General features: G+C 71.8%; 56 protein-coding genes (1 of these 56 only partly in view). 23 read left to right on the forward strand and 33 right to left on the reverse strand.

Features of this window, described 5'->3' with window-relative positions; translation table 11 throughout:
• Positions 1-732 precede the first annotated feature (732 nt).
• Positions 733-1,824 (reverse strand): amidohydrolase family protein, encoded by a 1,092-nt coding sequence (locus tag AB0A97_RS00380; protein ID WP_361142352.1) that lies wholly within the window; start codon positions 1,822-1,824, stop codon positions 733-735.
• A 491-nt stretch (positions 1,825-2,315) separates the two neighbouring features.
• Between AB0A97_RS00380 and ectA the strand changes: the two genes are divergently transcribed.
• The 4 genes from ectA to thpD all read left to right on the forward strand — a co-directional run bounded on the left by ectA (position 2,316) and on the right by thpD (position 5,628).
• Positions 2,316-2,831, forward strand: coding sequence for a diaminobutyrate acetyltransferase (gene ectA / locus AB0A97_RS00385; protein WP_361142355.1), 516 nt, complete (start codon positions 2,316-2,318; stop codon positions 2,829-2,831).
• Positions 2,832-2,895: 64 nt separating this feature from the next.
• Complete coding sequence (gene ectB, locus AB0A97_RS00390; RefSeq protein WP_361142358.1) at positions 2,896-4,164, forward strand: diaminobutyrate--2-oxoglutarate transaminase; 1,269 nt, start codon at positions 2,896-2,898, stop codon at positions 4,162-4,164.
• A gap of 57 nt (positions 4,165-4,221) precedes the next feature.
• Positions 4,222-4,635 carry an ectoine synthase gene (locus AB0A97_RS00395; protein ID WP_361142361.1) on the forward strand — a complete coding sequence of 138 codons (414 nt, stop codon included), beginning with the start codon at positions 4,222-4,224 and terminating at the stop codon, positions 4,633-4,635.
• Between the two features lie 93 nt (positions 4,636-4,728).
• Positions 4,729-5,628 carry an ectoine hydroxylase gene (gene thpD, locus AB0A97_RS00400; RefSeq protein WP_361142364.1) on the forward strand — a complete coding sequence of 300 codons (900 nt, stop codon included), beginning with the start codon at positions 4,729-4,731 and terminating at the stop codon, positions 5,626-5,628.
• Between the two features lie 99 nt (positions 5,629-5,727).
• On the opposite strand, the gene AB0A97_RS00405 is transcribed toward thpD, so the two are convergent.
• The gene (locus AB0A97_RS00405; RefSeq protein ID WP_361142367.1) at positions 5,728-7,002 is read right to left on the reverse strand and encodes a hypothetical protein; all 1,275 of its coding nucleotides are present in this window, start codon (positions 7,000-7,002) and stop codon (positions 5,728-5,730) included.
• Between the two features lie 157 nt (positions 7,003-7,159).
• Positions 7,160-7,756 carry a sigma-70 family RNA polymerase sigma factor gene (locus tag AB0A97_RS00410; RefSeq protein WP_361142370.1) on the reverse strand — a complete coding sequence of 199 codons (597 nt, stop codon included), beginning with the start codon at positions 7,754-7,756 and terminating at the stop codon, positions 7,160-7,162.
• A 155-nt stretch (positions 7,757-7,911) separates the two neighbouring features.
• Between AB0A97_RS00410 and AB0A97_RS00415 the strand changes: the two genes are divergently transcribed.
• The gene (locus AB0A97_RS00415) at positions 7,912-9,222 is read left to right on the forward strand and encodes an alpha/beta fold hydrolase (RefSeq protein WP_361142372.1); all 1,311 of its coding nucleotides are present in this window, start codon (positions 7,912-7,914) and stop codon (positions 9,220-9,222) included.
• 92 nt (positions 9,223-9,314) lie between these two features.
• Here the strand turns inward: AB0A97_RS00415 and AB0A97_RS00420 are convergent, their stop codons facing one another.
• The 3 genes from AB0A97_RS00420 to AB0A97_RS00430 all read right to left on the reverse strand — a co-directional run bounded on the left by AB0A97_RS00420 (position 9,315) and on the right by AB0A97_RS00430 (position 12,914).
• The gene (locus tag AB0A97_RS00420; RefSeq protein WP_361142375.1) at positions 9,315-10,373 is read right to left on the reverse strand and encodes an aminotransferase class V-fold PLP-dependent enzyme; all 1,059 of its coding nucleotides are present in this window, start codon (positions 10,371-10,373) and stop codon (positions 9,315-9,317) included.
• Between the two features lie 117 nt (positions 10,374-10,490).
• Positions 10,491-11,222 carry a DsbA family oxidoreductase gene (locus AB0A97_RS00425; RefSeq protein ID WP_361142378.1) on the reverse strand — a complete coding sequence of 244 codons (732 nt, stop codon included), beginning with the start codon at positions 11,220-11,222 and terminating at the stop codon, positions 10,491-10,493.
• Between the two features lie 477 nt (positions 11,223-11,699).
• Complete coding sequence (locus AB0A97_RS00430; protein WP_361142381.1) at positions 11,700-12,914, reverse strand: helix-turn-helix transcriptional regulator; 1,215 nt, start codon at positions 12,912-12,914, stop codon at positions 11,700-11,702.
• Between the two features lie 419 nt (positions 12,915-13,333).
• Here AB0A97_RS00430 and AB0A97_RS00435 point away from each other — a divergent pair, with 419 nt between their 5' ends.
• Together AB0A97_RS00435 and AB0A97_RS00440 are read left to right on the forward strand one after the other, a co-directional pair.
• A complete protein-coding gene (locus AB0A97_RS00435; RefSeq protein ID WP_361142383.1) occupies positions 13,334-13,582 on the forward strand; it encodes a hypothetical protein in 249 nt (82 codons plus the stop codon).
• Between the two features lie 310 nt (positions 13,583-13,892).
• On the forward strand, positions 13,893-14,546 hold the full coding sequence (locus tag AB0A97_RS00440) for a class I SAM-dependent methyltransferase (protein ID WP_361142386.1): 654 nt from the start codon (positions 13,893-13,895) through the stop codon (positions 14,544-14,546).
• Here the strand turns inward: AB0A97_RS00440 and AB0A97_RS00445 are convergent.
• The gene (locus tag AB0A97_RS00445; protein WP_361142388.1) at positions 14,524-15,075 is read right to left on the reverse strand and encodes a GNAT family N-acetyltransferase; all 552 of its coding nucleotides are present in this window, start codon (positions 15,073-15,075) and stop codon (positions 14,524-14,526) included. The two genes, AB0A97_RS00440 and AB0A97_RS00445, sit on opposite strands and share 23 nt — an antisense overlap.
• An 11-nt stretch (positions 15,076-15,086) precedes the next feature.
• The gene (locus AB0A97_RS00450) at positions 15,087-16,688 is read right to left on the reverse strand and encodes an aldehyde dehydrogenase (NADP(+)) (protein ID WP_361142391.1); all 1,602 of its coding nucleotides are present in this window, start codon (positions 16,686-16,688) and stop codon (positions 15,087-15,089) included.
• 127 nt (positions 16,689-16,815) lie between these two features.
• On the opposite strand from AB0A97_RS00450, the gene AB0A97_RS00455 reads away from it, so the two are divergent.
• The 5 genes from AB0A97_RS00455 (at position 16,816) to AB0A97_RS00475 (ending at position 21,409) form a co-directional block, all read left to right on the forward strand.
• Entirely contained in the window at positions 16,816-17,586 is a 771-nt protein-coding gene (locus AB0A97_RS00455; protein ID WP_361142394.1) for an IclR family transcriptional regulator, read from the forward strand.
• 68 nt (positions 17,587-17,654) lie between these two features.
• Entirely contained in the window at positions 17,655-18,899 is a 1,245-nt protein-coding gene (locus AB0A97_RS00460) for a histidine kinase (RefSeq protein WP_361145093.1), read from the forward strand.
• Between the two features lie 83 nt (positions 18,900-18,982).
• A complete protein-coding gene (locus tag AB0A97_RS00465) occupies positions 18,983-19,636 on the forward strand; it encodes a response regulator transcription factor (RefSeq protein ID WP_361145095.1) in 654 nt (217 codons plus the stop codon).
• 361 nt (positions 19,637-19,997) lie between these two features.
• Positions 19,998-20,504, forward strand: coding sequence for a hypothetical protein (locus AB0A97_RS00470; protein ID WP_361142397.1), 507 nt, complete (start codon positions 19,998-20,000; stop codon positions 20,502-20,504).
• Between the two features lie 212 nt (positions 20,505-20,716).
• Positions 20,717-21,409, forward strand: a complete 693-nt coding sequence (locus AB0A97_RS00475; protein ID WP_361142399.1) for a class F sortase — start codon at positions 20,717-20,719, stop codon at positions 21,407-21,409.
• Positions 21,410-21,481: 72 nt separating this feature from the next.
• On the opposite strand, the gene AB0A97_RS00480 is transcribed toward AB0A97_RS00475, so the two are convergent.
• The 3 genes from AB0A97_RS00480 to AB0A97_RS00490 form a co-directional block, all read right to left on the reverse strand.
• The gene (locus AB0A97_RS00480; RefSeq protein WP_361142402.1) at positions 21,482-22,390 is read right to left on the reverse strand and encodes a hypothetical protein; all 909 of its coding nucleotides are present in this window, start codon (positions 22,388-22,390) and stop codon (positions 21,482-21,484) included.
• Between the two features lie 310 nt (positions 22,391-22,700).
• The gene (locus tag AB0A97_RS00485) at positions 22,701-23,960 is read right to left on the reverse strand and encodes a hypothetical protein (RefSeq protein WP_361145098.1); all 1,260 of its coding nucleotides are present in this window, start codon (positions 23,958-23,960) and stop codon (positions 22,701-22,703) included.
• Entirely contained in the window at positions 23,960-24,904 is a 945-nt protein-coding gene (locus AB0A97_RS00490) for a 5-dehydro-4-deoxyglucarate dehydratase (protein ID WP_361142404.1), read from the reverse strand. Before AB0A97_RS00490 ends, AB0A97_RS00485 begins: the two co-directional genes overlap by 1 nt.
• Before the next feature lie 316 nt (positions 24,905-25,220).
• Between AB0A97_RS00490 and AB0A97_RS00495 the strand changes: the two genes are divergently transcribed.
• The 3 genes from AB0A97_RS00495 to AB0A97_RS00505 all read left to right on the forward strand — a co-directional run bounded on the left by AB0A97_RS00495 (position 25,221) and on the right by AB0A97_RS00505 (position 27,771).
• Positions 25,221-26,030 (forward strand): NAD(P)-dependent oxidoreductase, encoded by an 810-nt coding sequence (locus AB0A97_RS00495; protein WP_361142407.1) that lies wholly within the window; start codon positions 25,221-25,223, stop codon positions 26,028-26,030.
• A 149-nt stretch (positions 26,031-26,179) separates the two neighbouring features.
• Positions 26,180-26,452 (forward strand): GlsB/YeaQ/YmgE family stress response membrane protein, encoded by a 273-nt coding sequence (locus AB0A97_RS00500; RefSeq protein ID WP_030021300.1) that lies wholly within the window; start codon positions 26,180-26,182, stop codon positions 26,450-26,452.
• 83 nt (positions 26,453-26,535) lie between these two features.
• Positions 26,536-27,771 carry a TerD family protein gene (locus AB0A97_RS00505; RefSeq protein ID WP_361145101.1) on the forward strand — a complete coding sequence of 412 codons (1,236 nt, stop codon included), beginning with the start codon at positions 26,536-26,538 and terminating at the stop codon, positions 27,769-27,771.
• Between the two features lie 165 nt (positions 27,772-27,936).
• Here the strand turns inward: AB0A97_RS00505 and AB0A97_RS00510 are convergent, their stop codons facing one another.
• Positions 27,937-28,344 carry a hypothetical protein gene (locus AB0A97_RS00510; protein ID WP_361142411.1) on the reverse strand — a complete coding sequence of 136 codons (408 nt, stop codon included), beginning with the start codon at positions 28,342-28,344 and terminating at the stop codon, positions 27,937-27,939.
• A 140-nt stretch (positions 28,345-28,484) separates the two neighbouring features.
• Between AB0A97_RS00510 and AB0A97_RS00515 the strand changes: the two genes are divergently transcribed.
• Together AB0A97_RS00515 and AB0A97_RS00520 are read left to right on the forward strand one after the other, a co-directional pair.
• A complete protein-coding gene (locus AB0A97_RS00515) occupies positions 28,485-29,831 on the forward strand; it encodes a hypothetical protein (protein ID WP_361142414.1) in 1,347 nt (448 codons plus the stop codon).
• Positions 29,828-30,385 (forward strand): flavoprotein, encoded by a 558-nt coding sequence (locus tag AB0A97_RS00520; RefSeq protein WP_361142417.1) that lies wholly within the window; start codon positions 29,828-29,830, stop codon positions 30,383-30,385. Before AB0A97_RS00515 ends, AB0A97_RS00520 begins: the two co-directional genes overlap by 4 nt.
• A 31-nt stretch (positions 30,386-30,416) precedes the next feature.
• Here the strand turns inward: AB0A97_RS00520 and AB0A97_RS00525 are convergent, their stop codons facing one another.
• The 3 genes from AB0A97_RS00525 to AB0A97_RS00535 form a co-directional block, all read right to left on the reverse strand.
• Positions 30,417-31,055 (reverse strand): HAD family hydrolase, encoded by a 639-nt coding sequence (locus tag AB0A97_RS00525; protein ID WP_361142419.1) that lies wholly within the window; start codon positions 31,053-31,055, stop codon positions 30,417-30,419.
• Between the two features lie 30 nt (positions 31,056-31,085).
• Positions 31,086-32,195, reverse strand: coding sequence for an LLM class flavin-dependent oxidoreductase (locus AB0A97_RS00530; protein WP_361142422.1), 1,110 nt, complete (start codon positions 32,193-32,195; stop codon positions 31,086-31,088).
• Between the two features lie 85 nt (positions 32,196-32,280).
• Complete coding sequence (locus AB0A97_RS00535; RefSeq protein ID WP_361142425.1) at positions 32,281-33,744, reverse strand: alkaline phosphatase PhoX; 1,464 nt, start codon at positions 33,742-33,744, stop codon at positions 32,281-32,283.
• Positions 33,745-34,249: 505 nt separating this feature from the next.
• On the opposite strand from AB0A97_RS00535, the gene AB0A97_RS00540 reads away from it, so the two are divergent.
• Together AB0A97_RS00540 and AB0A97_RS00545 are read left to right on the forward strand one after the other, a co-directional pair.
• Positions 34,250-35,407: a hypothetical protein gene (locus AB0A97_RS00540; protein WP_361142427.1), complete on the forward strand. Its 1,158-nt coding sequence runs from the start codon at positions 34,250-34,252 to the stop codon at positions 35,405-35,407.
• 23 nt (positions 35,408-35,430) lie between these two features.
• Positions 35,431-35,871 (forward strand): hypothetical protein, encoded by a 441-nt coding sequence (locus AB0A97_RS00545; protein WP_361142429.1) that lies wholly within the window; start codon positions 35,431-35,433, stop codon positions 35,869-35,871.
• 163 nt (positions 35,872-36,034) lie between these two features.
• Here AB0A97_RS00545 and AB0A97_RS00550 read toward each other — a convergent pair whose 3' ends face one another.
• A complete protein-coding gene (locus AB0A97_RS00550) occupies positions 36,035-37,558 on the reverse strand; it encodes a hypothetical protein (protein WP_361142432.1) in 1,524 nt (507 codons plus the stop codon).
• Between the two features lie 370 nt (positions 37,559-37,928).
• Here AB0A97_RS00550 and AB0A97_RS00555 point away from each other — a divergent pair, with 370 nt between their 5' ends.
• Together AB0A97_RS00555 and dapA are read left to right on the forward strand one after the other, a co-directional pair.
• Positions 37,929-39,698: an endonuclease/exonuclease/phosphatase family protein gene (locus AB0A97_RS00555; protein ID WP_361145104.1), complete on the forward strand. Its 1,770-nt coding sequence runs from the start codon at positions 37,929-37,931 to the stop codon at positions 39,696-39,698.
• Positions 39,699-39,784: 86 nt separating this feature from the next.
• Entirely contained in the window at positions 39,785-40,696 is a 912-nt protein-coding gene (gene dapA / locus AB0A97_RS00560) for a 4-hydroxy-tetrahydrodipicolinate synthase (RefSeq protein WP_361142435.1), read from the forward strand.
• On the opposite strand, the gene AB0A97_RS00565 is transcribed toward dapA, so the two are convergent.
• The 7 genes from AB0A97_RS00565 to AB0A97_RS00595 all read right to left on the reverse strand — a co-directional run bounded on the left by AB0A97_RS00565 (position 40,653) and on the right by AB0A97_RS00595 (position 45,834).
• Positions 40,653-41,459, reverse strand: coding sequence for an EI24 domain-containing protein (locus AB0A97_RS00565; RefSeq protein WP_361142438.1), 807 nt, complete (start codon positions 41,457-41,459; stop codon positions 40,653-40,655). The genes dapA and AB0A97_RS00565 overlap by 44 nt on opposite strands.
• A 57-nt stretch (positions 41,460-41,516) precedes the next feature.
• Positions 41,517-42,020 (reverse strand): hypothetical protein, encoded by a 504-nt coding sequence (locus tag AB0A97_RS00570; protein ID WP_361142441.1) that lies wholly within the window; start codon positions 42,018-42,020, stop codon positions 41,517-41,519.
• 209 nt (positions 42,021-42,229) lie between these two features.
• Positions 42,230-42,391: a hypothetical protein gene (locus AB0A97_RS00575; protein ID WP_361142444.1), complete on the reverse strand. Its 162-nt coding sequence runs from the start codon at positions 42,389-42,391 to the stop codon at positions 42,230-42,232.
• A gap of 175 nt (positions 42,392-42,566) precedes the next feature.
• A complete protein-coding gene (dapD, locus tag AB0A97_RS00580; protein WP_361142447.1) occupies positions 42,567-43,559 on the reverse strand; it encodes a 2,3,4,5-tetrahydropyridine-2,6-dicarboxylate N-succinyltransferase in 993 nt (330 codons plus the stop codon).
• A gap of 191 nt (positions 43,560-43,750) precedes the next feature.
• Entirely contained in the window at positions 43,751-44,764 is a 1,014-nt protein-coding gene (locus tag AB0A97_RS00585) for a hypothetical protein (RefSeq protein WP_361142450.1), read from the reverse strand.
• 192 nt (positions 44,765-44,956) lie between these two features.
• Entirely contained in the window at positions 44,957-45,514 is a 558-nt protein-coding gene (locus AB0A97_RS00590) for a TetR family transcriptional regulator (RefSeq protein WP_361142453.1), read from the reverse strand.
• Positions 45,514-45,834, reverse strand: coding sequence for a multidrug efflux SMR transporter (locus AB0A97_RS00595; RefSeq protein WP_361142455.1), 321 nt, complete (start codon positions 45,832-45,834; stop codon positions 45,514-45,516). The genes AB0A97_RS00590 and AB0A97_RS00595 overlap by 1 nt, the downstream gene beginning before the upstream one ends.
• 129 nt (positions 45,835-45,963) lie before the next feature.
• Between AB0A97_RS00595 and AB0A97_RS00600 the strand changes: the two genes are divergently transcribed.
• Entirely contained in the window at positions 45,964-46,839 is an 876-nt protein-coding gene (locus AB0A97_RS00600) for an alpha/beta hydrolase (protein ID WP_361142457.1), read from the forward strand.
• Positions 46,840-46,849: 10 nt separating this feature from the next.
• Here AB0A97_RS00600 and AB0A97_RS00605 read toward each other — a convergent pair whose 3' ends face one another.
• From AB0A97_RS00605 to AB0A97_RS00650, 10 genes are all read right to left on the reverse strand, one after another.
• Entirely contained in the window at positions 46,850-47,215 is a 366-nt protein-coding gene (locus AB0A97_RS00605) for a VOC family protein (protein WP_361142459.1), read from the reverse strand.
• A gap of 129 nt (positions 47,216-47,344) precedes the next feature.
• Positions 47,345-47,479, reverse strand: coding sequence for a lasso RiPP family leader peptide-containing protein (locus AB0A97_RS00610; protein WP_361142462.1), 135 nt, complete (start codon positions 47,477-47,479; stop codon positions 47,345-47,347).
• 435 nt (positions 47,480-47,914) lie between these two features.
• Positions 47,915-48,250 carry a metal-sulfur cluster assembly factor gene (locus AB0A97_RS00615; RefSeq protein WP_030021265.1) on the reverse strand — a complete coding sequence of 112 codons (336 nt, stop codon included), beginning with the start codon at positions 48,248-48,250 and terminating at the stop codon, positions 47,915-47,917.
• The gene (sufU, locus tag AB0A97_RS00620) at positions 48,247-48,705 is read right to left on the reverse strand and encodes a Fe-S cluster assembly sulfur transfer protein SufU (protein ID WP_030021264.1); all 459 of its coding nucleotides are present in this window, start codon (positions 48,703-48,705) and stop codon (positions 48,247-48,249) included. Before sufU ends, AB0A97_RS00615 begins: the two co-directional genes overlap by 4 nt.
• A gap of 20 nt (positions 48,706-48,725) precedes the next feature.
• Positions 48,726-49,982, reverse strand: coding sequence for a cysteine desulfurase (locus AB0A97_RS00625; RefSeq protein ID WP_361142466.1), 1,257 nt, complete (start codon positions 49,980-49,982; stop codon positions 48,726-48,728).
• On the reverse strand, positions 49,979-50,743 hold the full coding sequence (gene sufC / locus AB0A97_RS00630) for a Fe-S cluster assembly ATPase SufC (protein ID WP_361142469.1): 765 nt from the start codon (positions 50,741-50,743) through the stop codon (positions 49,979-49,981). The genes AB0A97_RS00625 and sufC overlap by 4 nt, the downstream gene beginning before the upstream one ends.
• A gap of 6 nt (positions 50,744-50,749) precedes the next feature.
• Positions 50,750-51,085 (reverse strand): non-heme iron oxygenase ferredoxin subunit, encoded by a 336-nt coding sequence (locus AB0A97_RS00635; RefSeq protein WP_125056971.1) that lies wholly within the window; start codon positions 51,083-51,085, stop codon positions 50,750-50,752.
• Positions 51,082-52,266, reverse strand: coding sequence for a Fe-S cluster assembly protein SufD (gene sufD / locus AB0A97_RS00640; protein ID WP_361142473.1), 1,185 nt, complete (start codon positions 52,264-52,266; stop codon positions 51,082-51,084). The genes AB0A97_RS00635 and sufD overlap by 4 nt, the downstream gene beginning before the upstream one ends.
• Before the next feature lie 57 nt (positions 52,267-52,323).
• Positions 52,324-53,745: a Fe-S cluster assembly protein SufB gene (gene sufB, locus AB0A97_RS00645; RefSeq protein WP_361142475.1), complete on the reverse strand. Its 1,422-nt coding sequence runs from the start codon at positions 53,743-53,745 to the stop codon at positions 52,324-52,326.
• Entirely contained in the window at positions 53,742-54,590 is an 849-nt protein-coding gene (locus AB0A97_RS00650) for an ArsR family transcriptional regulator (protein WP_361142478.1), read from the reverse strand. Before AB0A97_RS00650 ends, sufB begins: the two co-directional genes overlap by 4 nt.
• A gap of 370 nt (positions 54,591-54,960) precedes the next feature.
• Between AB0A97_RS00650 and AB0A97_RS00655 the strand changes: the two genes are divergently transcribed.
• A protein-coding gene (locus tag AB0A97_RS00655) for an ABC transporter ATP-binding protein (RefSeq protein ID WP_361142480.1) crosses the window boundary here: on the forward strand, positions 54,961-55,148 show its beginning. 775 nt of this gene lie beyond the right edge of the window; 188 of the gene's 963 nt are visible here — the first part of the coding sequence; it begins with the start codon at positions 54,961-54,963; the stop codon falls past the right edge of the window.

Below are 55,148 nucleotides of genomic sequence, written 5' to 3' on the forward strand. Positions count from 1 at the left end.
GTCCCCCCACCCACACCGCGAAAGCCGAACACGTACAGGAGGGCGCGGGACCGGAGGACGAAGTCTGGAGGGCCCAGGCCCGCACCACCATCGAGCTGCCCGCGGTGCGGCGGAGTTTCGCCGCCCGACGGCGGGCCGGACTCCGTAGCCGACTGGCAGGCCGTGCCGGGTGGCGCCCGCTGTACCCGGCCACGGGCCCGGCCCTCCAGCCCCCGCCCCACGACCCGCCCCCTCCCGCCACACAGCGACCAACGGCCAGCGGGGGCAGACGTCCCCCCACCCACACCGCGAAAGCCGAACACGTACAGGAGGGCGCGGGACCGGAGGACGAAGTCTGGAGGGCCCAGGCCCGCACCACCATCGAGCCACCCGCAGTCCGACGGAGTTTCGGCGCCCGACGACGGGCCGGACTCCGGGGCCGACTGGCTGCCTGTGCCGGGTGGCGCTCTCTTCGGTCCGGTCACGGGAGCGGTCCTCCAGACTCCGTCCTACGGCCCGCCCCCTCCCCGCCGTACAGCGACCAACGGGCCGGTGGGGGCAGACGTCCCCCCACCCTCGCCGCGATAGCCGAACACGTACGGGAGGGCGCGGGACCGGAGGACGAAGTCTGGAGGGCCCGGGCCCGCACCACCGTCGAGCTGCCCGCGGTGCGGCGGAGTTTCGGCGCCCGACGACGGGCCAGGCACCGCGGCCGACCGGCTGCCTGAATCGGAAAACCGACCCGCAAGCGGGTCACCCCACCACCCGCCCCCGCAACACCACCCGCCGCGGCGCCGCCAGCACCCGTACGTCCGCGCGCGGATCCCCGTCGTAGACGACGAGGTCCGCCGGAGCGCCCTCCTCCAGGCCCGGCCGCCCCAGCCACCGCCGCGCGCCCCACGTCGTCGCCGCGAGCGCGTCCACCGCGGGGATGCCGGCCTTGGCCAGTTCGGCGACTTCCTGCGCGATGAGGCCGTGTGCGAGCGAGCCGCCCGCGTCGGTGCCGGCGAAGATGGGCACCCCGGCGTCGTACGCCGCGCGTACGGTGTCGTAGCGCCGCTCGTGCAGGCTCCTCATGTGGCTCGCCCAGGCGGGGAACTTCTTCTCACCACCGGCCGCCAGCGCCGGGAACGTCGCGATGTTCACGAGGGTGGGGACGATCGCGACGCCGCGCTCGGCGAACAGCGGAATGGTCTCCTCCGTGAGGCCGGTGGCGTGTTCGATGCAGTCGATGCCCGCCTCGACCAGCGGGGCGAGGGTCTCCTCCGCGAAACAGTGGGCCGTCACCCGGGCGCCGAGCCGGTGCGCCTCGGCGATGGCGGCCTCGACGGCGCCGCGCGGCCAGCAGGCCGACAGGTCGCCGGTCTCGCGGTCGATCCAGTCGCCGACCAGTTTGACCCAGCCGTCGCCGCGCCGGGCCTCCCGCGCGACGTACGCGACCAGGTCCTCGGGCTCGATCTCGTGGGCGTAGTTGCGGATGTAGCGGCGGGTGCGGGCGATGTGGCGGCCCGCCCTGATGATCCGCGGCAGGTCCTCGCGGTCGTCGATCCAGCGGGTGTCGGACGGCGAGCCGGCGTCCCTGAGCAGCAGGGTGCCCGCCTCCCGCTCGGTCAGCGCCTGCTTCTCGCTGGTCGCCTCGCCCACCGGCCCGTGGGCGTCCAGTCCGACGTGGCAGTGGGCGTCGACCAGGCCGGGCAGCGCCCAGCCCTGAACGGTCGTCACCTCCCGCGCGCCCGTCGGGCGTTCGTAGGTCACCCGGCCGTCGACGACCCAGAGTTCGTCGCGCACGTCGTCCGGCCCGGTCAGGACCCTGCCCTTGATGTGCAGCACCACGCTCTCGCTCATGGCCGCACTGTATGACGCGCGGCACGGCGGGCGGCACGGGGTCCGGGCCACCGGGCGCGGAACACCGCAGCCCCGTACGGCGACTCCTTCCACAGAAACACTGTGGACGCCCGGGCTTTTCTTGCGGTACACCTTTTACCGGCGAATTTCCAATTCTCCAGCGCGCAGCTTCCCGTATTCTTCTGCCCGCTTTTTCGCAGCTCAAACGCCAAGATTTCGCTAGTGCCGGAGCAGGTAATTCCGTCGGGTCACCAGGACGTTACGGAGCTGTGACCGACCCCACACCCTGTCCGCTTCACCCCCTATTTTCCGGGCAAACCCGTACATCGTGCAGTCGTTTCGCGCGCTCGTGCGCCCCCGCGCGATAACACATGACCGCCTCCCCACGTAACCCCTCCTCGCGATGCATTTTCCTTTTTCCCTGGGTAAATTGAATTCGCATGACCGCCGCACAAGCAGACCATGCAGGTGCCCGAAGCGATATCAGAGAAATGCCGGAGGGTTTCAAGCTCGACACACCGCGCGTGGAGGACGGAGCCGCGATCTGGCGCATCGCCCGCGACTCCAAGGCACTGGACCTGAACTCCTCCTACAGCTACCTGCTGTGGTGTCGCGACTTCGCCGCCACCTCCGCCGTCGCCCGCGACGGCGAGGGCGAGCCGGCCGCCTTCATCACCGGCTACCTCCGCCCCGAGTCCCCGGACACGCTCTTCGTCTGGCAAGTCGCCGTCGACGAGGCGCACCGCGGTCGCGGACTGGCCGCCGCCCTCCTGGACGGCCTGGTCGCCCGCGCCACCGCGGAACAGGGCGTGTGTCGCATCGAGACCACGATCACCGAGGACAACGCGGCGTCCAACCGTCTCTTCGCCTCGTTCGCCGAGCGCCACGGGGCGCCGCTGGCCCGCGAAGTCCTCCTCGACGCCGGGCTCTTCCCGGAGCAGGGGCACGACGCCGAGGTGCTCCACCGCATCGGCCCGCTCGGTCCCCCTGCCGAGCACCGCCCCTGACCGCCTCTTTCGCAGCCCCCCAGACTTCTCCCCGCTCACGCCACTCATCTCCCAGGAGCATGCTGTGACCATCACCCAGCCCGACCTGAGCGTCTTCGAGACCGTGGAGTCCGAGGTGCGCAGCTACTGCCGCGGATGGCCCACGGTCTTCGACCGCGCGCAGGGCAGCCACATGTACGACGAGGACGGCCACACCTACCTCGACTTCTTCGCCGGCGCCGGGTCGCTCAACTACGGGCACAACAACCCCGTACTCAAACGCGCCCTGATCGACTACATCGAGCGCGACGGCGTCACCCACGGCCTGGACATGTCCACCACGGCCAAGCGTGCGTTCCTGGAGACCTTCCAGAACACCATCCTGCGCCCGCGCGACCTGCCCTACAAGGTCATGTTCCCCGGCCCGACGGGCGCCAACTCCGTGGAGGCCGCGCTCAAGCTGGCCCGCAAGGTCAAGGGGCGCGAGTCGATCGTCTCCTTCACCAACGCCTTCCACGGCATGTCGCTGGGCGCCCTCGCGGTGACCGGCAACGCCTTCAAGCGGGCCGGTGCCGGCATCCCGCTCGTGCACGGCACCCCCATGCCGTTCGACAACTACCTCGACGGCACCTACCCGGACTTCCTCTGGTTCGAGCGGCTGCTGGAGGACAGCGGTTCCGGCCTGAACACCCCGGCCGCCGTGATCGTCGAGACGGTGCAGGGCGAGGGCGGCATCAACGTCGCCCGCGCCGACTGGCTGCGGGCCCTGTCCGAGCTGTGCAAGCGCCGCGACATGCTGCTGATCGTCGACGACATCCAGATGGGCTGCGGCCGCACCGGCGCGTTCTTCTCCTTCGAGGAGGCGGGCATCGTGCCGGACATCGTCACCGTCTCGAAGTCCATCAGCGGCTACGGCCTGCCGCTGGCCCTCACCCTGTTCAAGCCGGAGCTGGACGTGTGGGAGCCGGGCGAGCACAACGGCACCTTCCGCGGCAACAACCCGGCCTTCGTCACCGCCGCGGCGGCCCTGGACACGTACTGGGCCGACGGCCAGATGGAGAAGCAGACGCTGGCCCGCGGCGAGATCATCGAGTCGCACCTGCGCGCCATCGTCGAGGAGCACCCCGCCTCCATCGCCGAGTACCGCGGCCGCGGCATGGTCTGGGGCCTGGAGTGCTCCGACAAGCCGCTCGCCAACAAGATCGCCAAGCGCGCCTTCGAGCTGGGTCTGCTCATCGAGACCTCCGGCCCGGAGAGTGAGGTCGTCAAGCTGCTGCCGGCGCTGACGACCACCCCCGAGGAGCTGGACGAGGGTCTGCGCATCCTCGCCCGCGCGGTCCGCGACTGCGCCTGAGCGCACCCCGGAACCGCACCACTCCTTGTCCGCACCACAGAAAGGTACGAGAACACCGTGATCGTCCGATCCTTCAAGGACATCGAAGGCACCGACCGCCACGTCAAGGCCAAGTCGGGCACGTGGGAGAGCAAGCGCATCGTGCTCGCCAAGGAGCGCGTCGGCTTCTCGCTGCACGAGACCACGCTGTACGCCGGCACCGAGACGTCGATGTGGTACGCCAACCACATCGAGGCCGTGCTGTGCGTGGAGGGCGAGGCCGAGCTCACCAACGACGAGACCGGTGAGAAGCACACCATCACCCCGGGCACCATGTACCTGCTCGACGGGCACGAGAAGCACACCATGCGCATCAAGGAGGACTTCCGCTGCGTGTGTGTCTTCAACCCGCCGGTGACGGGCCGCGAGGACCACGACGAGAACGGCGTGTACCCGCTGCTCACCGAGCCCGAGCCCGAGCCGTCGGCGTAACCCGGCCGGCATTCGGCGCACCCCCTGCCCCGTCCGGCAGTTGAGCAAGGCGCGAGAAGGAAAGCACGTACGAGAGGAGAGGAAGGCAACACCATGACCACCGCACCCGAGCGCACCGCCGACCTGTACCCGACCCGGGGGACCACCGAGGTGATGACCCCGCGGCAGGACCCGGTGGTGTGGTCGCAGCCCGGCACGGAGGGGCCTTTCCAGCCGTCCGAGCTGAGCGACTTCGAACGCGACGGTTTCTTCGCCATGGAGGAACTCCTGACGGCGGATGAAGTCGCGGTGTACCGCGCCGAACTGGACCGGCTGGTCAACGACCCGGAGATGCGGGCGGACGACCGCTCGATCGTCGAGCCGAAGTCCCAGGAGATCCGGTCCGTCTTCGAGGTGCACAAGATCAGTGAGGTGTTCGCCAAGCTGGTCTCCGACCCGCGCGTGGTGGGACGCGCCCGGCAGATCCTCGGCTCGGACGTGTACGTCCACCAGTCGCGGATCAACGTCAAGCCGGGCTTCGGCGCCTCCGGCTTCTACTGGCACTCCGACTTCGAGACCTGGCACGCCGAGGACGGCCTGCCGAACATGCGGACCGTGTCGGTCTCGATCGCCCTGACGGAGAACCACGACACCAACGGCGGCCTGATGATCATGCCGGGTTCGCACCGGCACTTCCTCGGGTGCGCCGGTGCGACGCCGCGGGACAACTACAAGAAGTCGCTGCAGATGCAGGACGCCGGCACGCCCTCGGACGAGGCGCTGACCAAGCTGGCCGACGCGCACGGCATCAAGCTGTTCACCGGCAAGGCCGGTTCGGCCACCTGGTTCGACTGCAACTGCATGCACGGTTCCGGCGACAACATCACGCCGTACCCGCGCAGCAACGTCTTCATCGTGTTCAACAGCGTGGAGAACACCGCGGTGGAGCCCTTCGCGGCGCCGGTCCCGCGCCCGGAGTACATCGGCGCACGTGACTTCACCCCGGTGAAGTAACGTCCGCGCCGTACGGCGCCGGCGGGGCACCACGGCACGGCGTCGGAGTGCGGGTAGGGCCCCGGTCGGGCGACCGGGGCCCTACCCGCGCCCACGCCCTCAGAGCCAGGCCAGCGACGTGGCCGTCTCCAGCAGCCGCTGCGAGGCGGCCGCGTCGCCCGCCTGGCCGCGCGCGATCTCGTCCGGCTCCTGCCGGCCGCCGACGAGCAGCAGGAAGTCGGTGGCCTCCAGGACCAGTTCGGCGGCGATCGGCTCGGCGTCCGAGCCGAGCACCCAGTCACCGCCCGCCTCGCCCTCCACCGACAGCAGCACCGGCCGCGCGTCCGGGCCCAGCGCCAGGTCCAGGATGCGTACCGTCAGCCCCAGGAAGCGCTGGAGGTGCACCGGCAGCGGCGGCGGGACGGTACGGCCCAGCGCCCGCCCGATGTCCCGGGTGTGCACCCAGGTCTCGAACGCGCGGATCACGTAGTGGTCGGCGACCGGCAGCCGCAGTCCCATCAGCGTCGTGGCCGCGGCGGCCAGTTGCTCGTCGCCCGCCTCGGGCAGCGCGAGCAGCCCGTGTGCCTGGGTCCGCCACGCCTCCCGGGTCTCGGCGGGCGGCCGGGTGTGCTCGTACGTCACCACCTCGTGCGTACGGGCCGCCCAGCGCAGCTCCCAGGGGGCACGCGCGCCGGGCGTCCGCCCCGCAGCCGGGGCGTCCGGGTCCGTGCCGGTGTCCGGTCCGTACCCCTCCGGCCTGTACCCCTCCGGCCCGTACCCCTCCGGCGGCCGCGTCCCGGGCACCGCTCCCAAGCCCGTGCCCGCCTCCGTCACCGGCGCCAGGCCCAGCCGTTCGGCCAGCACTTCGTCGGCCGCGACCAGGTGGGCGACGGTGCCCTGGACGTCCCAGTCGTGCACGACCGGGGTGCCCCAACGGGCCGGGGCGTGGTCCAGCTCCCGCAGCAGCGCGTCCAGGCAGGCCACCGCACCCGCGTACGGAGCAGCGTGCGCGGCCGGCGTGACCTGGCCGGGGCGCGCGGCACGGGCCGCGGCCATCAGCCGCCCGCGCGCCAGGCCCGCGTTCGCCTTGCGCCCGGCTCCGCGGCCCCTCCCGCCGGGCGCCGGTTCGTCCAGCAGGCGTGCGGTCTCCCGCAGCCGCCGTGCTTCGGCCGCGCAGGGGGCACAGTCGCGCAGGTGGTCGCGGACCCGCGCGTCGTCGCCCGGCATGTCGGCGCCGAGCGCCCACGCCGCGAGCAGCGCGCTGACCTCCTCGTGCGCCGCGGACGAGCCGTCCGCGCCGCCGGGCTCACCGAGGCCGTCCGGACCGGCGGGGTTCCCGGGCCCCTCCGGCCCTCCGCTCCCACCCGAACCACCCGTCCCAGCCGAACCACCCACGCCGCCCGGACCGTCCGTACCGCCCGGACCGCCCGTGCCACCCCGGCCGTTCCTGCCTCCCGCGCCCATCACATGCCCCTTCTCGCTGTTCCGCCGCCCGGCCGGGCCGCGCGCCCGCCTGTCGCTTCCCTTGCTGCCCGCGGCCGGCGCCCGGCATTCAGCACTCGTCCCGCGCCTCGTCGGCCGGGCTGCCGGGGCCGGACGACGGCCCGGCGAGCCGGTCGGCCAGACCGCTCAGGGCGTTCCGCAGCCGGGCGGTGGCCGCCGTCTCCGCGATGCCCAGTTCCACCGCGACCTGCCGGTACGTACGCCCGGCGAAGCATGCCAGGTGCAGCGCCTCCCGTTCCGGCAGGGGCAGTTCGGTGAGGGCGGTGTGCAGCGACACCCGCGCCTCCTCGACGGTCTCGGGCGCCTCTTCCTCCCCTTCCTCCCCTTCCGGACCGCACGCCGCGCGCTCCGCCTCCGCCTCCGCCTCCCGCACCCGGGCCACCGCGCCGTGGTGGCCGCGGATGCTCAGCCAGGCGCGCAGCGAACCGTGGCCGGGTTCAAATGCGTACGGGCACGTCCACAGCTCGATGAAGACGCGCTGTGTCACCTCGCCGGCGACCGCCGTACTGCCGGTCACCCGCCGGGCCACCGCCCTGACCAGCGCGCTGTAGGCGTCGTACGCCTCGCCCAGCGCGGTTTCGTCCCCGTACACCAGCCGCCGGTGCAGCTCCCGGTCGCGCGGCGGGTACCTGGTTGTCCCGTCCACCGGCACCACCTCGTGAGTGTGTGGTGACATTCCTAGCCTTTCGCCCTCCTCCGCGGTAGCCGTCCGTCCGGCCGAATTGCGCGGCGCCCGGTGGGTGCCGCACGATCCGGGGGGCTCCGAAGGGGTGCGGGGCCGAAGCAGACCAAGGAGCGCACATGAGGACCGACCGGCTGCCCGGTGTCGTACTGACCGACCACTTCCTGGACGTGCCGCTGGACCACGCCGAGCCGGACGGCGAGCGGCTGACGGTGTACGGGCGCGAAGCCGTGGCGCCCGGCCGGGAGCACGAGGAACTGCCCTGGCTCGTCTACCTCCAGGGCGGCCCCGGCTACGCGGCACCGCGCCCGCCGGGCCGGAACTCCTGGCTGGCGAGCGCGCTGGACCACTACCGGGTGCTGCTGTTGGACCAGCGGGGCACCGGCCGTTCCACGCCGGCCAACCGGCAGACCCTGCCGCTGCGCGGAGGCCCGCGGGAACAGGCCGATTATCTGGCGCGTTTCCGCGCCGACGCGATCGTGCGGGACGCCGAGCTGTTCCGCCGCGAACTGGCCGGTCCCGGTGCGCGGTGGAGCGTCCTGGGGCAGAGCTTCGGCGGCTTCTGCGCCACGACCTATCTCCCGTACGCGCCCGAGGGCCTGCGCGAGGTCATGATCACGGGTGGTCTGCCGGGGCTGCGGGCCACCGCGGAGGACGTCTACCGGGCGGCGTACCCGAGGGTGGCCCGCAAGAACGCCGCGCACTACGCGCGTTACCCGCAGGACATCGAGCGCGTCCGCCGTATCGCCGCGCGCCTGCGGGAACGCCCGGCCCGGCTGCCCGGCGGCGGGCATCTGACGGCGGAGGCGTTCCAGGGGCTGGGCCGGATGCTGGGGACCGGTACCGGCTCGTACGTCCTGCACTACCTGATCGAGGACGCGTGGGTGACCGGCCCCTCCGGGCCCGAACTGGCGGATTCCTTCCTGGAGGCCGCGCAGCGCCACCTCTCCTTCACCGCCGCCCCGCTGTTCGCCGTCCTGCACGAAGCGATCTACGCCCAGCGGTCGGTGAAGTCCGGCAGCACCGGCTGGGCCGCCGAGCGCGTCCGCGCCGAGTTCCCCGAGTTCGACGTCGACGCGGCGCTGGACGGCGGGCGGCCCGTTCACTTCACCGGGGAAACGCTCCACCCCTGGCTCTTCGACACCGACCCGTCACTGCGCCCCCTCAAGGAGACGGCACAAGCACTGGCCGAGCGCGCCGACTGGCCCGATCTGTACGACGCCGACCGCCTAGCGGCCAACGAGGTCCCGGCCGTGGCCGCCGTCTACGCCGACGACATGTACGTCGACACCGCCCACTCCCTGGAGACCGCGCGGGAGATCCGCGGACTGCGGACCTGGGTGACCAACGAGTGGGAGCACGACGGGCTGAGCGCCGGCGGCGGCGCGGTGCTGGACCGTCTGATCCGGATGGTGCGCGGAGAGGTCTGACGTTCCGGGGGCCGGCATTCCGCGGAAGGGGCTGACGGCGGGCGGCAGCGAGGAAAGCTTCCTGCTGCCGCCGTCCTCCTACCGCCGTTCGCCTACCGCTGCCCCTCCCCCACCACCTCCAGCACCCGGTCCACATCGTCCGACGAGTTGTAGAGGTGGAAAGCGGCCCGGAGGCTGCCCGCGCGCACGGCGACCCGTACGCCCGCCGCCGCCAGCCGGTCCGCCGCGTCCGCGAGTCCCGGCACGGACACGATCGCCGAGCCGGGCGCGGGCAGCGGGGTGTGGCCGAGCGCCGCGATCCCCTCGCGGTACCGGTCGGCGAGCGCGTTGTTGTGCGCGTACACGGTCTCGACGCCGATCTCGTTCAGCAGGGCGAGGGACTGCGCGGCGCCCACGTACGAGTAGTGGGCGTGCGGTTCGTCGTAGCGGCGCGCGCCGGCCGCCGGTTCCCGGATCGGCCCGTAGTTGGACTCGTACGGGTCCGCGGCGGCCACCCACCCGGCGTGCAGCGCTTCCAGCCCGTCGTCTCCGCACACCAGGAAGGAGGCGCCGCGCGGACACAGCAGCCACTTGAACGCCCCGCACACCACGTAGTCGAAGTCACTGCCCCGCAGCGGCAGCCAGCCCGCGGCCTGCGTGACGTCCAGAAGGGTGCGCGCTCCATGGGCTGCGGCGGCGGCCCGTACCGCCGCCATGTCGGCGATCCGCCCGTCCAGCGCCTGGACGGCGCTGAAGGCGACGAGCGCCGTACCGGGCCGCACGGCGTCGGCCAGCTCGGTGAGCGGCGCGGTACGGAGCTTGATCCCGGCCCGCGCCGCGAACGGGTTGACCAGCGAACTGAACTCCCCTTCCGGCACCAGCACTTCGGCCCCGTTCGGGAGCGACCCGGCGATCAGCGCGACGTGCACCGCGACCGCCCCGCCGATCGCGACCCGTTCCGGCGGTGTGTGCAGCAGCCGGGCGAAGGCGGCCCGGGAGGCGTCCGCCGGTCCGAAGTAGTCCTGGCCCATGGTCCCGTAGGAGACGGACTCCTCGAGGGCCGCACGCAGGGCGGCGGCCGAACGGGCCGGGAGCAGGCCGCTGGACGCGGTGTTCAGAAACGTTGTCAGGGGCGCGAATTCGTCCCCACCGAGTGGCTCGATGCGCTGCATGCCACCACTGTGGCCGTCCGGCCGTCCGGCGTCCATCGCGTATTCCGTTTGCACGGCGCCAAGCGCGCCTTATTCGCGCAGCTCAGCGCCTTACCGCTCCGCTGGAGTCCGCCGGGCTCAGCTCCCCGTACCGGGTCGGCACACATCCCCTTCGCACCCCGGCGCGGCCGCCTCGTCCTTCGGAGTGGCCCCCTCGTCGCCCGGCGCGGACGCACCGCCCTCTTCCCACGCCCGCTCCAGCGCCTGCCGGAACACCTCCGCGGGCTGCCCGCCGGAGATCCCGTACCGCCGGTCGATGACGAAGAACGGCACGCTCCGCGCCCCCAGCTCCGCCGCCTCCCGCTCGTCGGCCCGCACCGCCTCCGCGTAGGCGTCCCGGTCCGCCAGCACCCGGCGCACCTCTTCCTCGTCCAACCCGGCGGCCACCGCCACCTCGGTCAGTACCTCCCCGTTCCCCAGCGCCCGCGCCTCCGCGAAATTGGCCCGGTACAGCGCGCCGAGCAGCGCGTCCTGCACGCCCCGCTCCTTGGCCAGGTGCAGCAGCCGGTGCAGGTCAAAGGTGTTCCCGTGCATCCGGTCGGACCGGTACCCGAGCCCTTCCCCCGCCGCCGCCTCGGCCACCCGCGCCTCCATGGCCTCGGCCTGCTCCCGCGACACCCCGTACTTCTGCGCGAGCATCTCCAGCACCGGCGTGTCCGCCGCCGGCGCCGCCTCCGGGTCGAGCTCGAAGGACCGGTGGACGATCTCCACCTCACCCCGGTGCGCGAACCCGGCCAGGCCCTTCTCGAAGCGGGCCTTGCCGATGTAGCACCAGGGACAGGCGATGTCCGCCCAGATCTCGACGCGCATGTCAGGTGTTTCCTCAGATGATCGGTACGAAAGGGGACAGTCGCGGACAACCTTGCGGGGGCGGCGGCTATTCCCCGGCGCGGTGACGTGTGCGGGTGTGCGGCGTCACAGGCGGTACGGACGCCGGGGCATGACGGAGCCCCGCCGCCCCCGTGGCGGGGACGACAGGGCTCGCGGGCCGGTCGGCCGAGGTCAGGCGGTGGTCTGCCGGGCGAACTGGACGAGCCCGGGTTTGGACCGGCTTCGGGAGGGCCTGGCTCAAAGGAGATCACTCGGTACAACGGCTTTCCGATTCTGGATGCCGGGCAGACGAATATGGGAGCGGACATCCTCGCGCCGACTGTGATACGGCTCGGAAATGTTCGCGGTAAGGTTCGGCGGGCAAGGCTGCCGCGCGCCTCACTGGCGTACTGAACGGCTGAGGCACCGAGCCCCGTGGTTGCTCCTGCAAGGGCTGGTCACAGGGCCCTTCCTGTTTCAGTTTTCCAGGGCTTTCAAACCCTGGTAAGCCTCTCGTAGATCCGCAGCTTCCGGCAGTTTACGGGCCTCCACGGCTTTGACGACTTCCAGAGCGCGCCAATGGTTTGACGGCACGATACGCCCCGCAAGAATCGCACGCTGAGCCGCATCACACGCTTCATCCAGCCGATCACTGCTGAGCAGCGTCAACGCAAGGTCGATGTTCGCCGAAGCGACGCGTCGGGGCCATTTATGGATGTCGGCGACAGGGGACAGTCGGGCAATGACTTCCCGTGCGTACGTTTCTGCTGCCGGGTCACCTACCCATGCGAGCGTTGTGGCTGTGTAGGCCAACGACTTCGCCGGGTCATACTGGTAATGATGTTCCGTCCCCTTGTGCGGGACCATGGACACCGCTTTTCGCTGCACACGGTCTATGGCGGCATAAGTTTCAGTCCGTTCGCCTAGGCGCGCTCTCGCTCGTCCCTCTTGCGCCGCTGCTTGGATCTCTGCGGAACTACCTGTCGGTGCAAGCTGTTGCGCGATCAAAGACAGCTCCAGCGCACGCCCGTACTGCCCATCCGTAAGGACTCGCCAAGCGTCTGTCTCGTAGCACCAAGCTCCGATCTCTCGATGCTCCGCGTGCTGGGCGAGCGTGGCCGCTGTCCGCAACCGAGCTGTAGCGGCGAGGCCTTGATGGAGATCAATATGCAACGTAGCGCCTAGAAGCTGGAACCAGCCGCCGACCGCATACAGGCGTCGCTGTTCGGCCAGAGTCATACGGGCATCCATGAGGTGGCCCACGTAAGCCGAGTGCTTACGTACTCGCTGCAGCAGTTCCTGAGGAGGTGACACCGGGTACGCCATGGCCGACTCGTCGAACGCGGCTTCCAGCCGGCTGAGAGTCTCCCTCCCCACGTCGCTCGCCGCCACTCGACGTGCCAATTCGAGAGCTTCGAACTCATCGTCGTCAGACGGAGGAGCCACGGAGAGCCACCCCGGTGGAAGTCGGCGCGAGTAACTTCCGTCAGGAGCCAGGAGCGTCTCAAGTTCGTTGGACGTCAGGTCCAGGGCTTTCGCGATTCTCGGGCGTTGCCAGGGCTGAGGGCCGTTCTGCCCGCTTTCCCAACGCTGGACAGTAGTGCGATCTACGCCGACTGCTTCCGCGAACGCTTCTTGGTTGTAGCCGCACGCTTTCCGACGCTCCGCCAACCTCCGCCGCTTGCAAGCCATCGTGGCTGCCCCTCTCTCGTCCGAAGGTTGCTCCGCAGGTCAGCCTAGCCAGCGCGGCCTGGATGCGGCAGGAATGCGGCCTTTTTGCCGTGGACGCCCCCAACTGCCGCTGGTTAGCTGGCCGATGCAACCACCCCATCGGGGCGGAGCCGCCCTGGTGCGCCCGTACATGACGGCCGACCGCGAAGAGATAGCCGCTGATTCCAGCTCTTCGCACACCTTGACGGTTTGCGCGGCTTGATCACCTACCGACGTACCCCAAGAAACGGTGACCACAAGTGACCGAACGCACCCCTGGCCCCGGCCGGGACCACCTCACCCGCCTCATGCGCTCATGCGGGCACGACGGTGTGCTCCGCATGTGCACCAGCAGCGGCGGTGACGCTGCTCTCCATCTCCCCCGGCCGGAAGGTACGACCATGGCAACCCCCGTCTCCGTGCCGACCCGCGTGGAAATTCAGATCACCGGCATCCGGAAGCACTACGCCGAGTGCGTCACCGAACAGGACGACGGCGAGATGTGCGACGCCTGCTCCTCCGACTGGGACAGCCCCATGCCGGTGAACGCATGGATCCGCGTCCACGCAGACGTGAAGGGACACACGAAGTTCAAGAAGCACACAGAAGAGGACGTCACCACCTGCACGCAGCCTGCGAGGGCGACGTGAGGGACAAGCGGCGCGGTGCGATTGGGGCGTCTGTGGCCGTGCTGGGCGCCTTCTTGATCGTTATGGGAATCGTGGCACTCGCCCTTTTCCGTGCACTGCCCTGACAACCCCCGCCCCTGCCGTAACGGCCCACCCATGAAACCCGTCATGGCCGGCAGGGGCGGGCCCGGAAGCCCCCTCGGAGCCCTGGAGCGGCCGGACGGGTGGACGGGTGACCATTATTTCCGGTCCCCGGGCGGCGGTCCGGGCCGATGGCCGTACGACGCCGGAACAACCGCCCACCCCGCCCCCTCCGCGATAACGTCCGCCCATGGAGATCCGCCAGGAAACGCGGGAGTTCTGGGAGCGTGCCGGGGCCGCCAAGACGTTCACCCATCCGCTCGATCCGGAGCTGCTGCACGCGTACGTGCCGCGTGACGTGCCGGTGCTGGACTACGGCTGTGGGTACGGGCGGCTGACCGCCGAGCTGGTGGCGGCCGGGTATGAGGACGTGCGCGGGGTGGACGTTTCGCGGGCGCTGGTGGAGCGGGGCGGGCGGGAGCATCCGGAGGTGCGGATCGAGCACTGCGCGGGGCTGCCGCTGCCGTTCGAGGAGGGGAGTTTCGGGGCCGCGCTGCTGTTCGCCGTGCTGACGTGTGTGCCCGGCTCCGGGGAGCAGCGGGAGATCGTCGCCGAGCTGGGCCGGGTGGTGCGGCCGGGCGGGATGCTGTACGTCAGCGACATGCCGTTGCAGCGCGACCGGTGGGACGTGGCGCGGTACGAGGAGTACGCGGAGCGGTTCGGGACGTACGGGGTGTTCGGGACGCCCGACGGCGGGGTGTTCCGGCACCACGAGCCGGACCGGCTGCGCGGGCTGGTCCGGGCGCACGGCTTCACGGTGGAGGCCGAGCGCACGGACCCGGTGCCGACGCTGGACGGGCGCACCGCCGAGCGGCTTCAGATCATCGGGCGGCGGCGGGGCTGAGCGGCAGCACGAGGTCGAGGTGGGTGGCGTCCGGTGCGGGGTGGCGGGACGCGTCCGGCTGCCAGCCGTGCCGGTCGTAGAAGGCGCGGGCCCGCCGGTTGTGCCAGTACACGTCCAGGCGGGCGGTGGTGATGCCCGCCGCCCGCCAGGCCGCGACGCAGGCGCGGTGCAGCGCGGAGCCGACGCCGTCCCGCCAGCGGTCCGGGTCCACGTGGAGCTGGAAGAGTTTGACGGTGTCCTCGGGCGCGCCGTCCTCGCGACGGTAGGAGGCGACGCCGACCACCGCGCTGTCGCGTTCCGCGCACAGCACGGTGGCGTCCGTACGGGCGAGGGAGCGCGCCCAGCCTTCGCGCCAACGCTCGCGCTCGGCGGGGTCGTCCAGCTGCGCGTCGGGCACACGGCCTCGGTAGTACGTCGCGCGGGCGCGCTGGTGCAGGTCCACTATGACGTCGAGGTCGGCGGCCGTGGCGTCGCGGACGAGGGTGGCGGGGGCGGCGGCCGCGTCGGGCGCTTCCGGGGCGTGGGGCATGTGCGCGTATGTCACCTTTCGGGGCGGCCGTCGACTCGGCGGGGCAGGTTCAGCGGGTTGTCCTCGCGCAGCTCCGGCGGGAGCAGGGCGGGCGGGGTGTCCTGGTAGGCGACCGGCCGCAGCCATCGTTCGACCGCCGTGCCGCCGACGGAGGTGGCGGTGGAGGTGGTGGCCGGGTAGGGGCCGCCGTGGTGCTGGGCGGGGGCCACGGCGACGCCGGTCGGCCAGCCGTTGACGAGCAGCCGGCCGGCGAGCGGGGTGAGCGCGGCCAGCAGGCGCGCGCCGCGCCCCGTACCGCCGGCGGAGACGCCGCGTCCGGTACCGTCCCCGGCTCCGGCTCCGCCCTCCGCCGCCCCTTCCTCGCCGGCGCACTCCGCCGCCCCCAGCTGGAGCGTCGCGGTGAGGTTGCCGGGCAGCCGGGCCAGTACGGCGCCGATCTCGGCCTCGTCGGCGTAGCGCGCGAGGACGGTGACCGGCCCGAAGCACTCCTCCAGGAGCAGGTCGTGGGTGCCGCCGTCATCGGCGAGCCGGGCCGCGGGGACGGTGAGGAAGCCCGCGCTGACGGTGTGCTCGCCGCCCGCACCGGGCGTCACGGGCGCCTGCACGTCCGGCAGCGCGGCCCGTTCCCGTACGCCGTCGATGAAGGCGTCGCGCATCCGGTGGTCCAGGAGCACGCCGGCCTCGGTGGTGCTGACGGCCTCCGCGAGGGAGCGCTCCAGGCGGTCGCCGGCCGGGCCGTGCGGCGCGAGGACCAGTCCGGGCTTGACGCAGAACTGGCCGGTGCCGAGGGTCATCGAACCGGCCAGGCCGGTGCCGATCTGTTCGGCACGCTCGTCGGCGGCGGCCTCGGTGACCACGACCGGGTTGAGGCTGCCGAGTTCGCCGTGGAAGGGGATCGGGTGCGGGCGGGCGGCGGCCGCGTCGTACAGGGCGCGTCCGCCGCGTACCGAGCCGGTGAAGCCCGCGGCGGCGACGAGCGGGTGCCGGACCAGCTCGATGCCCGCTTCGAAGCCGTGCACCAGGCCGATCACGCCCGCGGGCAGGCCGGTTTCGGCCGCGGCGCGGCGCAGCAGGGCGGCGCTCAGTTCGGAGGTGGCCGGGTGGTCGGGGTGGGCCTTGACGACGACCGGGCAGCCGGCGGCGAGGGCGCTGGCGGTGTCGCCGCCGGGCACGGAGAAGGCGAGTGGGAAGTTGCCGGCCGCGTAGACCGCGACGACGCCGAGCGGGATCTTGTAGCGGCGCAGGTCGGGGCGGGGCGGGGTGAGCGCGGGGTCGGCGTGGTCGATCAGCACGTCGAGGAATGCACCCTCCTCGACGACGTCGGCGAACGCGCGCAACTGGTACGTCGTACGGCCGAGTTCGCCGGTCAGCCGCCCCGGGCCGAGTGCGGTCTCCGCGTCGGCGGCCTCGACGATCCGTTCCTCGGCCCCGTCCAGCAGGTCGGCGGCGCGGCGCAGCAGGGCGGCCCGGACACGGCGGTCGGCGAGCGCGCCCCGGGCGTCGTGCGCGGCCCGTACGGCGGCGTCGACCTCGGCCGCTGTGGCCTCCACCGCAACCTGCTCGCGCCGCTTCCCGGTACGGGGGTCGACACTCCAGACTGGTGCTGCTGCCACCGCGCATTCCTCCCGGCGAACTCTTGTCGCGTCCAGGACGCCGTTCGCTATGCTGAACGCCGTCCCAGGTGGTGAATGTGACGTCCGCTGGGACTCTATGGCTGTCCGAACTGAGGGGTCAAGGCCGATGGCCGCTGCCGAGACCACCGGAGCGCAGGTCAAGTCCGCGGTGCGCACGGTGGAGTTGCTGGAGTACTTCGCGGGCCGCCCCGGTATGCACAGCCTCGCCGCCGTCCAGGAGGCCGTCGGCTACCCGAAGTCCAGCCTCTACATGCTGCTGCGCACCCTCGTCGACCTCGGCTGGGTGGAGACCGACGCCACCGGCACCCGGTACGGCATCGGCGTGCGCGCCCTGCTGGTCGGCACCTCCTACATCGACGGCGACGAGGTGGTGGCCGCCGCCCGCCCCACCCTGGACCGGCTCGCCGACGACACCACCGAGACCATCCACCTGGCCCGGCTGGACGGCACCAACGTCGTCTACCTCGCCACCCGCCAGTCCCAGCACTACCTGCGCCCCTTCACCCGCGTCGGCCGCCGGCTGCCCGCCCACTCCACGTCCCTGGGCAAGGCGCTGCTCGCCACGTACACCGACGACCAGGTACGGGCGCTCCTCCCGGAGAAGCTCGACGCCCTCACCGAGCACACCGTCACCGACCGCGAGCAGCTCATCGAGGAGCTGCGCCTGGTGCGTGAGCAGGGGTACGCCGTGGACCGCGAGGAGAACACGCTCGGACTGCGCTGCTTCGGCGTGGCGGTCCCGTACCGCACCCCGGCGCGGGACGCGGTGAGCTGCTCGGTGCCGGTGGCCCGGCTGACCCCGGGGCACGAGCAGTTGATCAAGGACGCGCTGTTCGACGCGCGGGACCGGCTGACGCTGGCTACGCGACGCCTTTGAAGATCACCTTGAAGGCCGTCCCGAAGCCCGGCGCGACGCCCGGCGCGTCACGAACGAGCGGGGCGCGGCTGTTCCTCGGCCGCTGGGTGCATCTCGTCCTCGGCGGCGCCCTGCTGACCCCTTTCTTCCTGCTGGCGGCGCTCGTCGTCCCGCTCACCTTCGACGAGGTGAACCCCTTCAGCGACTTCCCCTGGCAGTTCGCCGCGTTCGCCTTCGCGCTGCCGCTCGCCGCCCTGGGCGCGCTGCTCTTCCCGCTGCTGCGCACGCTGGAGGCGACGGCGGCGCGGTCGCTGTGCGGCCTGCCCGCCGACGTGACGGCGGAACTGGCCGAGGAGCCCGCCGACTCGTGGGCCGCCCGGCGGCGTACGGCCCTGTGGTTCGTGGCGCACCTGGCCGCCGGCGGAATCGTCAGCGGTATGACACTGGCGGCGCCGCCCGCCGCCGTGATGCTGCTCCTGCTGCCGGTCACGGACCCGCTGCGGCACCAGGAACTGGGCTGGCCCGACCTGGCCGGCGGCCTGCTCGGCCCGCTGACCGGGCTCGGCCTGCTCGTCCTGGTGGCGGGCACCACGTGGGCGGGCGGCCGGCTGCTGGCCCGCCTGGCGCCCGTACTGCTCGGCCGTACCCCCGCCGACCGCCTGGCCGCCGCCGAACGGCGCGCCGCCGACCTCGCCTCCCGCAACCGGCTCGCCCGCGAACTGCACGACTCCGTGGGGCACGCGCTCAGCGCGGTCACCCTCCAGGCGGGCGCGGCCCGCCGGGTGCTCGACGCCGACCCCGAGTTCGCGCGGCAGGCGCTGCTCGCCATCGAGGAGACCACCCGCGGCGCGGTCGCCGAACTCGACACCGTACTGGGGCTCTTGCGGGAGGACGGGGACGGCCGGGCCGACGCACCCGCACCGGAACTGGGCGCCCTGGGCGCGCTGCTGGACCGCACCCGCGCCGCCGGGCTGCGGATCGACGCGAACGTCGACGACGGGTGCGGGCGGCTGCCGACGCTGGTCTCGCGGGAGGCGTACCGGATCGTCCAGGAAGGTCTCAGCAACGCGCTGCGGCACGCCGGTACCGTACCGGTCCGGCTGCGGATCGCCCTGGACGCCGACGAGCTGAGGATCACGGTGGAGAACCCCATGCAGAGAGACGACGCGGCCACGCCGAGCGAGACGGCCGCGGCCACACCCCGCCCGGGCGGCGGTCGCGGCCTGCCCGGCATCACCGAACGCGCCCGTCTGCTGGGCGGCCAGGCCCGGGCCGGGGGCCGCGACGGCGTGTGGCGGCTGACCGTACGGCTCCCCCTGGGGGCATCGCGGTGAGCGGCACGGACGAGGGCCGCGCGGACGAGGAGCGCGCGAACGGGGAGCGCGCGGACGCCCGTACCGGCACCGCCGCTCCCCCGCTGCGCATCGTCCTCGCGGACGACGAGCGGATGGTCCGTACGGCGCTGCGCGCGATCCTCGGCGCCGAGCCGGACATGGAGGTCGTCGGCGAGGCGGCCACCGGCGCCGAGGCGGTGCCGCTGATCCGCGAACTGCGCCCGGACATCGTGCTGATGGATGTACGGATGCCGGAGATCGACGGCATCCGCGCGACCGAACAGGTGCTGACGGCCATGGCGGAACCGCCGCGGATCATCGTGGTGACGACCTTCGAGAACGACGCGTACGTGTACGACGCGCTGCGCGCCGGCGCCAGCGGCTTCCTGCTGAAGCGGGCCGGCGTGGAAGACCTGGTGCAGGCGGTGCGGATGGTGGCACGCAGCGATTCGCTGCTGTTCCCGGCGGCGGTACGGGAGCTGGCCGCCCGGTACGCGGGGGCGCGCGCCGCGCGCGAGTCGGCGCGGGCCCTGCGGGCGCGTCTGTCCGACCGTGAGGCGGACGTGCTGCGGCTGATGACCAAGGGCCTGACGAACGCGGAGATCGCGGACCGGCTGACGGTCGGCCCGGCGACGGTCAAGACGCATGTCGCGGGGGTGCTGGCCAAGCTGGGCGTGCGGGACCGGACCCAGGCGGTGATCGCGGCGTACGAGAGCGGGTTCGTCCGGCCGGGGTGATCCCGCCGCCGCATCCCCGGTCCCCTGGCCCCCGCCCCCCGACCGCCCCCGGGCCACCCCTCGGGCACCCTCCGTAACACCCGATTACGCAGCGCCACTACCACATTCCGCGCGAAATATCCGTCACCCGTTCATCCCAATCCGCAACGTCACCGAACGTCACGACCACCTAGCCCCTGACCTGCCGAAACATAACCGATCATGCGCGACACGCCGACGGTGCACGGGAGTTCTGACATCGCGTCAACAGGCTCCCGGCGCGCCCGGCCGCTTACCTCGATTGCAGGAGGCGCGGAATTCCCCCAACTTCCTTTGCGGCGCTGTGGTGTGCCGCGGTCCGTGCCTCGTGGAGGTTCGTCCCATGCGTTCCACTCGCGTTCTCACCGGTGCGGCGCTGTCCGTCGCCGCCCTCGGCCTGTCCACCTCCGCGGCCTTCGCGGCCACCGGCAGCATCGAGGTGACGCCCAACCCGGTCAAGGCCGGCAACTCGGTCAACCTCAACAGCAGCGCCTGCGGCAAGGACGGCTCGGCCACCGTCGACGCCAGCACCCTGGGCGCCGGCCGGATCACGCTGTCGTCGAAGAACCAGACGCACACCGAAAACGTGCAGGGCTCCCTGCGGGTGCCGGCCAGCACCAAGCCGGGCAACTACGGCATCGGCGGCAAGTGCGCCAACGGGACGGAGATCTCCGGCACGGTGCGGGTCTCCTCCGGCACCACCCCGCACGGCAGGACGAAGACCGGCCTGGGTACCACCAGTGAGAGCTCCAGCACCACGGAGATCGTCGCCGGTGCGGGCGTCCTGCTGGCGGCCGCCGCCGGTGGCGTGTGGATGGTGCGCCGCCGCCGCGCGGACGACTCGGCCTGACCCTTCCGCGGGCCCGGCCCTTCCGCACCCGGAAGCGCCGCCCGGCACCGGCACCGCCCGGCCGCCGGACCGCGTCCCCGCCTCCCGGACCCGTCTGCCGCATTCCGGGAGGCCGGGGGCCGCGCCCGGCACCCCAGCCGTGACCGTGACCCGTCGGACGCGATCGATCCGGCGGCCCGACGGTCCGCAGCACACCCGGAGGCACGACAGCCATGGGACACACCCCCCGCCGCCGCGGCGACCAAGGGCTCATAGCCCTGCTCACCGCGGGCGCGATGGGCACCGGCATCTGGCTGATAGGCCACGGCGCGCAGGCCCAGGCGCCACCGCCGCAGCCCTCCGCCGACCAGGGGTTCGCCGCGGGCCCACAGCACCCCGGGCCGTCCGCGGCCCCCGCCCCGCCGCCTCCGCCGATGCCGGCCTCCCGGCCGCTGCGGGTGCGTATCCCGTCGGTCGGCGTGGACGCGCCGCTGATGCGCCTCGGTCTCGACGAGAGCGGCGGCCTGGCGACCCCGCCGCAGGAGGACAAGAACCTCGCCGGCTGGTACGCGGACGGCAACACGCCCGGCACCACCGGCACTTCACTGATCGCGGGCCACGTCGACAACCGCTCCGGGCCCGGGGTCTTCTACAACCTCGGCTCCCTGAAGAAGAACCACAAGGTGGAGGTCGTCCGCGCGGACGGCCGGACCGCGGTCTTCTCCGTCGACGCCGTCGAGGTCTACGACGGCGAGGACTTCCCCGACAAGAAGGTCTACGCGCCTGCTTCCCGGCCCGAACTACGGCTGATCACCTGCGGCGGCGGCTTCAGCAAGGCCCGGCAGGAATACCTGGGCAACGTGGTGGTCTTCGGCCACCTGACCGGTACGAAACGCGAACCCGCCCCGCGCGCGAGCGACGGCTGACCCCCGGCGCCGTGCCCCCGGACCAGGCCCAGGTCCAGGCCCCGAGCCTGCCCCTCTTCCTTCTTCCCGGCCTCAGCCGGGGATGCGGTTGCCGCGCCCGTTGAGCGCCATCCGGTTCCAGGTGTGCCGCCGTCCGCGGACCGCGACGGAGTAGGCGTAGAGCAGTTCCGGATCGCACATGCCCGGCAGGAACGCGTCCCCGAAGTGGTGCGCGTCCACCCCGATCTCCTTGGCGGTCAGCGCCAGTTGGGGCACGATGTCGGCGTGCGCGCCCTCCTGGCTCGTACCGATCGCCCCCATCACCACCGCGCCCGCGTCCTGCACGGCGGCGACCGCCTCGGCGGCCCGCTCCTTGGTGAGGCCGGGCAGGGTGCCGGGCAGCGGCAGGACGACGCCGTCGGCGCCCGCGTCCACCAGCGCGGTCAGCCGTCCGGCGGTCACCCGCTCGGGGTGCCCCGCGTGGTGCATCTTGCCGGACCACAGCGCCACGTCGTCGCCGAGCCCCCGGCGCAGTTCGTCGGTGACCCTGGCCAGGCCGTCGAAACTGCCGCCGGTGCCGGGGTTGGCGGTCAGACAGAGCAGGGCGGCGCCCATGTCGACCAGCCGGCGGGCCTGCTCGGGCCCGGCCCTGCGGATCTCCGGCACGTCGCCCGGTTCGAGGTTGACGCCGATCGGACGGCCCACGTACGAGGCGAGGTCGGCGAAACTGGTGAAGGTGCCCAGTCCGGGCAGCCGCAGATACTCCCCGTCCCAGGCCCGCTCGATGAGGTTGAGGACGACGATGTCCGCGCCGAAGGCGGAGACCAGCTCGATGTTGTGCACGCCCGCGCGGCCGTCGGGGTGCGGGGAGAGCGCCGCGCGCTCGGCGAAGACCTCGGCGATCATCGTGCGGCCCTCGGCGGCGGCGACCGCCTCGGTCAGCTCCCGGCCCCGCAGCGAAGCCAGTTCCTCCCGGTCGAGGTCGAGGATGCGCTGTGTCATGACGTTCCTTCCAGGTCTGCTCGTGGTCGTGTCCGCCGTCGTGCGCGCGGTGCACTCGCGGGTGTGAGCGGCGGCGAACACGCTGACGTCTCCGGCGCGCGGCCCTGGCCGTACGGCGAGGAGCACGGCCGCGAAACGGAACGCGTTGTAGTAGATCACCGTGCGGTACGGACGGAGCGGAACGGGCGGGGCGGTCTTGACAGGGCGGCACGGGGTTCTTCGCCCCCTGCCGACGGCGGACGGCGGACGGCGGGCACCGCCTCCGCACGGCCGCCGCCCGCTGGCGTTTCCGTACGGCCGCCAGCGTTTCCTACCGCTTCCGTACAGCCGCCAGTCCACGCCGCACGGCCGCCAGATCCCCGTCGCCCGCCAGACCCGCGTGATAGAGCCGCAGCTCGTCGGCGCCGAGGGCCGCGGCGTGCGCGGCGTCGGCGGCGAGGGCGCCGGGGCGGCCGCCCATGGCGGTGACGACGGTGAGGTTGGCGGCGACGACGGGGGTGGCGGGCGTGTCCGGGGACGTGGCCGCATGGGTCCGTGCCTCCGCGAACGGCACCAGCGCGTCCGTACGGGCCGCGTCGTCACCCGTGCACGGCACCACCACCCCGTCGGCGTGCGCGAGGACGTCCGCCGGGTCGACGCCCGCGTTCGCGCCGCAGCGGTGCCCGGCCGGGTCGGCGTGCAGCAGCACGCGGAATCCGTCGTCCGCGGCGGCCCGTACGGCCGCGACGGCCTCCCGCTGGAGCGTGCGCGCGGCATCCTCGCGCCACCTCCGTACGAGCCCCGCCAGCTCACCGCCGAGCAGTTCCCCGACCTCGCGCCACTCCCCCGCCCGCCCCTCACCCACCTCGCCGCAGGCCCCCTCTCCGTCTCCGCCGCCCTCCGCGCCCGCCCATACCGGCTGCAACGCCCGTACGACCGCGTTCCGCACCTCCCGCGCCGGCACGCCCAGCGCCGTGTACCCCGCCTCGCAGACCTCGCAGAAGCACAGGGACATCAGGTACTGGGCAGCGCCGGAGAGCGGCACGCCGCCGGTCTTGTCGTGGGCGTGCGGGTGGGTCAGCCCGTACCAGCCGCAGGACTCCAGCTCGGTGCCGCGCGCGCCGGGCCGTACCGCCGCCTCCGCTGCCAGGTCCCGCAGGTAGGCACGTACCTCGGGCCGGGCGATGCAGGGCGCCCACGGATAGCGGTCGCCGTAGGCATTGCGTACGGCGATGGCGGGGTGCTCGGTGCCCAGGCGCGTGTTGTGGGCCAGTACGACCCAGCTGTGCACCTCCAGGCCCACGTCCGCCAGCGCCCTTGCCGCCTCCCCGAAGGGGTCCCGGCCTGCCACCCAGTCCTGTCCGTACGGGCGCAGGGCGCGGCCCGCCCAGCGTTCGGTGTCCGGCGGGTACAGGACGGCCGCGTGCCGGGCGGTCACGACGCGGTGGCGGGGGTGGCGCGGGGTCAGCGCCCGGGTGGAGTGATAGGCGGCGGCCAGCGTGGCCTGCTGGACGCCGAGGTCCGCGACGCGGCGGGCGGCGCCCGGATCGCCGGCCACGTCCCACGGATACAGGAACGCGGCGGCGCGCATCACCGGCCGCCCGTAGCGCCGACCAGCGCCAAGCCCTGTTCGATCAGCGCGGCCAGTGCCTCGACATGTTCCGGCGCCGGTTCGCCGAGCGGCGGCCGGACCGGCCCGACGTCCGTCCCGCGCAGCCGTACCCCTGCCTTGACCAGCGAGACCGCGTATCCCCGCCCCTGGTTGCGCAGCTCGACCAGCGGCCGGTAGAAGCCGTCGATCAGCCGGCCGGCCGTCGTGTCGTCGCCGTCTTCGAGGGCGCGGTGGAAGGCGGTGGCGATCTCCGGGGCGAAGGCGAAGACGGCCGACGAGTACCGGCGGACGCCGAGCCCGCGGTAGGCGAGGCCGGTCAGCTCGGCGGTCGGCAGCCCGTTGAAGTACAGAAACTGCTCCTCCGCCGCCTCGGTACGCACGGCACTGATGGTCCGCTGCAGCAGGTCCAGGTCGCCGAGGCCGTCCTTGAGACCGATGATGCCGGGGGTGCGCGCGAAGGCGGCGACGGTGTCCGGGGTGAAGACGGCGTTGTCGCGCTGGTAGACGATGACGGGCAGCGCGGTGGCGGCGGCGAGGTCGGTGTAGTGCCGCAGCAGGCCCGCCTGGTCGGCGACGACGAGGTACGGCGGCATGGCCAGCAGCCCGTCGGCGCCGGCCGCTTCGGCGAGCCGGGCGTAGCGCGCGGCGAGCGCGGTGCCGTACCCGGCGCCGGCCAGCACCGGGACCCGCCCGGCCGCCTCCTGGACGGCGGCGGCCACACAGTCCCGGAACTCCTCCGGGGTCAGCGCGTGGAACTCGCCCGTACCGCAGCAGGCGAAGACGGCGGCCGCGCCCGCGTCGACACCGGCGCGTACATGGGCACGGAAGGCGGGCAGGTTCAGAGCGCCGTCGGGGCCGTACGCGGTCACGGGGAAGAACAGCAGTCCGTCGAGGCGGTCGGCGAGCGGCGGGGCTGAGGTCACGGGCTCTCCCTGACATGCTCGTACAGGAGGCGCGTACGGGCGCGGTGACGCCACCACCTCTGCACATGCACGTCCCTGACTGGTGTCCACATTCATGAACGCGTTCACGCTAGGGCAGCGCTCCAGGACCGGTCAAGGCCCCGAATCGGCCGCGTCGCCCCCCGAAATCCCTCCCCCGCCACCGCACTTGCCCGTCCCGCCGAGCACCTTGCCCCGGTCCGGCGCGCCTTCCTATGGTGACTGCGATCGTCCACTTACCTGAACGCTGTCCGCGGATGAAGCCGTACGTACGCCCGAGCCCGCCCGGAGGAGCCCCATGCCCGCACCCCGCACCGTCCTGCTCACCGGCGCCGCCGGCGGCCTCGGCACCCTGATGCGCGAGCTGCTGCCCCCGTACGGCTACCGGCTCCGGCCCCTCGACCGGCGGACCATCGACGACGCGCCGGACGCCGTCACCGCCGACCTGGCCGACAAGGAAGCCCTCCGCGCGGCCGTACGCGGCGTGGACGCGATCGTCCACCTCGCCGGGATCTCCCTCGAAGCCCCCTTCGAGAAGATCCTGCGCGCCAACATCGAAGGCACCTACCATCTCTACGAGGCGGCGCGCGAGGAAGGCGTCCGCCGCGTCGTCTTCGCCTCCTCCAACCACGCCGTCGGCTTCACCCCGCGCCCCGCCGACGGCTCCGGCGCGATCCCGGTGGACACCCCGCGCCGCCCCGACACGTACTACGGCCTCTCCAAGGGCTTCGGGGAGGACCTCGCCTCCCTCTACTGGGACCTGCACGGCATCGAGACGGTCTCCGTCCGCATCGGCTCCTGCTTCCCGCGGCCCACCACCGTCCGCATGCTGTCGATCTGGCTGAGCCCGCCCGACTGCGCCCGCCTGCTGCACGCCGCGCTCACCGCCGAGGGCGTCGGCCACACCGTGGTCTACGGCTCCTCCGCCAACACCCGCCTCTGGTGGGACCTGACCACGGCCCGCTCGCTCGGCTACGCGCCGCAGGACGACTCCGAACCGTACGCGGCCGAACTCCTCGCCGCGCACGGCGCCCTCGACCCCGCCGACCCCGAACACACCCACCTGGGCGGCTCCTTCTGCGTGAACCCGCCCCTCTGGCCGTACTGAGAGCCTCTGGCCGTACCGAGGGCCCGTCGCCTCACGGAGACACCCGCGCCACGGCCCGACAGCCGCCGACGCAACCCGCCCCGCCCTCCCGGCGTCCTTGTCTACGTATCAATCAGTTGCGCAACCGCGCAGGAAACGAGGAACGCACCATGGGTATCGTCAGCTGGCTCGTACTGGGACTGATCGCAGGCGTCATCGCCAAGGTCCTGCTGCCCGGACGGGACCCGGGCGGACTCGTCGGCACCACCCTCATCGGCATCGTCGGCTCCTTCATAGGCGGCTGGCTCTCCACGAAGTTCCTGGACAAGCCGATCCCGAAGGACTTCTTCGAGCCGTCGATGTGGATCGCCGCCATCGCCGGTTCCCTGGTGCTCCTCATCGCCTACCGCCTGCTGTTCGGCAACAGCCGCGAACGCCGCTGACCCCGGACGGGGCACCGGCCCTGTCCGGCCCTCGGTAATGGAACCGCAAAGGAAGGCCACTCGTTATCCCCGGCATGACCGCTATGACTCCTGGCTCGAACCTCCCGCTCACCGCCTCGCGGGTGGCGGTGGACGTCACCGCGCCCGTGCGGCTCGATGTGTCGGGCCTGCTGCTCACCGCCGACGGCAAGGTGCGTTCCGACGACGACTTCGTGTTCTACAACCAGCCGGCCGGCCCGGGCGTGACCCACACGTCCGGCGCGGGCGGCGCGGGCGACACGATCACGGTGGACACCGCGGCGGTGCCCGCCGGCATCGAGAAGATCGTCGTGACCGCCAGCCTGGACGCGCCCGGCGCCACCTTCGCCGGCACCGAACCGACCGGCACGGTCCGCAACGCCGCCGACGGCAGCGTCATCGCCTCCTTCACCCCGCCCCAGCTCGGCGCGGAGACCGCCCTCGTCGTCGTCGAGATCTACCGGCGCAACGGCGCCTGGAAGGTCCGCGCCGTCGGCCAGGGCTACGCGAACGGCCTGGCCGGCATCGCCACGGACTTCGGCGTCTCCGTCGAGGAACCGGCCATGCCGGCGGCCCCGCAGGCTCCTCCGGCCGCGCCTCCCGCCGCCCCCACGCCCCCTCCTGCCGCCCAGTGGGGCCCGCCCACCGGCGCCCCGGCCCCCATGGCTCCGCCCCCCGCGGCAGCCGCCCCCGCTCCCCCCGCCGCTCCCGCGCCCGGCGCCGGCAAGATCAACCTCGACAAGGGCCGCGTCAATCTCCAGAAGAACCAGACCGTCTCCCTGGTCAAGGGCGGCCAGCCGCTGCTGTCCTCCGTCCGCATGGGCCTCGGCTGGGAGCCCGCCTACCGCGGCAAGGACATCGACCTGGACGCGTCCGTGATCGCCTACGGCCCGGACCGCAAGAAGGTCGACAACTGCTTCTTCGGCAAGCTCCAGATCCTCAACGGCGCCATCCAGCACTCCGGCGACAACCTCACCGGCGAGGGCGCGGGCGACGACGAGGCCATCACCGTCCACCTCGGCGGCATCCCCCCGCAGGTCACCGGCCTGGTCTTCACGGTCAACTCCTTCTCCGGCCAGAAGTTCTCCGACGTCGCCAAGGCCTACTGCCGCCTGCTCGACGCCCAGACCGGCGAAGAACTGGTCCGCTTCGACCTGACCCACTCCGAACCGCGCACCGGCGTCATGATGGCCAAACTCATCCGCCAGTTCTCCGGCGAATGGGAAATGACCGCCCTGGGCGAATTCGTCGACTCCCGCACGGTCCGCGGCATGGTCAAGCCGGGGGGCGCGGCGCTCTGACCGCGTCAGGGGCGGCACCCTTCACCCGGTTGCCGCCCCTGCGCCGTCGCGCCCGCTTCTCCTCGCACCCCGCACACCTCCCGATATCGGCGCCGCCCCCGTTGGCGGTGTGCACCGTCCCAATCACGATCACGTCCCGTACGGCGCCGCAGTCCGCACACCCGATCACCGCCCGGCCCCCACCGCGATGACCGCCGCCCGCAGCGCCACCGGACTCGTGACCGACGCACCAACCTCCGGCCGCATCCGCCACCCCAGCAGCTCGCTGCACATCTCCAGCCCCGGCACAAACAGAGCCGCCCCCATGCTCGCGTCCTCCCACGGGGGCAGCCGAACGCCACCGGCCGTCCCGGCGGGCACCATCCAGCACGTCCCGGCCGGACGCCGGTGATCCTCGATGACGGCCCCGGACCGGCCACCCAGCCGGCTCAGGACCCGCTCCCCGGCCGGCCGTCCCAGCCACACCACATCCACCCCGAGCGCGGCCACGTCACGCACCACACGCAGCCCCGCTCCACGGGGAATCCAGTCGGGCAGGGAGACGGGTGCGCTGCTCTTCGCGGAAATCGTCATGCGGCCAAGAACACCGGGTCCAGCGCTCTCGGACGAGGCAGCGCAGGAGGCAACCCTTGAGGACATCGGCCAGGACATTCGCATCCTGGCCAGTTCTCCGCACCCTTACGCTGGGCCGAGACGCAGCACGGAGGTTCGCCATGCCAGGCCCCCCGGGGAATCCGCTTCTTGTCAGCGCCCGTATCCGTGCGGGCCTGCACACTCAGGACGATTTCGTCATCGCCTTCCAGGACAAGGCGTTCGAGCTGGGCATCGACGCGACGGTGACGGTGCGCCAAGTACGGCGCTGGGAATCCCCGGCCCCGGGATGGCCCCACCCCACGGCCCGGACCGTGCTCACAGCTCTCTTCGGACGCCCGCCCGAAGCCCTCGGTTTCCGGCGCCGCGTCCGGCCGCTGCCTCCGGAAGCGCATGGCGCGTCCGCTCCGTCCCGGGACGAAGGCGCCATGCGGCGTCGGACCTTCGTGTCCCACTCTCTTGCCGTGGTCGGCTCGGCAACGATCCCCACCGGTCCCGGCGATGTGCTGCCCGTCCCCGGCTCCGATCCGCTGGACGGCATCCGCGACGTTCTCACCGGCACGGTGTGCGAGCAGGAACCGGGCACCGCCGAGTCGCTGCGCCGGGACCTCACGGAAGCCAAGCGACTCGTTCAGGCATGTGGCTACGCGCGGCTCGCACAGCAGTTGCCCGCTCTCCTGATCCGGTTCGAGCACCCCGGGACCGCGCTGCTCGAACAGCGGGCCCTGGACCTGCTTGCTGTCCACGCCTACCACGTGGCAGCAACCCTGCTCCTCAAGTACGACGACGCGGCATCGGCCTGGATCGCCGCCGAAAAGGCGGCAGCAGCGGCCCGGCGGACCGAGAACCCGTCAGCGATCGGCGCGGCCTACCGGATTCTGACCCATGCCATCGCCACCGTCGGCCATCGTCGGCAGGCGGTGCGCATGGCGATAACAGGTGTCGACCGTCTCGGTGGGCAGGTGAACAGGTCAGCGCCCGACAGCGTCGCGGTCTTCGGCGCGCTGCTGTTGCGCGGGGCGTGGGCCGCCGCGCTGGGCGAGGACCGGGACGCGGCAGCGGAGTTGCTCGACGAAGCCGAACGTACCGCCGCGTTGCTGCAAGAAGCGACAAATCGCCAGTGGACCGCGTTCGGAGCCGGCAACGTGGCACTGCACCGTCTGTCGATCGCGCTCGCACTCGGCGACGCAGGCCACGCCCTGCAAGCGGCGCGGACCGTCGTCCCCGCGCAGCTCGTGGTGGCCGAGAGGCGAGCGACGTACTGGTCGGACGTAGCACGCGCGCTGCACGCCTGCGGCCGTACGGAAGCAGCGGTCCGTGCGCTGCTGGCTGCGGAGAAGGCCGCGCCGGAGGAGGTACGGTCCCGTACCGTGACGCGGGAACTGATCGGGGAACTGCTGCAACGTGACTGCGCCGGGCGCGTGCCCCTGCTTCGTGCGCTGGCCCACTGGGCGCAGGTGCCGGCATGACCACACCGCGAGTGCTCTACCTCATCGCCTGTGCAGCCGGACCCGCCACACGCCTCGTCCGCCTGGTCGAGGCCGCCGTGGCCGACGGGTGGGAGGTGTGCGTGATCGCCACGCCCGCGGCCGAAGCAGGTGGGTTCCTCGACGTTCCCGCCGTCGAGTCCGCCTCCGGCCGCCCCGTACGGAGTGTCTGGCGCCGGGCGGGCGAGGCGAAGCGCAATCCGCCGCCCGATGCGGTGATCGTCGCACCCATGACGATGAACTCCGTGAACAAATGGGCCGCGGGCATCGCCGACACGTACGCCCTCGGCCTGCTCACCGAAGCGGTCGGACTCGGGCTGCCGGTGGTCGCGCTGCCGTTCTGGTCCACGGCGCTGGACGCGCACCCGGCCACCCGGCGCTCGGTGCGGACACTGCGGGACCTGGGGGTTCATGTGCTGTACGGCCCCGGCGCGTGGGAGCCCCACTCTCCCGGGACCGGTGGTGAGCAGGTGGACAGCTATCCGTGGCGCCTGACGTTGGACATGGTCGAGGAGTTGGCCGGAAGCCGGCCGTAAGGCGTTTCACGCCTGGGCCGCTGCGGCCGGCTCACGGTGCGAGGAGCGCCGGCAGCTCGGCCAGACTGTCGATGCGCCAGTCGGCCCGTTCCGTTTCCTGGCTGTCGGCCCACAGATATCCGTGCACGCCACGCCGTACGTGTACGGTCCGCAGCCCTGCGGCAAGCGCGGGCGCGATGTCGTTGGCCGGGTTGTCGCCGACGTACACGATGCGCTCCGGGGTGGCCCCGGCGAACGCGACGACCCTCCGGAAGAAGTCCGGATGCGGCTTGGCCACTCCCCAGTCTCCCGATGTCGTGACGGCGTCGGCGGGCAGCCCCAGGTCACGCATCAGTTCACCGGCGCGGACCGTCCGGTTTCCCGCGATCAGGACCCGGATTCCGGCCGCGCGCAGCGCACGGAGCGCCGGACGTGCGTCCGGGTACAGTTCCGATTCGTCCAGGCGCTGGCCCCGTCCGGCCGCTCCACGTGCACGGTACTCGGCTCCGACGTCGACGCCGGGCCTCAGCAGGCGGATGGCGTCCGCGCTGTCCCTTCCCTGGGCGACCACAGCCCCGACGAGCCCGGACAGCATGTGACGGGGCACGTTCAGCCGATCCGCCCGGTCACCCCAGTACCGCTCGTCACTGACGAGAGTCCCCCCGATGTCGAACACGACCGCTTCGATCATGTGTCCTCCCCTGGATGACGCGGCGCCTTCTCACACCTCTGCCCGATCCGGCCGCCCCGCTCCCTCCAGCCCCACCACCCGCCCCAGCCGCTCATACGACTCCACCAACCCCGCCCGGTCGTACGTACTGGTCGTCACCAGGAATTCGTCGGCGGCGGTCTCGGTGAGGAGGGTGTCGAGTTGGGCGGCGACTTCGGGCTCCGTGCCGTGGATGTGGCCGGTCAGGGCGGATTCGTACAGGTCGCGTTGTCTTGGCGGCATGGACGGTTCGCGGGCGGCGATCGACTCGGCCGGTTCCAGGGGTGGGAAGACGCCATGGGTGCGGGAGTAGGCCATCGACCAGGCTTCGGGGAGGAGGAGGTCGCGGGCCTGTTCGCGGGTTTCGGCCACGGCGACCGTGCCGGAGACGATGACGTACGGGCGGGGCCAGAGCGGGGAGGGCTCGAAGGCGGCGCGGTAGCGGTCGACGGCTTCGCGCATCGCGTCGCGGCCGCGCAGGTCGCCGATGACCAGGGCCAGTCCGGCGCGGGCGGCGATGTCCGCGCCCGCGCCGGTGGCCAGGACGAAGGCGGGGACGTGCAGACCCTCCGCCGGGCGGGCGTGCACCTGGGGGTGAGGGCGCGGGCCGTCGGTGAAGTAGGCGGTCAGTTCGGCGAGTTGGGAGGCGAAGGAGTCGGCGGCGTCCTTGTCGGAGCCGAGGGCGCGGCGGATGCCGTCGGTGAAGCCGACGGACCGGCCGAGGCCCATGTCGATGCGGCCGGGGAAGAGGGACGCGAGGACGCCGAACTGTTCGGCGACGACCAGCGGGCGGTGGTTGGGGAGCATGACGCCGCCCGTCCCGACCCGGATACGGGAGGTCGCGGAGGCCACCGCGGCGGCGAGCACGGTCGGCGCGGACCCGGCGACGCCCGGCACGCTGTGGTGTTCGGAGACCCAGAAGCGGTGGTAGCCGAGCGCTTCGGCGTGCTGCGCGAGGGCCACCGTGTCGCGGAGCGCCTCGGCCTCCGGGTGGCCGAGGCGGGTGCGGGAGCGGTCGAGGAGGGAGAAGGGGGTGGTCCGGAGGCGGCCGGCGGGCGCGTCCGCGGTCCCGGCCGCCTCCTTCTCGGGTGCCTGGGTCGTCGTGCTCGTCCGCGTGCTCACCCTCGGTACAACGTGCGCGTTCCGGCCGGGATTCCTGGAGGGGCACGCCAGGTACGCCGCCTCAGGAACCCCGGCCGTGCAGCGGTCACCGCTGCCGCCGCCACGGCCCCGTGATCGCCAGCATGATCCCCGGTTCCTGGATGTTGGCGAAGAGGGTGCGGCCGTCCGGGGAGAAGACCGGGCCGGTGAATTCGCTGTACTCGGGGTCGTCGGCGGTGCCGATGTTGAGGTCGTTGCGGGCGATCGGGTACGTACGGCCGTCGTCCGTGGCGCCGAAGAGGTGCTGGACGCCCTCGCCGTCCTCGGCGATGATCAGGCCGCCGTACGGGGAGACGGTGATGTTGTCGGGACCGTCGAAGGCGCCGTCCCGGCCGGGGTCGGGGTTGACGCCGAGCCGTACCTTCAGGGTCAGGGTGCGGCGGCGCGGGTCGTAGAACCAGACCTGGCCGTCGTGGCGGACCGGGCTCTCCGCGCGGGCGTACGAGGAGACGACGTACGCGCCGCCGTCGGCCCACCACATGCCTTCCAGCTTGCGGGCGCGGGTGATCATCCCGTCGGTGAACTGCTTGCGTACGGGGGTGTGGCGGGCGTCGCGGTCGGGGACCTCGATCCAGTCGACGCCGTAGACCGTGCCGGTCCTCGTGGCGCGGGAGAGGTCGTCGACGAACCGGCCGCCGGAGTCGTAGCAGCGCGGCGCGGCCAGGACCCCCGCGTCGTCGGCGAGTGTGCGGAGCCGCCCGCGGCCGTGCTGGAAGCCGTGCGGCGGGGTCCAGCGGTAGAAGAGGCCGTTGGGGCGGTCGGCGTCCTCGGTGAGGTAGAGGTGTCCTCGGTCCGGGTCGACGACCACGGCTTCGTGGGCGTAGCGGCCCAGGGCCTTGAGGGGGCGGGGTTCGCGGGCGGCGCGGAGGTCGTGCGGGTCGACTTCGAAGACGTAGCCGTGGTCCTTGGTCATGCCGTTCCGGCCAGCCTTGTCCTCGGTCTCCTCGCAGGTCAGCCAAGTTCCCCAGGGGGTGCGTCCGCCGGCGCAGTTGGTGGAGGTGCCGGCGATGCCGACCCGTTCGGAGACGTGCGTACCGTCCCGGGAGATCTCCACGACGGTGCAGCCGCCGGCCGCCGCCGGGTCGTAGACCAGGCCCTCGGCGAGCGGCACGGGGTGCGGCCACTGCGCACGCGGCCCCTTCAGCTCGTGGTTGTTGACGAGCAGGGTGGTGCCGCGCGGGCCCCGGAAGGCGGCGGTGCCGTCGTGGTGGGAGGGGGTGGGCTCGCCGGTCTCCAGGGTGGTGACACCGGTCCGGGTGATGATCCGGTACGAGAATCCGGCGGGCAGCGCCAGAATGCCCGCCGGGTCGGGGACCAGCGGCCCGTACCCCGGTGTGCGCCCGTGCGCGCCGGCGGCCGGGGCGGGCCCGTCCGCCTCCGTGAGCCCCTGTTCCGGGACCTGCTGCCCGATGGCGCCGGGCGCCGTGGCCAGGACGCCCACGCTGCCGGTCAGTGCGACGCCCGCGCCTGCGGCGGAGCGCTTGGCGAAGTCCCTGCGGGTGAGCGGCATGGTCATCTCCTGGACGGCCGGTTCGGTGTGCTCGGTCCCTGCGCCGCACACCCTCGCGCGCCCCGGCGAACACCGGTTGAACCCGACACGACGCCGCGATGTCCGGAAGCGTTCCTCCACAGCCCGGAAAACCATGGCAAACAAGGTCATCAACGGCATCTGCGCAGCAAGCGCAAGATTTATCGCGTACCTCCTTGACCGCCGACCGGCCCGGCAATAGACAGTCCCTACCTGCATCACCCGTAGGGAGAGCGGAGAATCCGCGGCTGCACGGAGCTGCCCGGGGAGCAGTCCGTGCCGGGTTCCCGCCCTCCCCTGAGAGCCCGCCGCCGTGCACGGCCCGGGCTCGTGAAGCGAACGCGGTCCCGCCCCGCAGCCGTAGCCACCCGTCCGCAGGAGCACTCCCGCCCGTAGGAGGGCTCCCGCCCGTACGGCCCGTCCGTACGGCACCGGGCGCACGGCTGAGAGCCGCGCGGGACGCCCACCGGGGAAGAGGTGGTCTGGTGTGAACCAGCCCGAGATGATGCGTGGACCCACCGGAGGTCAGGTCAGCGACACCTCCCGCCAACAGGCACTTTCCGACTTCATGCACCCGCAGAACCCGACCGCGAACGTCGTCGGCTTCGGGCACGGGGTGAAGTGGACCAACGGCGAGCCCACGGGCGAGGAAGCCGTCCTGGTCTTCGTCACGCAGAAGGTCCCGGAGTCGATGCTCCCCGAACGGGACGTGATCCCCCGGGAGATGGACGACGGCACCCCGACCGACGTCCTGGCCGTCGGCCACATCTCCGCGCAGGCCCAGCAGCGCGTACCGAGCGGTCAGGGCCGGTCGATGGCGCAGGAGCAGGGCCTCGGCAGCAACGGCGGCCGGATGGGCGCGCTCACCCAGCCGCTGCTCGAAGAGCTGAGCCAGCTCGGCAGCGCCCTGGAGCCGCAGCTCCTCAAGCGCCGGATGCGCCCCTGCCCGGCCGGCTTCTCCGTCGGCAACGTGCAGGTCACCGCGGGCACGCTGGGCAGCGTGGTGTACGACTTCCTGCCCGGCGCCCAGACCAACCCGCCGGCGCCCGGTCTCGGCGTACCCGGCAAGTTCTACATCCTCAGCAACAACCACGTGCTGGCGGACTCCAACCGGGCGCCGCTGGGCAGCTCGGTGCTCCAGCCGGGCAAGTTCGACGGAGGTACGGACCCGGCGGACCGGATCGGCACGCTGGACCGTTTCATCTCGATCCAGTTCGCCCCGCAGATCCCGCTGACGCAGCACAACAACGTGGTGGACGCGGCCCTCGCGAAGATCGAGTTCGAGGACGCCACCCGGCAGCAGTACTTCAGCGGCGCGCCGCGCGCGTGGCGCCGCAAGTCGTCGGTCGCGGTGGGCGACCTGGTCAAGAAGACCGGCCGGACCACCAACATCAGCTTCGGACGGATCGTCTCCACCGACGCCACGGTCGACGTCAACTACGGCACGGCCGGCACGGCGCGCTTCAAGGACCAGATCATGACCACGAACATCTCGGCGGGCGGCGACTCCGGTTCGCTGGTCACCTCGCTCGACAACGTCGCGGTCGGACTGCTCTTCGCGGGCTCGTCGACGGTCACCGTCGTCAACCACATCGAGACCGTCCGCACGCTGCTGCGCGTCGAGATCGCCGAGCAGCTGGCCTGACCCATCGAGCCCGAGGGAGAGCCATGTCCAGCGCAGCGCAGAAGAGGAAGGGTCCGGGCCGCGAGCACCAGTTCGTCAACGCCCAGGGGTCCGAGGTCAAGACCCGCGACGAGGCGTTCGCCGTACAGCGCGAGGTCTCGGCCGAAGCCCTCCAGGTCACCCAGAAGATGGCGCTCCACAACCAGGCGCTCACCTTCGACATGGAGATCAACTACAACCCGAACACCAACGCCGTCACGGGCGGCCGGATCACCTCCGGCATCTGCGGCGCCCCGTGGGACATCACCGGCGGCTCGATCGGCAGCTCGCTGCGGATCGACGCCAAGCGTCCGGGGACCGGCGGCAACTGCGCCACGACCGTCACCATCATCGGCCAGTTCCAGGTCCCGCTGTCCTACCGCGGCACCTACGGCTTCAACGGCCAGTCCACCACGTTCAACTGCGTGACCCAACTGGTGTGCTGACGGCGCACCGCCGCGGAAGACGCCGGCGGGCGGCCGGAGCACCGAAATGCTCCGGCCGCCCGCCGGTCGTCACGTGGAGCCGGGAGGCCCCTCCTGCCAGGAAGCCGCGGACGCTCAGCCCCCCTGCCAGGAAGCTCGCCCCCTGCCACGAAGGAGCGAACGCTCAGCCCCCCTGCCGGGACCGCGCCTTGAACGCGGCCTTGCGGGCCTCCTTGGCGGTCTTCTTGTCCGGGTGGAGGCGGCCCATGGCTTCCAGGACGTCGGACGTCGCCGGGTGGTCCACCCGCCAGGCGGCGTCGAAGAAGCCGTTGTGCTGACCTACCACGCCCTCGACGAGGCCGCGCAGCTCGGCCGCGCTCTCCTCGTCGGCCTCGGCCGCGCCGAGCTGTGCCGCGATGGTGTCCACGGTCAGCCAGAAGATCATGTCCTGGGACGGCTCGGGGATGTCGGCCGCACCGCGCTCGGCGAGCCAGACCCGGGCCAGACCGCCGAGCTGCCCGTCGTCGAGCACCTCGCGCAGCGCGGGCTCGGCCTCCGCTCCGGCCAGCGACAGCGTCTGCTGGCAGGCCAGCCGGCGCCGCGGCCCGTCCTCGTCGTCGCCGCGGGCGGCCGAGAGCAGGTCACGGGCGGCGTCGACGGGCGTACGGGCGGCGAGCCACTGCTCGGACTCGGCCTGCGCCAGGGGCTCCGGGTAGTCGGGCAGCGCGTCCAGAAGGACGTCGGCGCCCTTGTCGGTGAGGTCGCCGACGGCCGGCGCGTCGACGCCCGCGTCCAGCATCCGGGCGCGTACGGCGTAGACGCCGAGCGGGGTGAGCCGGACCATGCCGTACCGGGAGACGTCCTCGTCCTCCAGGGGCTCGGCCGGCCGCACCGTGGCGCCGTCCTCGTCCAGCTCCTCGATGAGCGCCTCGTCCACCGGCTGGTAGTCGACCAGGCCGATCGGCTGCAGCACCCGGAACTGGTCGTCGAGCCGCATCATCGCCTCGGAGACCTCTTCGAGGATGTCGTCGGTGGGCTCGTCCATGTCGTCCGGGACGATCATGGAGGCGGCCAGCGCGGGCAGCGGTACGGCCTGCGCGGGGTCCTCGTTGAGGGCGGTGAGCAGGTAGAGGTTGCCGAGGATGCCGTCCAGCAGCTCGGCCTCCTCCTCCGGGTTCCAGTCGATCGCGTCCAGGTCCAGTTCGCCGCCCTCGGCGATCTGGTCGGCGATGTCGGAGAGGTCGGGCGCCACGGCGTCGGCCAGTACGGTCTCCATGCCGCCGAGCCAGATGTCGAGGATGTCCTGCGGGCTGCCGGAGGTCAGCAGGGACAGTTCCTCGCCGGGAGCGGCGGTGCCGGTGGCGGCCTCGGGCAGCTCGTCGCCGTCCTCCGCGCTCTCCCCGGTCTCCGCGTTCTCCTCGGCGTCCTCGGTCTCCTCGATCTCCACCAGTCCGGTGTCGACCGCGAGCTGCCAGGCTTCGGCGGCGTACCCGGCGCCGTCCTCGTCCCCGGCCAGACCGAGGTGGTCGACGGCATCGGCCAGCCGCTCCTCAAGGAGCTCGCCGCCGACTCCGACGGGGACGCCGGCCTCGGCCCAGCGGGCCAGCCGCGCGGCACGGGCGAAGAGCGGTGCGCTCAGCGCGTCCCGCGCCAGCTCCGCGTCGGAGTGCAGCCGCACCGGCGGCAGGGTGGGGCGGTCTGCGGACATCTCGGGCTCAGCTCCTCGTGCGGACTACGGCTCGTGCGAAGCCCCAGCGTAGACGGAATTCCGTGCAACTCGGGCGGTTCACCTTGGTTTCCGTTCCCGGACACCCGGCGAGCCTTGACAACTGCCGTGGCCACACAAGAGATTGACGCGCGTAGAGGCTGCCGGACCGTTTCCGCTCCGCTGCGTTCACGCCTTTCATCCGCTGTTCCCCACCCCCTCGCCCGCCTTCCGGAGGCTCTCCGTGTCCGCGCAGATACCGCCGCACACCCCACCGCACGTACCGCCGCACGAACCGATCCGTACGAGCCGTACGCCCCGCCGCCGCGCCCTGCGCAGGCCCGCCACGCTGACCGCGCTGGTCGCCGCCGCGCTGACCGGCGGGCTGCTCGCCGTACCGCAGACCGCGTCCGCCGCGGTCACCCGCATCCACGACGTCCAGGGCACGACCCGGATCTCGCCGTTCGCGGGCCGGCAGGTCGCCGACGTGCCCGGTACGGTCACGGCGGTACGGGCCTTCGGCTCGGCCCGCGGCTTCTGGGTGCAGGACCCGCGGCCGGACCGCGACCCGGCCACCAGCGAGGCGATCTTCGTCTTCACCGGCAAGCAGACGCCGAAGGCCGCCGTCGGCGATTCCGTACGGGTCTCCGGCACGGTCAGCGAGTACTACCCGGGCGGTGAGCAGGCCGGCCTCCAGTCCGTCACCGAGATCACCGACGCCACCTGGACCGTGGCGTCCGCCGGCACCCCGCTCCCGGCGGCCGTCGAACTGACCGCCTCCACCGTGCCGGACCGATACGCCCCGTCCGCGGGCGGCAAGAGCATCGAGAACCTGCCGCTGCGCCCGAACGCGTACGCCCTGGACCGCTACGAGTCCCTGGAGGGCATGCGGGTCTCGCTCGCCGACGCCTCCGTCATCGGCCCCACCAGCACCCACAACGAGCTGTGGGCGACCGCCGAGCCCCGCCACGGCCGCACCGTGCGCGGCGGCGCGCTGTACGGCTCGTACCAGGACCCCAACCCCGGCCGCATCAAGATCACATCGCTCATCCCCTTCGCCCAGCGGCCCTTCCCGGTCGCCGACACCGGCGACCGGCTGACCGGCACCACCGCGGGCCCGCTGGACTACGACAACTTCGGCGGGTACGGGATCGCCGCCACCGAACTGGGCACGCTCGACGACCGCGGCCCGGCCCGCGAGACCACCCGCGAGCAGCGCGCCGACGAGCTGGCCGTGGCCACGTACAACGTCGAGAACCTCTCCCCGAAGACACCGCCCGCCAAGTTCGCTCGGCTCGCCGAGGCGCTGGTGAAGAACCTGGCGGCACCGGACATCGTGGCGCTGGAGGAGGTGCAGGACGACAACGGCCCGACGAACGACGGAACCGTCTCGGCGGACGCGACCCTCAAGCAGCTCACCGACGCCGTCAAGGCCGCCGGCGGCCCCTCTTACGCGTGGCGGCAGATCGACCCGGTGAACAACCAGGACGGCGGCCAGCCCGGCGGCAACATCCGTACCGCGTTCCTCTTCAACCCCGCCCGCGTCTCGTTCACGGATGTCGCCGGGGGCGACGCCACCACCCCCGTCCAGGTGACCGGGACGCACGGCAGGCCCCGCCTCACCGCCTCGCCCGGCCGCATCGACCCCGGCAACACGGCCTGGGCCAACAGCCGCAAGCCGCTCGTGGGCCAGTTCTGCTTCCGGGGCCGCCCGGTCTTCGTCGTCGCCAACCACTTCAACTCCAAGGGCGGCGACCAGGGCCTCGACAGCCGCTTCCAGCCGCCGGCCCGTACGTCGGAGACCCAGCGCGTCCAGCAGGCCGAGGCGGTGCACGGCTTCGTCGAGGACGTCCTGGCCGTGGACCCGAGGGCCGATGTCGTGGTGGCCGGCGACCTCAACGACTTCCCGTTCTCCCCCGCCCTCAAGGCCCTGACCGCCGGCGGCGTCCTCACCGACCTCGTCGACCGCCTGCCGCGCGGCGAGCGCTACGGCTACGTCTATCAGGGCAACTCACAGGTACTGGACCACATGCTCACCAGCCGCCACCTGCGCCGCGTGGACTACGACATCGTGCACATCAACGCGGAGTACGCGGACCAGTCGAGCGACCACGACCCGCAGGTGCTGCGCCTGAAGCCGTAGCACCCCGCTCGCCGTAGCACTGCTTACCTTTTACGGGAGCACATCTAAGTAGACCTGAAGACTACGGTGGGGTCAGACTCCGCTCCATGATCTCGACGAGCAGCGTCCCGTCCCCACCGCCCTTCGGCCGCACCACCGCCGCCATGATCACCCCGTTCCGCGCCGACGGCGGCCTGGACCTCGACGGTGCCCAGCGCCTCGCCGTCCACCTCGTCGGCGAGGGCTGCGACGGCCTCGTCCTCAGCGGCACCACCGGCGAGTCCCCCACCACCACCGACGCCGAGAAGGAGGCCCTGATCAGGGCCGTCGCCGAGGCGGTCGGCGACCGGGCGCGGATCACCGCCGGGGTCGGCACCAGCGACACCCGGCACACCGTCGAACTGGCCCGCGCCGCGGTACGGGCCGACGCCCACGGCCTGCTCGTCGCCGCCCCTGCCTACTCACGCCCCGGCCGGGAAGCCGTCGCCCACCACTTGCGTACGGTCGCGGACGCCACCGACCTCCCCGTGATGCTCTACGACATCCCCGGCCGCACCGGCACCGGTACCGCACTCACCGCCGACATCCTCCAACGGCTCGCGGAGCATCCACGCATCGAGGGTGTCAAGGACTGCGCGTACGACCTCATGAAGACCGCGAAGATACTGGCCTCGACCGGCCTGGCCTACTACGCGGGCTGCGACGAGCAGACCCTCCCCCTGCGCGCGATGGGCGCCGTCGGCTGCGTCAGCACGGTGGCCAACGCCGCGCCGCGGGAGGTACGGGCCGTCCTCGACGCGTACGACGCGGGCGACCCGGCCGAGGCCACGCGCCGCTACCTCCGCCTCGTACCGCTCGTCGAAGCGATGACGGGGACGGAACACCCCGGCGCGGTCACCGCCAAGGCCCTGCTGAACGTGCTCGGACTACCCTCCGGACCGGTCCGCGCACCCCTTCTGGCAGCAGGCCCCGCAATCACCAGCGAGCTGGCGACGGCCCTGAAGACGGCGCAGCAGTAGCCTCCTCCGCTTCCCCCTCGTCCCCATCCTCACCTGAGAGATCACGGACCAGAAGCGTCGCCCCCGCCACCGCCCCCGGCATCAGGAACACGGCCACGAACGGCACCAGGAACAGCAGCACCAGCGGAGTGCCGAACCCGACGGCGAGCCCCTTACGGCCGCGCAGCATCCGCAGGCGCTCCCGCACCGGGATACCGCGCCGCTGCATCGCCACCGAGGTCAGCTCCACCGTCAGGAAGAACCCCGACACACAGAAACCGATCGCCGGCACCACGGTCTGCCCAACGACCGGCACGAACCCCAGCACAAAGAAAAGCAGCCCGAACCCGGCAGCCCGCACCAACACATGCACACTGTCCCTGAGCGAGATCCACAGCTCCCGCCACAACGACAGTCCGGTACCCGGCGGGCAGCCGCCCTCGCTCTCCTCCACCTTCTCCGACAGCGACTCGTAGAACGGGTCGCCGATCAGCAGCGTGACGGCGGTGAAGGTCAGTACGGACAGCAGCAGACCGCCCGCGAACAGCAGCGCGACGAACAGCCCGCGCAGCAGCCCCTGCCAGGGCGATCCCCAGCCGTCGGCGAAGGGCGTCGCCCAGGCCGCGAGGTCACCCGCGAAGAAGGCCAGCGCGACCAGCGCCCCCGCGTACAGCACGAGGGCGATGAGCGCGGGAATCATCCCGAACCCCCACCACCGGCCGTGCCGGGCAACCCAGCGCTGCCCTTTCCCCAGGTACCCCGTTCCCGCCACAAGATCGCGCATACGCGTCAGCCTAGACGGCGCCCGACCGGCCTCCGTCTCCGTACGGTACGGATACGGTCACGAAACCCTGCCGCCGCCGGTGAACCGCGCCAGCTCCCGCTGCAACCAGTCGAGCCGGGCCTGCATGAGCGAAGCCTCAGCAGCCAGCTCGGGCACCGACCGCACCTCGGACACCGCCTCCTCCTTGCCCTCCGGCTCCCCCGGCTCCCCCGGCTCCCCACCCGCAACGATCCGCAGCGGCCCGCCCCCGCACCGTACGAACTCCGCGAAGCTCACCGCCGTCCACGACGCGAACGCCGTACGCCCACGCCGGGCGGCGCACTCCGCGCAGACGGCCGTCAGCACCCGCCAGCCCGTACGCCCCCACCCGGCATCCGCGAACGCGCACGGCATCCGGCCGCACGCACACGCGCCGACCCGCGCCACCCGCACCCGCTGCCGCTCGTACCGCATCCCGCGCTCGAAACGGATGTACGCCCCGAGCACGGTGACCTCCAGCAGCACCGCTCTCCGGTGCTCACCGGCACACGCCAAGGCCAGCGCCTGATCGAACGTATGCAAGCAGTAGAACCCACAATCACAGCGCAGGGCCGGGCAGCGATGACGCCGCCCGTACACACAGCGAGCCTCGTCCACGAACCCGTACGGCAACGCACCACCGAGCGAAACCCCGGCGAACCCGGCCCGCATCCCGTCGTGCGAAATCACCGGATGCGCGAGCTTGAACCCCGCGGGCGGCGTCGCAGGCCGCTCCTCCGGCAGCCGCAGCCTCATCGCCCGGCCGGCACCGGGTCCCGCTCCGGCACGCCGTCGGCCACCACCTCGTCAGGAAGCGCGGTCGCCCCGGCCGTCTCCTCCGCGCACGGCACGCCCTCCGCGCACTCCTCGCTCTCCTCCGCGAAACCGACAGCAAGCGCTTTACCCAGCCTCATGACGCCTCCAAGGACGGTACGTACGGCCGGTCCGTCGAACACCGTCCCGCCATGGTGACCCAGGGACGCCCCGCTTGGCACCGTCCGATACCGGCCACAGCACCCACCGCACACGACCGCGGCCCGGCGGGGATTCCCACCGGGCCGCGGTCTGTGCCGTGTGCGGCGCGCGTGCTCAGTTGTGGCTGTGCAGCACGTCGTTCAGGCCGCCCCAGTTGGCCTTGTTGGGGCGGGCCTCGACGGTGCCGGTGGTGGAGTTGCGGCGGAAGAGGATGTTGTCGGCGCCGGAGAGTTCGGCGGCCTTGACGATCTGGCCGTCGGGCATGGTGACACGGGTGCCCGCGGTCACGTACAGGCCGGCCTCGACCACGCACTCGTCGCCCAGCGCGATGCCGATGCCGGACTCGGCGCCGAGCAGGCAGCGCTCGCCGATCGAGATGATCTGCTTGCCGCCGCCGGACAGGGTGCCCATGGTGGAGGCGCCGCCGCCGATGTCCGAGCCGTCGCCGATGAGGACGCCCGCGGAGATACGGCCCTCGACCATCGAGGTGCCGAGGGTGCCCGCGTTGAAGTTGACGAAACCCTCGTGCATGACGGTGGTGCCGGCGGCGAGGTGCGCGCCCAGCCGCACGCGGTCCGCGTCGGCGATCCGTACGCCCGCCGGCATGACGTAGTCCGTCATCCGCGGGAACTTGTCCACGCTGGTGACCTGGAGGTGCAGGCCCTCGGCGCGGGCGTTCAGGCGCGCGGTCTCCAGCTTGTCGACGGGCACCGGGCCGATCGAGGTCCAGGCGACGTTGGCCAGCAGGCCGAACATGCCCTCCAGGCTCTGGCCGTGCGGCTTGACCAGCCGGTGGCTGAGCAGGTGCAGGCGCAGGTACACGTCGTGCGCGTCCAGCGGCTTGTCGTCCAGCGAGGAGATGACCGTACGGACGGCCACGACCTCGACACCACGGCGCGGGTCCGGGCCGACCGCCTTCGGCGCGGCCTCGCCGAGCAGCTCGACGGCGCGCTCGTCGGTCAGCCGCTCGGTCCCGGCGGGGCCGGGGTCGGCGACCAGCTCGGGAGCGGGGAACCAGGTGTCGAGGACGGTGCCGTCGGTGGTGACGGTGGCGAGCCCGGCGGCGACGGCGCCGGTGGCGGGGGTGGAGGTAGCAGCATCGGTCATGTCGAAAACCTAACCGGAGGGGGGCGGTGGAGGCGAACCGGTCCCGGGGGGCGCGACGCGGGATCAGGCCAGGCCCCGGCCCCACACCCGGAACCGCCCCCGGCCCCGCCCCGGCGCCAGCCCCGCCCCGGGCCAGGCCGACACCAGCCCCACCCCCCGACTCGGCACCAGCCCTGCCCCCGACCCGGCACCTAGATCCGGCTCACCGTGCCGCAGTGGCCCGCCTCGTCCTCGCTCAGCTCCTTGCTGCGGTCGTACGGATCGACCTCCGGCCCCGACGTCATGGGCCCTGATCGGCCGTCCGCGAACCGGGGGTGCAGGAATCCGTCGTACACCTCGCAGGCGGTATTGCCGAAGTCGGAGTTGTACCTGGTCAGGGCCAGTTTGCCCGGCGTCGCCCGGAAACGTTCCGGGTCGTTGACCTCGAAGTCCACCACCCGGCGGACCACCGTACGGGTCACCTCGGAGGCGCCCTGGGCGGCCCGTACGACCGGGTAGACGAAGGTGTAGTCGGAGTGGATCACCAGTGCGCCGTCCTGCCCCTCCTTGAACGTCATCCGCCCCCGCGTCTTGACGACGTCGCCGGCGGGCCGCGCCTCGCGCGGGTCGAAGCGGGTGAACAGTTGCAACGGGTCGTGCTCGCGGCCCGGCTTCGCCAGCCAGGCTTCCAGGTCCTGTCGCGTTCCCGGCTGGAGCGGGTCGACAAGGTCCAGCGCCGCCGCGGGCCGCTCGCCGCGGAGCGTGCGCGGGTTCAGGTTGGCGTCGACGAGCAGGTCCCTGGCCTTGCGCAGGACGTCCGCCACCTCGTCCTTCGACAGTCGCCCCACGGCCTTGGCCTCCGGCGGGACGAGGCCGGCGGCGCCGTCCGCGTAGCGCAGGGCGGGCGAGCCGGCGAAGGGTTCTTTCAGGGTGGGGGCGGCGGGGAACGTCTCGTCGGCGGGTGCGGAGCCGGGTGCAGCGGTCTCGGCCGGCAAGGGTTTGGCCACGGCGTCACCACCGGCCAGGCCGGGCAGCTTCGACCGCATGTCACCGGGGTTCACGGCGAGCGTCACCACCCCAGCGGCGACGATCACCACCGCCACGCCGGTACGTATCCGCTTCCGCCGCCGCGCGGCCCGCCCGGCCCGGTCCCGCCAGGCCGGCCCGGTGTACGAGTTCTCGGTACCGTCCGCCTGCGCGCCCGCGCCCCGGGTCTTTCTCTTCACGTGTGTTCGCTCGCCTCGTACCGCCGGGTGGCTACGGGCGCGGAACGCCGCACGAACACCCCAGGTGATCATTAACGAACAAGATCTACACGGGAACGGACACACGCCACAAGTTGGCTGGTGATCGAACGGCGCCCCGCGCGCGACCACCGGAAGCCACCGCAAGCCACGGCACGCCACCGGCACCTCACCTCACCCGATCACCCTCGCCACCGCATCCCGCACCTCCGCCCGGTCGAACGTCCGCCCCGTCAGCAGATGTTGCAACATCAGCCCGTCGATCAGCCCGACCAGCGCCCGCGCCGTCCCCTTGTCGCCGGTCCGCCGCTCCAGCAGCTCGACCATGGCATCGAGACACTCGGCCGCGAGCGGACGCACCGCCTCGTGCCGCAGCGCCGCGAGATACAGCTCGTATTCCAGCTCCACCCGCGCCCGGTCGCCGCTTCCGCCTTCACCCCCGCCCAGCCACTCCTCGACCAGCCGCGTCACCTCGTCCGCGAGCGGGGCCGCGGGATCCACACCCCGCACCCACACCTCGATCCCGGTCAGCCACTCCCCGTTGACCTGCCGCAACGCCGCCGTCAACAGGTCGTCCAGCGAGGCGAAGTGGTACGTCGTGGACCCCAGCGGTACGTCCGCCTCGGCCGCCACCGCGCGGTGACTGAGCCCGGCGATGCCCCGCTCGCCCACCACACGGATCGCCGCGTCGATGATCCGCTGCGGCCGGTCCGGGTCGTAACGGCGCGGCATCAGTGCGTCCCGCCCAGATTCAGCACGACGACCCCCGCGATCACCAGCACCACCCCGATGATCCGCGCCGCCGTCGCCGCCTCCCCCAGAAACACCATCCCGATCGCCGCGACGACAGCCGTCCCGGCCCCGGACCAGATCGCGTACGCCGTCCCGACGTCCATCGTCTTCAGCGTCTTCGCGAGCAGCACGAAGGCGATGACGTATCCCAGCACCGTGCCGAGCGAGGGCCACAGCTTGCTGAAGCCGTCGCTGTACTTCATCGAGGTCGTCGCCAGGATCTCGGAGATGATCGCCGCGGCAAGCGTCACATACACCATATGTACGAGCGTACACAAGGATGCGTACGGTCGTACACAACCGGATCACACCCCTCCGCGCCGGCGTCTCCGGCACGGCTTGGCGAAACTCGGGTGCGGAGCGCCCCGCTCCCGCCCATGATGTTGATCATGTCTACGTATGTCGATGCACCTGACCGGCTGGGCGAGAGCGCTCTGCCTGACGGGCGGCTACTCGGCTGGGCCGAGTGGGGGCCGCCGGACGGAGTGCCCGTCCTGCTGTGCCCGGGGGCGGCCACGAGCCGGTGGCTCGGCTTCGGCGCAGACGTTGTCGAGTCGCTCGGCGTGCGCCTCGTCTCCGTGGACCGTCCGGGGCTCGGCGTCTCGACGCCCGCCCCCGGGCGGACCTTCTCCGCGTTCGCCGAAGACCTGCGGCACCTCTGTCTGCTGCGAGGGCTGGGGCGCCCCGCCATGGTCGGGAACTCCCAAGGCGCACCCTTCGCTCTCGCCTGCGCCGCGGCGGGGGTCGCCTCGGCACTGGCGGTCGTCTCCGGCGCGGACGAGGTTGCCGCGCCGCAATTCGCTTCCGTTCTGAAACCGGACCTGCGCGGTCTCGTCGAGCGGACCGCGCACGATCCGGCCGGTGCCGAAGAGCTGTTCGCGACCTTCACCGCGGATGCGATGTGGGACATGGTCATGGCCAAAAGCCCGGAGTCCGACCTTGCCGTGTACCAGGACCCCGGTTTCGCGGCCGGCTACCGCAGGGCCTTGGACGAGGCATTCGCTCAAGGCCCTGCCGGTTACGCCCGCGACACGGTCCTGGCGATGGGACGGTGGCCCTTCGCCCTCGACAAGATCCGTGTCCCGGTCGACATCTGGTACGGCGAGCAGGACACCAGCCACTCACCCGACAACGGAGCCCTGCTCGCTGCCCGTGTCCCTGGTGCGCATCGTCATGTCGTGCCGGGAATCGGCGGGGCACTGCTGTGGACACATGCCCGGTCGGTCCTCGCGCCGCTCGTCGGGGCAGCCGGCTCCGGCGGGTAGGTGACGTCGGTCAGTCCAGCAACGACTTCTTCGGCCGCAGCACGCAGAATTCGTTCCCCTCAGGATCTGCCAGCACCACCCACGACACATCCTCCCCCTGCCCCACGTCCACCCGGCGCGCCCCGAGCCCGATGATCCGTTCGACCTCGGCGGCCTGGTCGTCCGGCGACAGCTCGATGTGCAGCCGGTTCTTTCCCGCCTTCGCCTCCGGTACGGCGAGGAAGCCGATGCCCGGCAGCGCGTGCTCGTCCACCGCGATGATCACTTCTTCCTCGTCCTCGTGGATGATGCGCCAGTCCAGCACCTGGGCCCAGAAGGTGGCGAGCCCCTTCAGATCGTGCGCGTCGATGGAGAGCTGATACAGAGAAACGGCCATGCCCGCCAGTGTGCCGGGCGGACATGGCCGTGTCAGGGGGTCGGCGCAATCACCGAGGCGCGCTTCGCCAACCGCAGATGCCGGTGCGGGGGCGCTGTGGCGCTGATGGGCGCGCCCGGTAGGGCAGGCTCACCACCAGGGGGTCAGATGGCCGCCGTTGCCGTCGCTGCCATAGGTTCCGTGACCGAGGGTGAGTTCGGTGAAGTCGCCGACCTCCACGACTTCCGGGGATTCGTACTCGGCGGCTTCCTGGACGTCCTGCATGGTTCCTCCCTGATGCCGGCGTACGCACGGCTTGTTCGCCTTGATCCCATGGTGTCCGTCAGGGGCGGGGGCCGCCGATCCCTCACAGGAGTGGGCGGATGGTGCGCGGGCGTAACCGGCCTTGCCCACATGACCGACGCCTGCCCCCGTCGCCTCCGGCGCACGAACCACAGCCGACCATCGAGCACATCACTTCTTCCTCGTCCTCAGAGAGGGCCACGTCCGCAAGGTCGCCGGGCGGACGTGGCCGTGTCAGGAGGTCGGACGATCAGGTGGGGAACTCCCGCGCATCCCAACCAGACCGGCTGTATCAACATCGTCACGGCTGTACAGGTGACCGAGGTCTTCCGGGCGGCGCGCAAGTAGACGTGCAAACGGCTGTGCCCGCCGGAAGTACTCCGGCGGGCACAGCCGCGAAAACAGATCGCGTTCCGATCAGACGTTGAACCCCAGTGCCCTGAGCTGCTCACGTCCGTCATCGGTGATCTTGTCCGGGCCCCACGGCGGCATCCAGACCCAGTTGATCTTCAGTTCGTTGACGATGCCGTCCGTGGCGGACTTCGCCTGGTCCTCGATGACGTCGGTCAGCGGGCAGGCCGCCGAGGTGAGCGTCATGTCGATGGTGGCGATGTTGGCGTCGTCCACGTGGATGCCGTAGATCAGGCCCAGGTTGACGACGTCGATGCCCAGCTCGGGGTCGACGACGTCGTAGAGGGCCTCGCGGACCTCTTCCTCCGAGGCCGGCTTGGTGGTCACTGCGTTGTCGGTCATGCGGTTTTCGCCTCCTCGGAGAGGGCCTTGGCGGTGGCGTCCTTCCAAGCCATCCAGCTCAGCAGGGCGCACTTGACGCGGGCCGGGTACTTCGAGACGCCGGCGAACGCGACGGCGTCCTCCAGCACCTCCTCCATCGCGTCGTCCGGCTCCAGCTGGCCGCGGGACTGCATCAGTTCCAGGAAGGTCTCCTGGATCTTCTGCGCCTCGCCCAGCTCCTTGCCGACCAGCAGGTCGTTGAGCACGGACGCGCTGGCCTGGCTGATGGAGCAGCCCTGGCCCTCGTACGACACGTCTTCCACGGTCGCACCGTCGAGCCGTACGCGCAGGGTGATCTCGTCACCGCAAGTCGGGTTGACGTGGTGCACCTCGGCGTCGCCGTCCCGAAGACCGCGCCCGTGCGGGTGCTTGTAGTGGTCCAGGATGACGTCCTGGTACATGGAATCCAGCTTCACGGCTCAGTCAGTCCTCGTCCTCATCCGAAGAAGTTGCGGACGTGCTCCAGCCCCTCGACGAGGGCGTCGACCTCGGCCGGAGTGGAGTACAGGTAGAAAGACGCTCGCGTGGTCGCGGGAATTCCGTACCGCAGGCAGACCGGCCGCGCGCAGTGGTGGCCGACCCGGACCGCGATGCCCTGCTCGTCGAGAACCTGGCCCACGTCGTGCGGGTGGATGTCACCGAGCGTGAAGGAGATCGTCGCGCCGCGGTCCTCGGCCGTGGCGGGGCCGATGATGCGCAGGTCCGGGACCTCCAGCAGCCGCCGGACGGCGTACTCGGTGATCGCGTGCTCGTGCGCGGCGATGTTCTCCATGCCGATCGAGGAGAGGTAGTCCACGGCCGCGCCGAGGCCGACGGCCTGCGCGATCGGGGGCGTGCCCGCCTCGAACTTGTGGGGCGCGGGGGCGTAGGTCGAGGAGTGCATGGACACCGTCTCGATCATTTCGCCGCCGCCGAGGAACGGGGGCAGGTCCTCCAGGAGTTCCTGACGGCCCCACAGGACGCCGATGCCGGTCGGGCCGCACATCTTGTGGCCGGTGAAGGCCACGAAGTCGGCCTGGAGGGCCTGGACGTCCAGCACCATGTGCGGGGCGGCCTGCGAGGCGTCGATGCAGACCAGCGCGCCGACCTCCTGGGCGCGGCGGATGATCGCCTCGACCGGGTTGACGGTGCCCAGCAGGTTGGAGACGAGCGTGAAGGAGACGATCTTCGTACGGTCGGTGATGACCTCGTCGATCGTGTCCAGGTCGAGCCGGCCGTCGTCGGTCAGCCCGAACCACTTCAGCTTCGCGCCGGTGCGCTGCGAGAGCAGTTGCCACGGCACGATGTTGGAGTGGTGCTCCATCTCGGTGATGACGATCTCGGTGTCGTGATCGACCCGGTACGGCTCGTCCGCCCAGCCGAGCATGTTGGCCACGAGGTTGAGCGACTCCGAAGCGTTCTTGGTGAAGATCACCTCGTCGCGGCTGGGCGCGTTGACGAAGGCGGCGACCTTGTCGCGCGCGCCCTCGTACAGCGCCGTGGCCTCCTCGGCGAGCACGTGCACGCCGCGGTGGACGTTGGCGTTGTAGCGCTCGTAGTACCCGTTCAGCGCGTCGAGCACCTGACGGGGCTTCTGGGAGGTGGCCGCGTTGTCCAGGTACACGACCTTCTTCCCGTCATGGATCTGTCGGTCCAGGATGGGGAAGTCCTTGCGGATCGCCTCTGTGTCGAGGAGGCCCGGCAGCTTTGTCACGCGGTTGCGCCACCCTTCACGTACTCCTCGTAGCCCTCGGCCTCCAGCTTGTCCGCCAGCTCCGGGCCGCCGGACTCGGCGATCCGGCCGTTGGCGAAGACGTGGACGTGGTCGGGCTTGATGTACCGGAGAATCCGGGTGTAGTGGGTGATCAGCAGGGTGCCCACGTCACCGGACTCGCGGACGCGGTTGACGCCCTCGGAGACGACGCGCAGCGCGTCGACGTCCAGGCCGGAGTCGGTCTCGTCGAGGATCGCGATCTTCGGCTTGAGCAGCTCCAGCTGGAGGATCTCGTGGCGCTTCTTCTCACCGCCGGAGAAGCCCTCGTTGACGTTGCGCTCGGCGAAGGCCGGGTCCATGGACAGCCGCTCCATGGCCTCCTTGACCTCCTTGACCCACGTACGCAGCTTCGGGGCCTCGCCGCGGATGGCGGTGGCCGACGTACGCAGGAAGTTGGAGACCGAGACGCCGGGGACCTCGACCGGGTACTGCATGGCGAGGAAGACGCCGGCGCGGGCGCGCTCGTCGACGGACATCTCCAGGACGTCCTCGCCGTCGAGGGTGACGGTGCCGCCGGTGATCGTGTACTTGGGGTGACCCGCCAGCGAGTAGGCGAGGGTGGACTTGCCGGAGCCGTTGGGGCCCATGATGGCGTGCGTCTCGCCCTGCTTCACGGTCAGGTCGACGCCCTTCAGGATCTCGCGCGGGCCGCCTTCGGCCTCGACGGAGACGTGCAGGTCGTGGATCTCAAGCGTTGCCATGGGGACTCAGGACTCCTGGGTGACGGAGACGAGCACGGAAGCGTCCGCGCCTTCTCCTTCGATCTTTACGGGGTATACGGGGACGGGCTGCGTGGCGGGGAGCCCGGACGGCTTGCCGGTGCGCAGGTCGAAGCTGGAGCCGTGCAGCCAGCACTCGATCGCGCAGTCGTCCACCTCGCCCTCGGACAGGGAGACGTTCGCGTGCGAGCAGATGTCGTTGATCGCGAACACCTCCCCCTCGGTACGGACGAGGGAGACCGGCACGCCGTCGATCTCGACGCGCTTGGGGCTGTCCTCCTCCAGCTCGGCCAGCCCGCAGGCGCGTACGTAGGCCGGGCTCATGCCACGGACGCTTCCAGCTCGGCCTCGATCTTGGCGATCAGGCGCTCCTCGACGTCCGGCAGGCCGATCTGCTGGACGAGTTCGGTGAAGAAGCCGCGGACGACCAGCCGGCGGGCCTCGTCGGCCGGGATGCCGCGGGCCATCAGGTAGAACAGCTGCTCGTCGTCGAAACGGCCGGTCGCCGAGGCGTGGCCGGCGCCGACGATCTCGCCGGTCTCGATCTCCAGGTTGGGCACCGAGTCGACCCGCGCGCCGTCGGTGAGCACGAGGTTGCGGTTGAGCTCGTAGGTGTCCGTGCCGGTGGCGGCGGCCCGGATGAGTACGTCGCCGATCCAGACGGCGTGCGCGTCCTGGCCCTGGAGGGCGCCCTTGTAGACGACGTTGGAGCGGCAGTTCTGCGCCTCGTGGTCGACGAAGAGGCGGTGCTCCTGGTGCTGGCCGTTGTCGGTGAAGTACAGGCCGTAGAACTCGGCCTCACCGCCGGGGGCCGCGTAGGTGACGCGCGGGTGCAGCCGGACCACGTCGCCGCCGAAGGTGACGACCACGGACTTGAAGCCGGCGTCCCGGCCGACCAGCGCGTTGTGCTGGCCGACGTGGACGGCGGTGTCGTCCCAGTCCTGCACGGAGACGACGGTCAGCTTGGCGCCGTCGCCGATGAGGTAGTCGACGTTGGCGGCGAGCGTCGCGTCGCCGGTGTGGTCGATGACGACGACGGCCTCGGCGAACGCGCCCAGCTCGATCACCTGGTGGCCGAAGGCCGTACCGCCCTCGCCGTGCACCGCGATGCGGATCGGCTCGGTGAGCACCGTCTCCTTGGGCACCGTGATGACGGACGCCTTCTCGAAGGAGCTGTACGCCTGGGCGGCGACCCGGTCGACGGGCTTGCCGGCCTTGCCGACCCGCGGGTCGTCGCGCTCGACGAGCTCGTGGGTGACGCCCTCGGGCGCCGTGATGTCGATCTTCAGGTCGGCGCCGGACGCGACGGCGGTGCCGTCGTGCAGGCCCTTCAGGCGCGCGAGGGGGGTGAAGCGCCACTCCTCCTCGCGGCCGTGCGGCACCGGGAAGTCCGCCACGTCGTAGGACGGCGGCGCGCTCATCCGGGTGGCGACGGTGGACTCGGCGGCCACCGCGATCGAACCGGTGGTCGTGGACCCCGCCGGGATTGTCTGAGCCTCAGCCATGGCTGTCGTCGTGCTCTCTTCCTCGTGAGAATTCAGTCGCTGCGTGCGCGGGGGGCGTCAGCCGACCGCGCCTTCCATCTGCAGCTCGATCAGCCGGTTCAGCTCCAGCGCGTACTCCATCGGCAGCTCGCGGGCGATCGGCTCGACGAAGCCGCGCACGATCATCGCCATCGCCTCGTCCTCGGACAGGCCGCGCGCCATCAGGTAGAAGAGCTGGTCGTCGCTGACCTTGGAGACGGTCGCCTCGTGGCCCATCGTGACGTCGTCCTCGCGGACGTCCACGTACGGGTAGGTGTCCGAGCGGGAGATCGTGTCGACGAGCAGGGCGTCGCACAGCACGTTGGACTTGGAGCCCTCGGCGCCCTCGCCGATCTCGATCAGGCCGCGGTAGGACGTACGGCCACCGGCCCGCGCCACCGACTTGGAGACGATGTTGGAGGACGTGCGGGGAGCCATGTGGACCATCTTGGCGCCCGCGTCCTGGTGCTGGCCCTCGCCCGCGAAGGCGATGGACAGGGTCTCGCCCTTGGCGTGCTCGCCCATCAGGTAGACGGCCGGGTACTTCATCGTCACCTTGGAGCCGATGTTGCCGTCGACCCACTCCATGGTCGCGCCCTCGTAGGCGACGGCGCGCTTGGTGACCAGGTTGTAGACGTTGTTCGACCAGTTCTGGATCGTCGTGTAGCGGCAGCGGCCGCCCTTCTTCACGATGATCTCGACGACCGCGGAGTGCAGCGAGTCGGACTTGTAGATCGGGGCCGTGCAGCCCTCGACGTAGTGGACGTAGGCGTCCTCGTCGACGATGATCAGCGTCCGCTCGAACTGACCCATGTTCTCGGTGTTGATGCGGAAGTACGCCTGGAGCGGGATGTCCACGTGCACGCCCTTGGGGACGTAGATGAACGAGCCTCCCGACCAGACCGCGGTGTTCAGCGAGGCGAACTTGTTGTCGCCGGCCGGGATCACCGTGCCGAAGTACTCCTTGAAGAGCTCCGGGTGCTCCTTGAGCGCGGTGTCGGTGTCCAGGAACAGGACGCCCTGCTGCTCCAGGTCCTCGCGGATCTGGTGGTAGACCACCTCGGACTCGTACTGCGCGGCCACACCCGCGACCAGCCGCTGCTTCTCCGCCTCGGGGATGCCCAGCTTGTCGTAGGTGTTCTTGATGTCCTCGGGCAGGTCCTCCCAGGAGGCGGCCTGCTGCTCCGTGGAGCGCACGAAGTACTTGATGTTGTCGAAGTCGATGCCCGACAGGTCCGAGCCCCAGTTCGGCATGGGCTTCTTGTCGAAGAGCTTCAGGCCCTTGAGGCGGAGCTTGAGCATCCACTCGGGCTCGTTCTTCTTGCCCGAGATGTCGCGGACGACCTCCTCGGACAGGCCGCGCTTGGCGGAAGCGCCGGCCACGTCGGAGTCGGCCCAGCCGTATTCGTACGTGCCCAGGCCCTCAAGCTCAGGGTGAGCAGTCTCCGTGGGGAGAGTCATGCGGGGTTCCTCCCGGCCGTGCTTGCAGAAGCATTGGTGGTCTTGGTGGTGCGGTGGGCGGTCTTGCCGGCGGCCTCGCGGCCCTTCGGGACGAAGGTCGTGCAGACACCGTCGCCGTGGGCGATGGTGGCAAGACGTTGCACGTGGGTCCCCAGCAGGCGGGAGAAGACCTCGGTCTCCGCCTCGCACAGCTGCGGGAACTGCTCGGCGACGTGGGCGACCGGGCAGTGGTGCTGGCAGAGCTGCTCACCTAGCTGATGACTGGGCGCGCTGCGTGCCGTAGCAGCGTACCCGTCCGCGGTCAACGCCTCGGCAAGTGCCTGCGTACGTCCTTCGGGGGACGCGGACTCCACGCTCGCGCGGTAGCCCTCGGCCAGCGCGGCGAAGCGGGCGCGGGCGAACGCCGCGATCGCGGCCTCGCCCAGCTCGCCGCCGCCCGCGCTCTCCGCGATCCAGCGCAGCGCGTCGGCCGCGAGCTGGTCGTAGGACTGGTCGAAGGCGTCCCGGCCGCAGTCGGTGAGCGCGAAGACCTTGGCCGGGCGGCCGCGGGTGCGCGTGCCGTAGACGCGCTTCTCGCGGGGCTCGACCACGTTCTCCGCGACGAGGGTGTCGAGGTGGCGGCGGACGGCCGCCTGGGTCAGCTCCAGCCTGAGGGCCAGCTCGGCCGCGGTGGACGGACCGTGGTCGAGGATGGAACGCGCGACGCGGTTGCGCGTGCCCTGCTGTTCGTCGTGGTGCGGCGCGGCGCCGGAGACGGACCGCGCCGTCCGTGCGGGCGCGGGGCGGTCCGGCCCGCCGGCCGGGCGGGCCGCGGTGCCTTCCTGTTCCTCGCTCGCGTATTTCACAACGCCATTGTTGCGTAATTCCTCAGGCCGAGACAACCCTCTGCCGGATCACGGACCGGTGGCCTCGATCACTTAGGGTCACCTAATCGCCGCACCGGTCCGAGCTTCGTACGTGTGCACCGACACCCGTGGTGACCTGCGAGTTCGCCGGTTCCGGCAGCAGCCGGGGGCCCGCCTCGCGGCCCGGCCCGGGACCCGGACGATCTACGCCCCGCACAGGACCGCCCCGCTCCCCCACCCGAAGGACTCTGTTCTTTTTGTCGCGTGAGTCCGCCTTCTCCGGTTCCTCATCCGGTTCCTTTCCGGCGGGAGTCGGCACCTTTTCGCCCCCGCTCCTGCCGGCACCCCCGCGCTTCGTAGACTTCCGGTCATGCGCAGCGCCTCCTCCGGGGACACCCCCCGGACCCCCGGCCGTCCGCCTGCCGTCGAGGTCACCGGCCTGGTCAAGCGGTACGGGACCAAGACCGCGGTGGACGGCCTCGACCTCAGGGTCGAGGCGGGCTCGGTCACCGCCGTCCTCGGGCCCAACGGTGCCGGGAAGACCACCACCGTCGAGAT

Origin of the sequence: Streptomyces sp. NPDC045470 (assembly GCF_040646595.1) — a bacterium.
In the GTDB taxonomy this organism is placed as follows: domain Bacteria; phylum Actinomycetota; class Actinomycetes; order Streptomycetales; family Streptomycetaceae; genus Streptomyces.

Coding starts and splice junctions, on each gene's coding strand:
- AB0A97_RS00500 (WP_030021300.1), top strand. CDS start 26,180: ATGGGTATCGTCAGCTGGCTCGTACTGGGACTGATCGCAGGCGTCATC.
- AB0A97_RS00545 (WP_361142429.1), top strand. CDS start 35,431: ATGTCCAGCGCAGCGCAGAAGAGGAAGGGTCCGGGCCGCGAGCACCAG.
- AB0A97_RS00435 (WP_361142383.1), top strand. CDS start 13,334: ATGGCAACCCCCGTCTCCGTGCCGACCCGCGTGGAAATTCAGATCACC.
- AB0A97_RS00430 (WP_361142381.1), bottom strand. CDS start 12,914: ATGGCTTGCAAGCGGCGGAGGTTGGCGGAGCGTCGGAAAGCGTGCGGC.
- AB0A97_RS00475 (WP_361142399.1), top strand. CDS start 20,717: ATGGGACACACCCCCCGCCGCCGCGGCGACCAAGGGCTCATAGCCCTG.
- AB0A97_RS00595 (WP_361142455.1), bottom strand. CDS start 45,834: ATGGTGTATGTGACGCTTGCCGCGGCGATCATCTCCGAGATCCTGGCG.
- AB0A97_RS00510 (WP_361142411.1), bottom strand. CDS start 28,344: ATGACGATTTCCGCGAAGAGCAGCGCACCCGTCTCCCTGCCCGACTGG.
- AB0A97_RS00505 (WP_361145101.1), top strand. CDS start 26,536: ATGACTCCTGGCTCGAACCTCCCGCTCACCGCCTCGCGGGTGGCGGTG.
- AB0A97_RS00515 (WP_361142414.1), top strand. CDS start 28,485: ATGCCAGGCCCCCCGGGGAATCCGCTTCTTGTCAGCGCCCGTATCCGT.
- sufC (WP_361142469.1), bottom strand. CDS start 50,743: ATGGCAACGCTTGAGATCCACGACCTGCACGTCTCCGTCGAGGCCGAA.
- AB0A97_RS00605 (WP_361142459.1), bottom strand. CDS start 47,215: ATGGCCGTTTCTCTGTATCAGCTCTCCATCGACGCGCACGATCTGAAG.
- dapA (WP_361142435.1), top strand. CDS start 39,785: ATGATCTCGACGAGCAGCGTCCCGTCCCCACCGCCCTTCGGCCGCACC.
- AB0A97_RS00575 (WP_361142444.1), bottom strand. CDS start 42,391: ATGAGGCTGGGTAAAGCGCTTGCTGTCGGTTTCGCGGAGGAGAGCGAG.
- AB0A97_RS00635 (WP_125056971.1), bottom strand. CDS start 51,085: ATGAGCCCGGCCTACGTACGCGCCTGCGGGCTGGCCGAGCTGGAGGAG.
- AB0A97_RS00520 (WP_361142417.1), top strand. CDS start 29,828: ATGACCACACCGCGAGTGCTCTACCTCATCGCCTGTGCAGCCGGACCC.
- AB0A97_RS00550 (WP_361142432.1), bottom strand. CDS start 37,558: ATGTCCGCAGACCGCCCCACCCTGCCGCCGGTGCGGCTGCACTCCGAC.
- AB0A97_RS00380 (WP_361142352.1), bottom strand. CDS start 1,824: ATGAGCGAGAGCGTGGTGCTGCACATCAAGGGCAGGGTCCTGACCGGG.
- AB0A97_RS00565 (WP_361142438.1), bottom strand. CDS start 41,459: ATGCGCGATCTTGTGGCGGGAACGGGGTACCTGGGGAAAGGGCAGCGC.
- AB0A97_RS00425 (WP_361142378.1), bottom strand. CDS start 11,222: ATGCGCGTCGAGATCTGGGCGGACATCGCCTGTCCCTGGTGCTACATC.
- AB0A97_RS00415 (WP_361142372.1), top strand. CDS start 7,912: ATGAGGACCGACCGGCTGCCCGGTGTCGTACTGACCGACCACTTCCTG.
- AB0A97_RS00535 (WP_361142425.1), bottom strand. CDS start 33,744: ATGCCGCTCACCCGCAGGGACTTCGCCAAGCGCTCCGCCGCAGGCGCG.
- AB0A97_RS00610 (WP_361142462.1), bottom strand. CDS start 47,479: ATGCAGGACGTCCAGGAAGCCGCCGAGTACGAATCCCCGGAAGTCGTG.
- sufD (WP_361142473.1), bottom strand. CDS start 52,266: ATGGCTGAGGCTCAGACAATCCCGGCGGGGTCCACGACCACCGGTTCG.
- ectA (WP_361142355.1), top strand. CDS start 2,316: ATGCCGGAGGGTTTCAAGCTCGACACACCGCGCGTGGAGGACGGAGCC.
- AB0A97_RS00480 (WP_361142402.1), bottom strand. CDS start 22,390: ATGACACAGCGCATCCTCGACCTCGACCGGGAGGAACTGGCTTCGCTG.
- AB0A97_RS00495 (WP_361142407.1), top strand. CDS start 25,221: ATGCCCGCACCCCGCACCGTCCTGCTCACCGGCGCCGCCGGCGGCCTC.
- dapD (WP_361142447.1), bottom strand. CDS start 43,559: ATGACCGATGCTGCTACCTCCACCCCCGCCACCGGCGCCGTCGCCGCC.
- AB0A97_RS00420 (WP_361142375.1), bottom strand. CDS start 10,373: ATGCAGCGCATCGAGCCACTCGGTGGGGACGAATTCGCGCCCCTGACA.
- AB0A97_RS00455 (WP_361142394.1), top strand. CDS start 16,816: ATGGCCGCTGCCGAGACCACCGGAGCGCAGGTCAAGTCCGCGGTGCGC.
- AB0A97_RS00600 (WP_361142457.1), top strand. CDS start 45,964: ATGTCTACGTATGTCGATGCACCTGACCGGCTGGGCGAGAGCGCTCTG.
- AB0A97_RS00615 (WP_030021265.1), bottom strand. CDS start 48,250: ATGACCGACAACGCAGTGACCACCAAGCCGGCCTCGGAGGAAGAGGTC.
- AB0A97_RS00590 (WP_361142453.1), bottom strand. CDS start 45,514: ATGCCGCGCCGTTACGACCCGGACCGGCCGCAGCGGATCATCGACGCG.
- thpD (WP_361142364.1), top strand. CDS start 4,729: ATGACCACCGCACCCGAGCGCACCGCCGACCTGTACCCGACCCGGGGG.
- AB0A97_RS00485 (WP_361145098.1), bottom strand. CDS start 23,960: ATGCGCGCCGCCGCGTTCCTGTATCCGTGGGACGTGGCCGGCGATCCG.
- AB0A97_RS00525 (WP_361142419.1), bottom strand. CDS start 31,055: ATGATCGAAGCGGTCGTGTTCGACATCGGGGGGACTCTCGTCAGTGAC.
- AB0A97_RS00470 (WP_361142397.1), top strand. CDS start 19,998: ATGCGTTCCACTCGCGTTCTCACCGGTGCGGCGCTGTCCGTCGCCGCC.
- sufB (WP_361142475.1), bottom strand. CDS start 53,745: ATGACTCTCCCCACGGAGACTGCTCACCCTGAGCTTGAGGGCCTGGGC.
- AB0A97_RS00440 (WP_361142386.1), top strand. CDS start 13,893: ATGGAGATCCGCCAGGAAACGCGGGAGTTCTGGGAGCGTGCCGGGGCC.
- AB0A97_RS00445 (WP_361142388.1), bottom strand. CDS start 15,075: ATGCCCCACGCCCCGGAAGCGCCCGACGCGGCCGCCGCCCCCGCCACC.